This is a genomic window from Kitasatospora sp. NPDC058115, from assembly GCF_042884635.1.
Lineage (GTDB): Bacteria > Actinomycetota > Actinomycetes > Streptomycetales > Streptomycetaceae > Kitasatospora.
The window spans coordinates 1-41,564 of sequence record NZ_JBHVTL010000009.1 but is presented as its reverse complement, the minus strand read 5'-3'; the positions used below and the strand labels follow the sequence as shown (position 1 = coordinate 41,564).

Below are 41,564 nucleotides of genomic sequence, written 5' to 3'. Positions count from 1 at the left end.
GTGCAGGTGACCGTGGCGCCCGGGGCCAGGGATGCGGCCTCGGCGGTCGGGCAGGTGACCGCCGACAGCTTGCCGCTCCCGGTGAACTCGCCCTCGTTGACCTTGACGTCCTTGAGGGTGACGTTTCCGGTGTTCTTCACCTCGAACTTGTAGACGATCTCCTCACCGGCGACGAGCGTGCCGGTCGAGGACGACTTCACCAGGGCCACGCCCGGTGCGTCGGTCGTGGTCAGCACGACCTGGGACGGCGGGGAGACCGGGGGCTCGCCCGAGGGCGGGGTGCCGGTGCTGGTGGCGGTGTTCTTCACCGAGCCGGCGTCGACGTCGGCCTGCGTCACGGTGTAGGTGGCGGTGCAGGTGACCGTGGCGCCCGGCGCCAGCGATGCGGCCTCGGCGGCGGGGCAGGTGATCTGCGACAGCGTGCCGCTGCCGGTGAACTCCCCTTCGTTGACCTTGATGTCCTTGAGCGTGACGTTGCCGGTGTTGGTGACGGCGAAGCTGTAGGTGACCGCCTCGCCCGCGACCAGCGTGCGGGTCGAAGCCGACTTCACCAGGGACACCGCGGGCTCGCTCGGAGCCGGGACGACGGCTTCGCTCGGTGGGGAGACGGTCGGCGGACCGCTCGGCGGGGTGCCGGTGCTGGTGGCGGTGTTCTTGATCGAGCCGGCGTCCACGTCGGCCTGGGTCACGGTGTAGGTGGCGGTGCAGGTGACCGTGGCGCCCGGGGCCAGGGACGCGGCCTCGGTGCTCGGGCAGGTGACCGCCGACATGGTGCCGCTGCCGGTGAACGCGGTCTCGTTGACCTTCACGTCCTTGAGCGTGACGTTCCCGGTGTTCTTCACCGCGAACGTGTAGGTGACGGTCTCACCGACGGTCAGCTGGTCGGGCCGGCTGCTGCTCGCGGTCTTGACCACGGTGAGGGCCGGGTTGTTCGGCGCCGGGATGGTCACCTCGCTGGGCGGGGAGACCGGCGGCGGGCCGTTCGGCGGGGTACCGGTCGCCGTGGCGGTGTTCTTGACGGAACCCGCGTCCACGTCGGCCTGGGTGACGGTGTAGGTGGCGGTGCAGAGCACCGTCGCGCCCGGAGCCAGCGAAGCGGCACCGTTCGGGCAGCTGACGGGGGAGAGCTTGCCGCTGCCGGTGAACGTGCCCTCGGTGACCTTGACGTCCTTGAGGGTGACGTTGCCGGTGTTGGTGACGGCGAACGTGTAGCTGATCTCCTCCCCGACGGTGAGCTTGTCGGTGGAGGCGGTCTTCACGAGCGCCACCGCCGGCTGCTCCGGTGCCGGGAGGAGTGCGTCGGCGGGCGGGGAGACCGGGGGCTCGCCCCGCGGCGGGGTGCCGGTGCTGGTGGCGGTGTTCTTGATCGAGCCGGCGTCCACGTCGGCCTGCGTCACGGTGTAGGTGGCCGTGCAGGTCACCGCCGCGCCGGGGGCCAGGGACGCGGCCTCGGCGGTCGGGCAGGTGACCTGCGACATGGTGCCGCTGCCGGTGAACGCGACCTCGGTGACCTTCACGTCCTTCAGCGTGACGTTGCCGGTGTTGGTGACCGTGAAGTCGTAGCGGGCCTGCTCGCCGACGACGAGCTCGTTCGGCTTGCTGCTGTGGCCGATCTTGACCAGAGCCAGCGCGGGCTTGTCGTTCGCGGTGACCGTCGCGTCGGCCGGCGGCGACACCGGGGGCTCGCCCCGGGGCGGAGTGCCGGTGGCGGTGGCGGTGTTCTTCACCGTGCCGGCGTCCACGTCGGCCTGCGTCACGGTGTAGGTCGCGGTGCAGGTCACCGCCGCGCCCGGTGCCAGGGAAGCGGCGCCGCTCGGGCAGGTGACCGCCGACATGGTGCCGCTGCCGGTGAACGCGGTCTCGTCGACCTTGACGTCCGTCAGCGTCACGTTGCCGGTGTTCTTCACCACGAACGTGTAGGTGATCTCCTGACCCGCGACGAGCGTGCCGGTGGAGGCCGACTTCGTCAGCGTCAGCTTGGGGTCGTCCGGGACCGGCACGTCGCTGCGGCAGGCGGGGTCGGTGTTGCCGGGGACGCAGCTGCCGCCCGAACCCGGAGGGCTGGTGACCGTGTTGTGGAGCAGGCGGTCGCCGTTGTCGTCGGGGGTGTTCACGGTCACGCTGTAGGTGATCGTGGCCGAGGCGCCCATGGCCAGCGGGCCGGACCAGGTGAGGGTGGGTGCGGTGTACTGGACGGATCCGGCGGTGGCCAGGGCGTTGTCGCCGTAGGCGGCGTCGTCGAGGACGCCGCTCAGGTCGTCGGTGAACGAGGCCGGGTCGGCGGCGGTGTAGTCCGCGGCCCCGGTGTTGGTGACCTTCAACGTGTAGGTCACGGTGTCACCGAGGTCGGCGGTCGGCTGCGACGCCGTCTTCACCAGCGAGAACGCCCTCTCCGGAATCTGCACGCGGCAGGCCGGGTCGGTCGAGCCGGGGGCGCAGTTGCCGCCCGAACCGGCCGGCGTCACCACGGTGTTGTCCAGCTTCTGGTCACCGGTGTCGGGGTCGTTGACCTTCACCGAGTAGGTCACCGTCACGGTGCCGCCCACCGGCAGCGGGCCGGACCAGGACAGTGTCGGTGCGGCGTAGGTCACCGCACCGGAGGTGGCCGTCGCGTCGTTGTTGTAGACGGCGTCGTCGAGGACGGCGCTCAGGTCGTCGGTGAACGAGGCCGGGTCGGCGGCGGTGTAGTCGGCGCCGCCGGTGTTGGTGACCGTCACCGTGTAGTCGACCTTCTCGCCGGCCGTCACCTTGGTGGCCGGAGTCGTCTTCACGACCCGCAGGGACTGCACGGGGACGTTGACGGCGCAGTCCTTGTCCGTGGAGGCCGCGGCGCAGTTCGATGCGGTGCCGGGCGGGGTGACGACCCGGTTGGTCATCAGGTGGCCGCCGAGGTCGGGGTCGTTGACCTTCACCGTGTAGGTGATGGTGGCGGTGGCACCGGCCGCGAGGGGGCCGGACCAGCCGATCACCTTGCCCGCCTGGTCGTACGTGGCGGTCCCGGCGGAGGCCTGGAGGCTCGCGGGGTCGAAGGAGGAGTCGCCCAGGACCTTGGTGATGCTGTCACTCAGCGAGGCCGGGTCGGCGGCGACGTAGTCCTGGGTGCCGGTGTTGGTGACCTTGATCGTGTACGTCACCGGATCGCCCGGTCTGGCGGTCGCGGGGTCGGCGGTCTTGGTCAGGTGCAGCATGCACTGCTCGGCCGACGGGGCCACGTTGAAGGTCACGGTGCCCGTCGTCTGGCCGGGCGCGTCACTCGTGCCGCCCGCCGTGGTGACGGCGGTGGCGGTGTTCGTGACCGGCAGGCTCTGCCGGCAGGACACCGGCGGAGCGACCGTCCGGTAGCAGACCTGGACGCTGTCGCCGACCCAGGTGACCTTCACCTTCGCCGCGTTGACCGCGGTGGCGCTGTTCACGGCGGCCAGGCCGACCGTGGCGGTCAGCGAGGCGGTGTTGCCCGAGACGGGTATCGAGGAGATGTCGAGGGACTGGGGGCCGGACTTGGGGAAGGCCACGTCGGTCCAGCCCGGCACCGGCGCCCCGTCGGCTCCGGTCAGCGTCAGGGTGGCGCCGTAGTACTGCGAGCCGTCCAGGCCCGGCAGTGACACCGTGCCCCACGAGGTCGTGTGCCCGGACTTCCCGTCGCAGTAGTAGACGTCCGGGGCCAGCTGCACACTCCTGGACGCTGAGGCGCACGGAGCGCCGGTCTCGGCGTTGAAGATGCCGATCCGCCCGCCGTCACCGTTGGAGGCCATACAGCCGGGCAGGTTCGCCAGGGCACGCACCGTGTAGCTGGACGGGTTGGGCGGGTGGGTCGTGAAGTTGGCGCAGGGCTGGACCTTGCCGGCGGCCAGCGGCCGGGCGAAGTCGTAGCAGTCCACCACGTTGGCGTTGCCCGTGTACCACTTCGTCCCGACCAGTGTGCCGGTGCCGAAGCCCTGGCTCGTGCTCGGGGAGAAGGAGTAGGTCCGCTGGCTCCACGGGTTGGCGATCGCCGCGCCCGTGGGCATGTAGCAGACCGAGCCGTAGATCGCGCAGCCCCCGAGGAAGGCGCCGGTCGAGGAGACGACCGGGAACACCTCACTGCTGCGGGCATAGGGCTGCACGGCGCCGGTCGCGATCGGGAAGCCCGCGCACACCTGGTGGGTCACGGTGTCGAAGCACGACAGGTTGTCGCTCGTCTGGGTGGCGTTGACGAAGGTGACGTAGACGTAGCGGCCGAACGTCCCCATCTCGTAGCCCGGTGCGCCGCCGATGCTCCCGCCGCCGGTGATGTTCACGGCGCCGCACGCGGTGCCGTCAGGTGCGACACAGTGCAGGTTGCCGCTGATGTCGACGTAGTAGTGGTTGCCGTCCGCCGCCGCGATGCCGTCGCCGGCGAGGATGTAGCCGCTGACCGGCGCCGTGCCGAGCTTGAGGTAGCCGCAGCTGACCCGGGCTTCCAGGTCCAGGCACTGCATCCCGAAGTCGGTGTTCACCGCCACCGGCCAGTACAGCTTGCCGTTGGCGATGAACGAACCGTTCACCTGCATCGTGAAGTAGGCGACGTTTCCCGTCCCCAGTGGCGTTCCGGCCTTCGGGTCCACGTACGTGGAGAGCGCGGGCCAGCCCGGGCAGACCGCACCGGCCAGCGTCGCGCAGAACACGGACGTCCGCGTGTTGTTGTGGTGGAAGACGGTGTAGATGTTGTTCTTGTACCCCTCGACCGAGTAGCCGTCACCGCCGGGGGTGTTGAAGTTGACGGGCTGCGCGGTGAAGACGGGCGACGCGGCCGAGGTCGTCCCCTGGAGGACGGGCCCCTTCGCCGTCAGCGTGCCGTTCGCCACCGACCCGGTGAAGCCGGGCGGCAGCTGCAGCGAGTTGGCGACGTAGGTCTGTCCGCCGGTGATCGCGTCGGTGATCGACACGTCGGCATCCGTGGTCGTGCCGTTCTTGTAGTCCAGCACCCACTTGACGGTGTCACCGGGCTGCGCCGACCCGGCGGTCGTGGCGGTCGCCGTCGACGGGTTCGTGACGTTGACGCCCGTCTTCGAGAAGGTCGACAGCGGCGCCGCCTCGGCGGCCGGCGCCGTGTTGAAGCCGCTCACCCCGAAGCCGGTGAAGGCCACCAGCATGCCCACCAGCACACAGAGCAGCCGTGACGGCCCAGGCCTTCTCCGTCTCCCCTGTCCTCCGCCTCCCCGGGCGGCTCCTGACTTCGCCCGCCGCGGGCGGCCAAGCTTACGCAGCGTCATGTGTCTTCCCCTCGGATCAGTGTCCGGTGCCCCCGGCTGTGGGACGAGAGCAGCCTGATCGCACTGATGTATCACAAATGGGGATGACTGCATATGGTTTGCGTAAAGAGTCCGATATGAGGTGATCGATCCGTCATCGGACCGACGCCTTGGGCGGCGAGTGCTACGGCGGCCGCCGCCTGAAGTAGCGTCGGACGCTGGGCCCCGCTGCCCGGGAGGGACTCTCGGCAGGCAGGCGGCGGCAGATCGGCGAGGATCCGGAGGCGCTCTGATGGACGTCCGCACGACCCACGGCGCCCTGCTGAGTCGGCTGCTGCCCGGCGACGAGCCGGACGGTCTCCCGGTGCGGCAAGGCCAGTTCCACACCGTGGTCATCGGCTCGGAGCGCGTCGTCCGCCTGCCCCGCACCCCCGCTGCGGCCGCCCGGCTGTCCGGTGGCGCGGCCGTGCTGCGCGCGCTCGCCGGGCTCGGCCTCGGTGTGCGCACGCCCCGACCGCTGGCGCTGGGTGGGACCGAGACGCCGTACCTGGTCCTCACCCGTGTTCCCGGCGAGCCGCTCCCGGACGGCGCGCTCGACGACGCCCGGGTGGCCGCGGTGGTCGCGGCGCAGTACGCGGCGCTGCTGGAGGCGCTGGCCCGGGCCGGCGCCGAGGGGCCGGCCCGGACCGCGCTGCCCCGGGCCCGCGCGGACCGGTGGCGGCGCTTCGCCGTGGACGTGCGCGCCGGCCTCTTCCCGCTCATGTCCGGCCACGGGCGTCGACGCGCCGAACGGGAACTGGCGGCGGTCGACGGTCTCCCTCGCCTGACCGGAGCCGTCGTGCACGGGGACCTCGGCGCGGAGAACGTCCTGTGGGAGTGGGCGGACGGCCTGCCGCGCCTGGCCGGGGTGATCGACTGGGACGGCGCCGAACTCGGCGACCCCGCCGAGGACTTCGCGGCCGTCGGCGCGGGCCACGGCGCCGGGTTCCTGGCGCAGGTGCTCGCCCTGGGTGCCGCGCCGGACGGGCGGGGGCTCAAGGGATCCGACGACCTCATGGCCCGCATCGCCGCGATCCGCGGCACCTTCGCGCTGCAACAGGCCCTCGCAGCCCTCCACGACGGGGACGACGAGGAACTCGCCGACGGCCTCGCCGCCTACCGCTGAGCGCGACCGGTCCGCCCGCGCCGCACGAGAAGTCGGCCCGTCCGACTTCCTGTGCGGCGGTCCCGGCCCCGGGAGGACGGCTGATCTCCGCCTGTCGTGGGACCCCGCCCTCCGCGGGTGATCCCACCGCGCCGGGAAGGTCGTCAGGGTGGACACCGCGGACAGCAGGAGGAAGGGCCGGGAGCGGGCTGGGCTCGCCGACGGGGTCGGAGCGCGGATGTGGTCGGGGTGGTGCCGGTGGGTCAGGGCGGTGGGGCCGGCCGGGTGACGGCGCCGGTGAGGGATCCGCCGGTCATCGCGGCCCCGCTGGTCCGGACGGTGCTCACGGGAGTGGTCAGCACCCGCCGCCGGTGGTGGAGCAGGAGGATCCGGGCGCGGTGGTGCTCAGGGTGATCAGCTGCGGCTCGGCCGGCGCCGTCGAGCAGCAGCCGCCCTCGCCCCGGGCGGCCTCGGGCTCGTCGAAGAGTCCGGCGCCGCCGCACACCCCGGTCTCGGGGAGGGTGAGTTCGACGCGGGCGGCGGCCTCGTGGTCCCCGGCGAGGGCGGCGGCGACGGAGCGGACCTGCTCGTAGCCGGTCATGGCGAGGAACGTCGGGGCGCGGCCGTAGCTCTTCATGCCGACGAGGTAGACGTCCTTCTCCGGGTGGGCGAGCTCGGCGGCGCCGTGCGGGTGGACGGTGCCGCAGGAGTGCTGGTTGGGGTCGATCAGCGGGGCGAGGGCGGTCGGGGCCTGGAGGCGCTCGTCGAGGCCGAGGCGGATCTCGGAGAGGAAGGAGAGGTCGGGGCGCAGGCCGGTGAGGACGACGATCTGGTCGACGGGCTCGCTGCGGCGGCCGTCCTCGGCGACCAGGACCAGCCGCTCGCCGGCCGTCTCGACGGCGGCGGTGCGGAAGCCGGTGAGGGTGGAGGCGTGCCCGTCGGCGACGGCCTTCTCGGCCCGCAGGCCGAGCGCGCCGCGGGCGGGCAGCTGGTCGGCCGCCCCGCCGCCGTAGGTGGAGCCGGTGATGCCGCGCCGCAGCACCCACACCGCATGCGTGCCGGCCTCCTCCCGCGCCAGGTCGGCGAGCTGGGCGAGGGCGGTGAACGCGGAGGCGCCGGTGCCGACCACGGCGGTCCGCCTGCCCGCGAAGCGCTCCCGTACGGCGGGATCGCGCAGGTCGGGGATGCGGTGGGAGAGGCGGCCGCCGGCCGCGCGCTCACCGAGGGCGGGCAGGCCGTTCGCGCCGAGCGGGTTCGGGGTGGTCCAGGTGCCGGAGGCGTCCACCACCGCCCGGGCGAGCAGACGCTCCTCGCTGCCGTCGGTGTGCTCGACGTGGACGGTGAAGGGCTGCTCCTCGCGGCCGGCGTCGACGATCCGGTCCCGCCCGGCGCGGGCGAGGCCGGTCACCCGGGCGTCGTAGCGGACGCGCCCGCCGAGAACGTCGGCCAGCGGCTGGAGGTACCGCTCCGCCCAGTCCCCGCCGGACGGGTAGGCGGCGCCGTCGGGGCGGATCCACCCCGTCGGCGCGAGCAGCTTCTCGGCGGCCGGGTCGACGACCTCCGCCCACGGCGAGAACAGCCGCACATGTGCCCAGCCACGCACCGCCGTGGCGGCCGACGGGCCCGCCTCCAGGACGAGCGGCTCGATGCCGCGCTCCAGCAGGTGGGCGGCGGCGGCCAGGCCGATCGGGCCGGCTCCCACCACGACGACGGGGAGGGGCTGCCCGGCTGCGGAGGCGTTCACGTGGGTTCTCCTTTGCTTCGACGTTTGTCGATGTCCTGGTCGTGTCGCCAGCATGGCACTTGCTTTGATGAGCGTCAACATAGGCGTTCATCGAAGCAGAGGTCGCGGCTGCGGGGTGCGGACGGACCGGCCTTCCTCCTTGATTCAACGCATGTCAATATTGACGCATGTCGAACGCGCAGACGCTTCCCCTCGCGGAGCCGGTCCAGGCTGCCGCGCCCTGCTGCCCGCCGCTCACCTCGGCCGGTCTGTCGGAGGCCGACGCCGCCCGGATGGCCGTGATGTTCAAGGCGCTCGCCGATCCGGTGCGACTGCGGCTGTTCTCCCGGGTCGCGGCGCACGAGGGCGGCGAGGCGTGCGTGTGCGACATCCAGGACGTCGGCGTCTCGCAGCCCACCGTCTCGCACCACCTCAAGAAGCTGCGCGAGGCCGGACTGCTGACCAGCGAGCGGCGGGGCACCTGGGTCTACTACCGGGTCGAGCCCGGGGTCCTGGCCGCGATGGCCGGCATGCTCTCCGCCGCAGCGGGCTGACGCGTCCGCTCTCCGGGTGCGGAAGGGGGCGGGCCGAGCGCCGCGGCCCGGTCGTCGGCTGACCGGGCCGCGACGCCGCGGCGGGCTGCTCGCCAATCGGATGGCCCGGGGGCCGGGATGGTCCCCAGGGCGCTGGAGGAGATCTGCGCGCACCCAAACTGCAGGCGTGACCGGCGGCTCCTACGTGGGGAAACGGTTCGGCGCCGGGGGCGCGTTCAGGGCCTCGCCGATCTGTGTCACGGCGGTGCGGGCGGTGCGGCCGACGCCGATGAGGGTGGCGGAGGCGGGGCCGGTCCAGTCGCCGTAGCCGAGCAGGTGGACACGCGGGTCGGCGACGGCTCGGGTGCCGTCGGTGGCGATGCGGCCGCGCTCGCCCGTGCGCAGGCCGAGCGGGGTCAGGTGGTGGAGGGCGGGGCGGAATCCGGTGCACCAGATGACGGCGTCCGCGGGCCACGCGGTGCCGTCGGGGTGGAGCAGGCCCGTCGGGGTGAGGGCGGTGAACATGCGGTGGTCGGGGAGCAGCGCGGCGGCGCGGGCCCGGCGGACGGGTTCGACGGCGACGATGTCGCCGAGGTCGGCGATGCGCGGGCCGCCGTCCCGGACGCGGCCGGTGGCGATCTCGAACAGGGCGCGGCCGTCGATCTCGTCGGGGAGCAGACGGGCCGGGCGGCGGGTGACCCAGCGCACGGCCGCGGCGCTGCCGAGCAGGTCGGCCGCGATCTGGGCGCCGGAGTTGCCGCCGCCGACCACGACGACCCGCTGCCCGGTGAAGTCCTCGGCGCGGCGGTAGTCGCGCGCGTGCAGGTGCCGGCCGGTGAAAAGCTCGCGGCCGGGGACGGCGGGGACGAACGGGCGGGACCAGGAGCCGGTCGCGCTGATGAGCGCCCGGGTGTGCCAGGTGCCGTCGTCGGTGCGGGCCAGCAGACCGCCGTCGCCGGCGTCCTCCACGGCGCGGACCCGGACCGGGCGGTGGACGGGCAGCTCGTAGCGCTTCTCGTACGCGGTGAGGTAGTCGACGACGTGTGCCGCGTCCGGGTGGTCGTGCCCGTTCTGGTGGGGCATCGGCCGGCCGGGCAGTGAGGCGTAGGCGGCGGGGGAGAACAGGCGGAGACTCTCCCAGTAGTGCTGCCAGGCGCCGCCCGGCGTCGGGGCGGTGTCGAGGATCGCGAAGTCGAGTCCGGCGCGCCGCAGGTGGTAGCCGGCGGCCAGCCCGGCCTGGCCGCCGCCGATCACGAGGACCTGGACGGCCCGGCCGGCGCCGTTCACCGGCCCGTCCCGGCGGCCGGCGGGCAGGTGCGGCGCGCCGCGGGCGGGTGGCCGGGACGGACCGGTCACCGCGAGGACTCCACGGCCGGGGTGGCCCGGGTGGTGAACTTCCGCCGCCAGGCGAGGGAGACGTACACGAGGCCGATGAGGACGGGGACCTCGATGAGGGGGCCGACGACGCCGGACAGGGCCTGGCCGGAGGTGACGCCGAAGGTGGCGATGGCCACCGCGATGGCGAGTTCGAAGTTGTTGCCGGCGGCGGTGAACGCCAGGGTGGCGGTGCGGTCGTAGGCGAGGCCGATGGCCTTGCCGAGGGCGAAGGTGCCGAACCACATCACGGCGAAGTAGACCAGCAGCGGCAGGGCGATGCGGGCGACGTCGCCGGGCCGGTCGGTGATGCTCCTCCCCTGGAGGGCGAAGAGGATCACGATCGTGAACAGCAGCCCGTACAGCGCCCAGGGGCCGATCCTCGGCAGGAACGTCTGCTCGTAGGTCTCGCGGCCGAGCTTCTTCTCGCCGAGGCGGCGGGTGAGGAAGCCGGCGAGGAGCGGGATGCCGAGGAAGATCAGCACATTGACGACGATCTTGCCGACGGAGAAGTGCAGGTCGTCCTGGGCCAGGCCGAGCCAGCCGGGCAGGATGTCGAGGTAGAACCAGCCGAGCAGGCCGAACGCGACGACCTGGAAGACGGAGTTGAGGGCGACCAGGACGGCGGCGGCCTCGCGGTCGCCGCAGGCGAGGTCGTTCCAGATGATGACCATGGCGATGCAGCGGGCCAGGCCGACGATGATCAGGCCGGTGCGGTACTCGGGCAGGTCGGGCAGGAAGATCCACGCCAGCGCGAACATCACGGCGGGGCCCAGCAGCCAGTTGATCACCAGCGAGGAGGCCATCAGCTTCCGGTCGCCGGTGACGGTGTGCAGCCGGTCGTAGCGGACCTTCGCGAGCACCGGGTACATCATGACCAGCAGGCCGACGGCGATCGGCAGGGAGACGCCCCCGATCTCGACCTTCGCGAGGACGTCGTTCAGGCCGGGGATCAGGCGGCCGAGACCGATACCCAGACCCATCGCGATCAGGATCCACACCGCGAGGAAGCGGTCCAGGAAGGAGAGCTTGCCGACCGGCCCGGCCTCGGGGGAGTCCGGAGGCGCGGTGGTCCTGGTGGCGGTCACGGGCAGGACCTTTTCGTGTCGGCGCACGCGGTGGCGCGGGCGGTGGAGGCGAGGTCGCCGAGGAAACCCACGAGGCCGTCCAGGGCGTCGGGGCGGAGTTTGTAGTAGGTGAAGCGGCCGCAGGGCTCGGTGTCGACCAGTCCGGCCTCGCGCAGGATCCTGAGGTGGTTGGACAGGTTGGTCTGCCGGGCGCCGGTCTCCTCGACCAGGTGGCTGGTGCACAGGGCCTCGCGGGCGAGCAGCGTGAGGATGCGGATCCTCAGCGGGTCGGCCACGGCCTTCAGCACGTCCACGGGGCTCTTTGTATCACTCTCCGCTGACATCACCATGTGGTGATACGTTAGTCGATGTCGAGGGCGGTTCCAAGCCCGGCGCGGCGTCCGCCGGCCGAAGCGCCCCGGGGGGCGCTTCGGCGGGACGGTGTCCGCCCGAGGGGCGTCAGCCCTGGGAGGCGGGTCGATCCTGGGAGGCGGGCCGGTCCTGCGCGCGGCTGAGGATCCAGACGCCGTAGGCGTCGTTCGCGGGGTGCAGCTGATAGGTGCCCGCCCGCAGGTCGACGCGGAGTCCGGCGGCGGACAGGTCCGCCTCGAACTCCGCCGCGGTGTAGTTCCGGGCGTGCGGCGGTGCGTCCTGCAAGTGGAAGCCGACCAGGATCCGGCCGTTCTCGCCGAGCACGTCGCGCATCGCGCCCAGGGCCCTGCGCTCCGTGCCCTCGGCCAGGTAGACGATCACGTTGCCCACGCAGACCACCAGGTCGAACGGGCCGTCGTCGGGGCCGAGGTCGAGGATGTCGCGTTCCTCGATCGGCAGCCCCGGGTAGGTCTCCCGGGCCTGCCGGACCAGGGCCCCGTCGGGCTCGATCGCCACCACGTCGTGCCCGCGCCGCAGGAGCGCCGCGGTGACCCGGCCCATGCCGGCGCCCGCGTCCAGCACCCGGGCGCCGCGCGGCAGGAGCGTGTCGGCGAGCCGGGCCTCGCCGTCGACGTCCTCGCCGGCGGCGATGAGTTCGGCGAACCGCTTGCCGAAGTTTCCGCTCTGGCCCGCCTCCTGCCAGCGGGTTCGCCGCGTCGTCATCGGTAGGGGCTCTTCGTGCGGCAGCGTGGTCCTGTTCATTCTCGAATCCTAAGGCGACGAAGTCGGCGCAGGTCATGGCCGCCGAAGTCCATGGCCGGACCTCCCCGGGGGCGGTGCCCGGGTCCGGGTGGTGGCTGTGGCGAGAGCGCCAAGTTGCATCACCATCGACTGACATCATCATGCGGTGATACGTTTTCCGGTGTCGGCGGCTGCGCGAAGCCGGCCGCCGAGTCCAGCAGCGCGAACGGTCTGCGGACACCACGACTGTCAGGCCGTGCCTCGTCGCGTCGTGCGGCACTCCCGTCTCCGAGGAAGAGCGAGATGACCACCTCCCCCGCAGCCTCCGTGCTGTTCGTCTGCGTCCACAACGCCGGCCGCTCCCAGATGGCCGCCGGCTTCCTCGACCACCTCGCGGGCGACCGCGTCGAGGTCCGCTCCGCCGGCTCCGTGCCGGGTGACCAGGTCAACCCGGCCGCTGTCGCGGCCATGGCCGAGGTCGGCATCGACATCTCGGACCAGGCGCCGAAGGTCCTCACGACCGAGGCGGTCCGGGCATCCGACTACGTGATCACCATGGGGTGCGGCGACGCCTGCCCGTACTTCCCCGGCAAGAAGTACCTCGACTGGACGCTGGAGGACCCGGCCGGCCAGGGCGTGGAGGCCGTGCGCCCGATCCGCGACGAGATCAGGGCCCTGATCGAGGGCCTGATCGCCGAGATCGACGCCAGGCAGCTGGAGCGCTGACCGCACGGGCGACGTGCCACGTGATCATCACCCGTTCCGGCCCGTCCGCCTGTCCGCCTGTCCGCCGGTGCGCGCGGTGCCGGACGGTGGCGTCGGTGCTCACCGGAGGGCAGCCGGAGCCGCTCACGCGGCCCGGGGCGGCGGGTCCATGACCGGGAAGAGGCTGTCGGCCCGGTCGAGGACCTCGGCGGCGGCCCGGTTGCGCCGGAAGCTCCGGAGCAGGGACCGCACTCGGGCGAGCTCGCGGTCGGCGTAGACGGACGCGGTGCTCCCGTAGTGGGCCAGGAAGGCCTCGCAGTGGGCCGCCGCCCGGTCCGGAGCTCCCGAGGACACGGCGGAGCGGGCGATGGCGGAGTACGTCATGGCCAGGCCCATGTGCTCGTTGTCGGCCCACTGCCGGAGGGACTCCTCGAAGGCCCTGGTGGCGGGTCGAGCCGCCCGGCAGGCGGACAGCACCATGCCCCTCCAGTAATCGAACTCGGCGCGGGGGCACCGCAGGAAGGGGTCGTCGCCGTCGGGCGCGATGTCGTAGCAGCGTTCGGCGGCCAGGAGGTCGGCGACGGCGTCGGACCGTTCGGCGGTGGCGGACCGGCAGAGGGCGCGCTGGCCGAGGAGGAGGGCGCGGAGCGGGCCGTCGGGGATCCGTACGGCGGTGGCCTGGTCGGCGAGCTGGACGGCCCGGGCGGTGTAGCCGAGCGACAGCGCCTGGAAGCTCAGGATGCGCAGGGCGAGGGCGTAGGTGGCCCGGTCGCCGCACCGCGCGGCGAGGTCGAGGGCGCACAGGAGGTACTGCTGGGCGAGGTGGTGGTGTCCGGCGTCGACGGTCATCGCGCCCATCCGGTAGGTGAGCCGGGCCTGGTCGGCCGGCTGCCCCCGGGCGGCGGGGCCGTTCGTCCGGTCCGCGTGCGCCAGGTAGGCGGCGAGCATCGGGCGGATGTTGATCCCGCCGTACCTGACGTGCAGCTCCTTGAACAGGGCCACCAGGTCGCCGCCCGCCCCGTGGACGGCGAGGGGCCGCCGGTCGTCCGGGCGCCCGGTGGATCGGGCCGGAAGCCGGGTGGAGTCGTAGATCCGCTCCCGTGCGCGCGGGCCGTGCTCGGGGTGCAGGTCGGTGCGCGCGAGTTCCATGACACGGGGCAGGCCCCGCGGTCCGGTGGCCGAGGGCTCGCCGTCCTGCGCGGCCCCCGGCTGCCCGAAGCCGGTGTCGGCCGTGCTGACGGGCCTTCGGAGGCGTCGGCTGAAGGCCTCGGCGATGAGCTTGGGCGTCGGTTCCTTGGGTCTGGTGCCGGTGAGCCAGTGGGCGGGTGCGGTCCGGTGGTACGACAGTTCGAGGCCCTGTGCGCGGGCCAGTTCGGTGACGGCCCGGACCAGTTCCCCGGTGCTCCAGCGGGCCTCGGACAGCAGCGCGGCCAAGGACGGGTTCGGCTGGTGCTCCTTCATGTGTCCCTCCTGACCCGGTCCCGGCAGCCGGTGGGCGGGCCGGCGACGGCCGTTCGACGGTTGCGCGGACCGGGACCGTCAGTCGCGGGCCACCAGGGTCATGGGCAGTCGGTCGGGGCGCGGGACCAGGGCCGCGACGGGGCGGACCCGGTGCCCCGCCACGGGCCGCAGGCGCCAGTGCGCGGCGATGTGGGCGACCGTCAGGGCCATCTCGGTCTTCGCGAAGAATTCGCCGATGCAGCGGTGGTGGCCGGCGGCGAAGGGGATGAAGGCTCCCCGGGGGAGCCGCCGGCTGCGCTCCGGCAACCACCGGTCGGGGTCGAAGCGGTCGGGCTCCGCGTACACCCGCGGGTCGCGGTGCAGCGCGTACAGGCTGAATCCCACTTCGGTGTCCGGCGGGATCCGCACGCCGTCGATCTCGGTCGCCGTGAGGGCCCGCCGGGTCCCCAGCGGCGGGGAGTACATCCGCTGCACCTCCTGGACCAGGCGGCCGGTGTACTCCAGGGCCGGGATGTCGGCGTACGTGGCCGGCCGTCCGCCGAGGACGTCGGCGAGCTCCGCGTGGAGCCGGCGTTCGACCTCGGGGGACCGGGCCAGTTCGTGGAACACCCAGGCCATGGTGTGCGCGGTCGTCACGCTTCCGGCGCCCAGGATCGTGGTGATCTCGTCGCGGACCTGGATGTCGCTCATGCGCGTGCCGGTGGTGCCGTCGTGGGCCGTCAGCAGCCACGACAGCAGATCGTCGTGGGCGTCGGCCGAGTGGTGCTCGGCGATCAGGCGGTCGGTGGTGCGCCGCATGCGGTCCGCCGCGGAGTCGAACCGCCGGTTCATCGGGATCGGGACGTTGTCGAGCCACCGCGGCATCAGGGCCCGGGTGACGATGGTCCGGTCGAGCACGGGCATGCAGAACCGGATCTCCGCGGCCGCCTCGGGCCCGAGGTCGCAGGAGACCATCGCGTCGGCGATGATCCCGATGGCCATGTTCATCATCTCCTCTTCGACCCGCACCTCCTGGCCGGGCCTCCAGGAGTCGGTGAGGGCCTGGAGGTGCCGCGCCATGACCGAGGCGTAGAAAGGCATCCGGCTCTGGTGGAAGAGCGGTTGCATCAGCCGCCGCTGGCGGTGGTGGTTGTCCCCGTCGGCGGTCGCGAGGCCGTCCCCCAGGAGGCGGCGGGTCCGGGCGAAGAACCGGCCGCGGGCGAACGCGTGGGCGTCCTTCACCAGTACCTGGTGGAAGAGGCCGGGAGTGGTGACGAAGTACACCGGCAGCGGTCCGATGTCCACGCGGACCAGGTCCCCCGTCGCGTGCACGGAACGCAGGAAGGGCAGGGTCTCCCGCGCCAGGGGCAGCGCGTGTCCGACGACCGGGAGCCGGTGGGGTGCGATCCGCACGGTGTCCGTCGGGCTGGTGATCACGGTGTCCTCACTCTCCCTCGGAGGGCTCCATCGCCTCCGACGTGAACCCGGGATCGAGTTCCGTTCCGGCGGAGTTCAGGAGGTAGGCGAACATCCGGTAGTGGCCGGCCAGCATGGTGATCTCGATCATCGCGGCGTGGTCGTACCGGGCGGCGAGGGCCTGCCAGGTGCGCTCGGACAGGCGGGCGCCGCGGTGGAGTTCGTGCGCGGCCCGGAGCAGGTGGCGGTCCTGGTCGGACCACGCCGGGTCCCCGGGTCCGCGCGGGATGCGCCGGATCTCCGTGCTCCGCAGGCCGGCGCTCCGGGCGAGCGGGACGTGGCGGCTCCATTCGTACCGGGCCCCGGCGAGGAAGACGGTGTACAGGATCAGCAGTTCCCGTTCGCGGTGCGGGAGGCGCCCGCGCGTCAAGAGGAAGAGCGAGAACGGTGCGAGGGCCTCCAGCAGGTCGGGGTGGTGCAGGAGCGTGCCGACGACGTTGGGCACCCCGGGGCCGAGGACCTCGGGGACGCGAGCGGCGAGGGCGCGCTCCCGCTCGTCCCAGCGGTCCGCGGGCAGGGGGTCGATCCGTCGTACGGGTGTGGCGTCCGGGCACATCGGGGTGCGCTCCTTCACAGGGAGTCCAGCCAGGCCTGCACGGCGGCGGCCGCCGGCCGGGCGTGCCGGCCGAGGACGGAGAAGTGATCGCCGGGCACGTCGACGGCGTGGTGGGGGAAGGGCCAGACGAGGCCCATGGAGCTGTCCCGGGGGCGGAGGAACAGCGTCGGGGCGACGCCGTCGGCCGGGGACCGGTCCGCGATCAGGTCGCGGTAGGCGATCCCGGCCGTCAGGGCCGCGGCGGTGGGGAAGCCGGCGGTCGCGTGGTCGGCGACGCGGAACGCGGCCTCCTCGATGAGGGGGTGGGACCGGGTGCCCGGGGGGAGCGTGTCGAGGAGGACCAGGGCCGCGGCGGGCGCGTCGCGGCCGCGGAGCCGCTCGGCCAGGGCGTGGGCGAACCAGCCGCCGGAGGAGTGGCCGAGCAGGACGACGCGCTCGGCGGTCGGCGGGGCGGCCAACTGCTCGGCCCAGAGGCCCAGCAGCAGATCGAGGGAGGCCGGCAGGGGTTCGCCGTCCCGGTAGCCCGGGGCCTCCAGGGCCCGGACGGCGCGCCGTCCGGTGAATCCGGAGGCCAGCCGGGCGAAGGGGGAGGCGTCCGGCGGGGCCCCGATGCCGGGCACGCACACCACGGCCGGGAGGTCCGGACCGTCGGTGAGCAGGAGGAGGCGGTGCTCCGGAGCCTCGGCGGCGGTGCGGAAGACCGGGCGTCGCCGGGCCCGCAGCTCCACCGGCCGGATGGCCCGCTCGTACTGGCGGGCCCGGCAGGCCTGGAGGAAGGAGGTGACCAGGTCGCCGTCGTCCGCGTCCGGCCGGGTCTGCCCCCCGTCGGAGGGCGCAGGCGCAGGCCCGGGCGCGGGCGCGGGGTCGGAGCCGGCCGCCGTGAGCACCCGGTCCAGGTGGCCGGCCAGCGCGGCGGGGGTGGGGTGGTCGAACACGGCCGTCGCCGTCAGCCGGGCGCCCAGGGCGGTGCCGAGCCGGTTGCGGAGCTCGGTGGACGCCAGGGAATCGAGTCCGGCGTCGCGGAACGGCGTTTCGGCGTCGACCGCCTCGGGGCCGGGGTGCCCCAGGACCGTCGCCGTGTGGGCGCGGACGAGGTCGAGGAGCCGCTCGGCGCGTCGCTCGGGCTCCAGCCGCAGGAGCCGGGCGTTCTCCTCCGGGGCGCCTTCCGCCGCAGCGCCCCCGTCGGAGGCCGTGGCCCGTGCGGGGCCGCGTCGCGAGGGGTGCGTCGGCAGGTCGGTGAAGAGGTCGGGGAACGGCTCCCCCGCGGCGGCGGACGGCATGGGCGCCACGGCCAGCTGCGGTTCGTCCAGCTCCAGCGCCAGGTCGAAGCCGGCCAGGGCGCGCGCCGTCGACAGGGGCAGCAGGCCGTGGCGCCCGACCCGGCGCAGATCGGTGCGCGTCAGATGGGCGGTCATGCCGCTGGCCTGCTCCCACAGACCCCAGTCGACGGAGGTGGCGGGCAGTCCCAGCTCACGCCGGTGGTGGGCCAGCGCGTCGAGGAAGGCGTTGGCGGCCGCGTAGTTGGCCTGGCCCGGGTAGCCCAGCAGGCCGCTCATGGAGGAGTAGAGCACGAAGGCCCGCAGGCCGCCGCCGAGGGTCAGCTCGTGCAGGTTGACGGCGGCCTCGACCTTGGCACGCAGCACGGTCCGCAGCCGTTCCGGGGTCAGGTCGGCCACCAGGCAGTCGTCGAGGACGCCCGCCGCGTGGACGACGGCGCTCAGCGGATGCTCCGCCGGGACCGCCGCGAGGACCTCGGCGAGCGCCGAGCGGTCGGCCGCGTCGCAGGCCGGCAGGTCGACGGCGGCTCCGAGCGCCGACAGTTCCTCGGCGAGCTGCCGGGCGTGCGGGGCCGCGGCACCACGGCGGCCGAGGAGGACCAGACGGCGCACCCCGTGGGTGGTGACCAGGTGGCGCGCCAGTTCCGCGCCGAGCGTCCCGGTCCCCCCGGTGATCAGGACGGTGCCGGCGGGGCCCAGCCGCTCGGGCCCCTGGGTGAGGACCAGCTTGCCCGTGGAGCGGCCCTGGCTGAGGTGGCGCATGGCCGGGCGGGCGTGGCGGACGTTCCAGGACCGGGTGGGCAGCGGTCGCAGGGCCCCGGCCGTGAACAGCTCGCCCAGCCTCCCGACGATCTCCTCCAGCCGGTCGGGCGGCGCGCTGAGCAGGTCCACGACGTGGTAGGCGATCCCCGGGTACCGGGCCCGGACGGCCTCGGCCTCCCTGACGTCGGTCTTGCCCAGCTCCACGTAGCGGCCGCCCGGACGCAGCAGCCGCAGGGAGGCGTCCACGAACTCGCCCGCCAGGCTGCCGACGACCACGTCGAATCCCGTGCCGCCGGTCGCCGAGCGCAGCCGCTCCTCGAAGTCCAGGCTCCGCGAGTCGGCGATCCGGTGCGCGGGAACGCCGAGGGACTCCACCAGGGACCACTTGGGCCGGCCGGCGGTGGCGTGGATCTCGGCGCCCAGATGGGAGGCCAACTGGACGGCCGCCATGCCGAATCCGCCGGCGGCGGCGTGGATCAGCACCTTCTCGCCCCTGCGCACCGCGGCCCGCCCGACCAGCGCCTCGTACGCGGTGACGAAGACGCCGGTGACCCCGGCGGCCTGCTGGTCGCTCCAGTGGTCGGGCACCGGCAGCACCGAGCGGCGGTCGACCACCGCCAGGGAGGCGTGCAGGCCGTCCCGGCAGCCGAGGCCGGCGAAGGCCGCGACCCGGTCGCCGATCCGCACGCCGGACACCCGCGCTCCGACGTCCACCACCTCCCCGGCGACCTCGCACCCGATGGACGTGCCGTCCACCTTGGCGAGCGCGGTCATCGGATCGCGGAAGTTCAGCCCACTGGCGTGCACCCGGACGCGGAGCTGGTCGGGCTCCAGCGGCGCGAGGACGTCCGGCGCCGGAACGGCCGCCACACCGTCCAGCGTGCCGCTGCGCGAGGGGGCCAGCCGCCAGGGCCGGCCGTCGGCGGGCAGGGGGATCAGGTCGCCGTCGTCGGGGAGGACCAGGCGGGGCACGTAGGCGGTGCCTCCGCGCAGTGCCACGGTCGGGTGGCCGGCGGCGATTCCCGCGGCCAGCGCGGGGATCGGCACCGGGCCGTCGTCGAGGTCGATCAGCTGGCACCGGCCCGGGTTCTCCCGCTGCGCCGTACGGATCAGTCCCGCGCAGGCGGCGGCGGGCAGATCGGTCACGGAATCCCCGAACCGGACGCTGTGGGCACCCCGGACCAGGACCACCAGCCGTGTCCCGTGGAGCCGTCGGTCCGCCAGATGCCGCTGCAGGTCGCCCAGCAGCGCGGACAGCCGCCGGTGGGCGTCGTCGGCCCGCACGGCGGTGCCGCGGCCGTCCGGGGCCGCGCGCCGGTCGAGCAGGACGGCGTCGGGCGCGGCCGCCCCGGCAGCCAGCGCCTCCAGCAGACCGGCGAGGTCGGGGAAGCGCGCCGCTCCCGGAAGGTCCCGGCCGGGCCCGACGACGGCCCACCGGGAGCCGTCCTCCGACGGGGCAGGCCCGGCCAGCGGCCGCCAGACGAGCCGGAAGACGCTGGGCTCGGCGGCGGCGAGCGCCGCACGCAGGGCCCTGGTCGTGGTGGGCCGCACCTGGAGGTCGTGGACGACGGCCACGGTCCGACCCGCGAGGTCGGTGACGCGGATGTCGAAGCCGCCGCCCGCCGTGGCGGTCACGGTGGAGCGCAGGGCGCCGGCCCCGCGGGCGTACAGCCGGACCGAGCCGATGGAGTGGGGGAGGAGCGTCCGGGGCTCCCCGTCCGTCTCCTGTGCCTCCTGCGTCGCCTGTGCTTCCTGTGTCCCCTGCGTGTTCTGCGTGTCCTGTGTCTCCTGTGCCCCCGTCCGCCGCAGGGCGAGGAGGACGGGGTGCAGGGCCGCGTCCATCAGCGCCGGGTGGAGCTGGAACAGGGCCGCGTCGGTGCCGTCATGGCCGTTCGGCGCGATCTCGCCGTGGAACCCGGCGTCGTCGCGCCACAGGCCGTGGAGGCGGAACTCCGGGCCGTAGGCGTAACCGCGTGCGTGAAGGTCCTGGTAGAGCCCTTCCACGGAGACCTCTTCCGCCGAAGCGGGCGGCCAGGTCGTCATGCGTCCTCACATCCTCGGTCCGTCATCCTTGTTCGGTCTCGACGGCCCCCGCGCCGGTGGCCTGGGCGTGGCACGTCCACCGCCCCAGCGCCGTGCGGGAGTGCAGCGTCAGGGCGTGGCGGTCGGCCGCCTGCGGGACGCAGCTCACCCGGACGTCGACGGCGCCGCTGGAGGGCAGTGCGAGGGGTGCCTGGAGGACGACGTCCTCCAGGCGCTCGCAGCCGAGCCGGTCGGCCGCCCGGAGCAGCAGTTCCAGCATGCCGGTGGCGGGCAGCAGGACCGTGCCGTGCACGACGTGGCCGCCGAGCCAGGGGTGTTCGGACAGCGACAGGCTTCCCGTGAACACGGTGCCGCCGTCCGGCAGGTCGACCACCGCGGCGAGCCACGGGTGGCCGAGGGGGTCCAGACCCGCGTCCCGCAGGCCGGTTCCGGCCGGCTCCGCGGGCAGCCAGTGGCGGCGGTGCCGGAAGGCGTGGACGGGCAGGTCGACGGTGCGCGCCCCGGGGTACAGGGCGCCCCAGTCCACCCGGGTGCCAATGGCGTTGGCACGGGCGAGCGCGGTGGCGAAGGCCGTCGCACCGCCCTGGTCCCGGTACAGGGTCGGCACCGCCGCGCCCTCGACGCCCGCGTCGGCCAGGATGTCGGCGACGGCCGCGGCCAGGACGGGATGCGGGGAGACCTCGACGAACTGCCGGTGCCCGGCGGCCACCGCCTCCCGCACGGCCGCGTCGAAGCGCACCGTCTCGCGCAGGTTGCGGTACCAGTACCCGGCGTCCAGCACGGTGTGGTCGACGCGGCGCCCCAGGGTCGCGGAGAACACCGGGGTGTGGCCGGGCCCGCACACCACGTCCTCCAGCAGCGCGAGGACCTCCTCGCGGACGGCGTCCATGTGCGGGCTGTGGGAGGCGTAGTCGACGGGCAGTCGCCGGGCGCGCACCCCCTCGCGGTCGCAGCACTCCAGCACCTCCGCGAGGGCGTCGGTGTCCCCGGCCACCACGGTCGCCGCCGGGCCGTTCTCCACCGCCACCTCCACCCGGCCCGCCCAGGGGGCGATCAGGAGCGCGGTCCTTGCGGCGGGAGCGGCCAGCGAGGCCATCCCGCCCCGGGAGGTGACGTGCCGAAGGGCCCGGCTGCGCAGCGCGACGACGCGGGCCGCCTCCTCCAGGGACAGCACCCCGGCGACGTGCGCGGCGGCGATCTCGCCCTGGCTGTGCCCGATCACCGCCGCGGGCCGGACACCGTGCGCACGCCACAGCTCGGCGAGCGCCACGTACACGGCGAACAGGGCGGGCTGGACGTACTCGGCCCGCTCCAGGGGCGGTGCGCCGGGCGATCCGCAGGCGACGTCCTCGATGTCGACGTCGAGCCACGGCCGCAGGGCCTTGCCACAGGCGTGCAGGGCGGACGCGAAGACGGGCGAGGCCTCCACCAGCGCCGCGGCCATGCCCGGCCACTGGGCGCCCTGCCCGGGGAAGACGAAGACGGGGGCCGTTCCGGGCAGGGCCCTTCCCCTCACGACCGTGGTGGACGCCTCGCCCCGTGCGAGGGCATCGAGCCCGTCCAGTAACGCGTCGACACCGCCGCCGACCGTGGTGGCGCGGTGGGGGAGCGCGCTGCGTGTCGTGGCCAGGGACCAGGCCACGTCGGCGGGGTCGACCGTCGGCGTGGTGCGGACGTGCCGCGCCAGGTGGGCGGCCTGAGCCCGCAGGCCCTCCTCGCCGGCCCCGGACAGCGGCCACAGCCAGACCCCGGTCCCGTCCTTCCAGGCCCGACCGTTCCCGGCCCCGTCGTCCTCGGACGGGTGTCCGGGGGCGGCGGTCCGCAGGTCGGCCGGCGCCTCCTCCAGCACCGCGTGGGCGTTGGTGCCGCTGATGCCGTACGCCAGGACCCCGGCCCGGCGCGGGCGCGGCCCGCGCGGCCAGGGCCGCGGCTCGCGCAGCAGCCGCACCGTACCCGCGCTCCAGTCGACGGCCGGTGTGGGGTTCTCCGCGTGCAGGGTTGCGGGCAGCTGCTCGTGCTGGAGGGCCAGCACCATCTTCACCACGCCGGCCAGGCCCGCCACGGCGGTGGTGTGCCCGATGTTCGTCTTCACCGAACCGATCCACAGCGGATCCTCGGGCGTCCGGTGGCGGCCGTAGCAGGCCTGGAGCGACGCCGCCTCCACCGGGTCCCCCGCGCGGGTCCCCGGGCCGTGCGCCTCGACCACCCCGACGTCCCCCGGTTCCAGACCGGCGTCGCGCAGTGCGGCACGGATGACGGCTTGCTGGGCGGGCCCGCTCGGGGTCGTCAGCCGGTCGCTGGCCCCGTCCTGGTTGACCGCGCTGCCGCGCACGAGGGCGAGCACCGGGTACCCGGCGGCCCGGGCCCGCTCCAACGGCATCAGCACCACCGCGGCGACGCCCTCGGCCGGGGCGAACCCGTCCGCCTCGGCGGCGAAGGCCTTGCAGCGCCCGTCCGCGGCGTACACCTTCAGCCGGGAGAACCACTTCAGCTGCTCGGGCGAGGCGATCACGGTGGCGCCGGCGGCGATCGCCACGTCGCACTCGCCGGCCCTCAGCGCCCGCACCGCGAGGTGCAGGGCCACCAGGGAGGACGAGCACGCGGTGTCCACCGTGAGCGCCGGACCGTTCAGCCCCAGGGCGTAGGCGATCCGGCCCGACGCCACACTGGCCTGCGTACCCGTGAGGACGTAACTCTCCAGTCCGGACGGGGCGTTGCCGGTCAGCCGGCTGTAGCCGCTGTCGTTCATCCCCACGTAGACGCCGGTGCGGGTGCCCTCCAGGCCCCTCGGGGCGATGCGAGCGCGCTCCAGCGCGTGCCAGGTGCTCTCCAGCAGCAGCCGCTGCTGCGGGTCCATCGCGGACGCCTCACGCGGGCCGATCCCGAACACCTCGGCGTCGAAGCCCGCCACGTCGTCGAGGAAGCCCGCCGCCCGTACGTAGGTGGTGCCCTCGACGGTGTGGTCCGGGTCGTAGAGCCCGTCCATCTTCCAACCGCGGTCCCGTGGCAGCGCCGTGGCCGAGTGCTCGCCCGCCGCCAGCATCCGCCAGAGCCCCTCCGGGGACGTCGCGGGCCCGGTGAACCGGCAGTCCATCCCCAGGACGGCGATCGGGACCCGCGTCTGCTCGCCGGGTGCCGCAGTCGTGGACGATTCGGTGGACATCAGGACCGCTCCTTTCGCAGAGGCTGCGGCGGGTGCGGCAGATCCCCTGCCATGGAGGTGCTGGAAGGTCCGGCGCCCGCGCCTCGGCGGCGTGTCCGGAGAGCGGCGGGACACAGGACCCGCCGCGGGGGAGGAGCGGCGATCACCGTTGCCCGTCGGGGTCGGTACCGCTTCCGGAGTGAAGCCGCCGTCATGGGAAACGATGCACGATTCTGCCGGGGCGGCCTAGACTCCCGCGCTGGTCGATGTGTGAAAGCGTTGAAACCCGGGCGGGCCCCGGAGGGGCGTCGGCCCGCACCGGTTCGGCCGGTGGCCGGCCCTCGCCGGGTCGGCCCGGGACGCTGCGGGACGCTGCGGGGGACGTCTACCGGTCGGTCAGGTGATCTGCCGGATGACGGTGGCGAGGTTCCAGTAGGCGACCTCGGTGTGGAAGCGCCCGTCAGGGGCGAAGGTGAAGATGCTCAGCCCGTGCTTCGTGAAGCGGCGGCCCATCACGGCGTTCTCGGTGAGGCCGGGGAAGTGCCCGGCTACCGTGGCGGAGAGCGTCCACCGGGTGCCGATGGCGCCGTTCTCTCCCACGAGGTAGCCGTCGAGGGTGAGTTGGTGATCGTGGAACGCGGTGAACCAGGTTTCCCCGGCCCTGCGGAGCCCGGGCTTGTCCTCCACGGCCATCTCCACGGCGAGGTCCTCCACGCGGAGGTCGTCGGCGTAGCACGCCAGGTACCCTTCGAGGTCGTCGGCGGACACGGCGTTCGCCCAGGTGCGGAACAGCTTGTCTCGTTCTACGGGGATGTTCATGGTTCCTCCGTTGCCCGTCTGCGGGATGGCTTCCGAGGAGTCCGGCCGGGGCCCGGGTGCGGAGTGTGCCGGGCGCGCCCGGGACGCACAGGCGCGCCCCGGGCGCGGGTCGCGGACTTCCTCCGGCGTGCCGGGCAGGTCATTCGGCGATCGTCGTGTGATAGGCCCACCGATACGTCGGTTCGGACTCGGCGTCGGTGGTGCGCTCCTCGCGTTCGTAGTGCTCGTAGCCGTTGCGCCAGCGGTACGTCAGCCGGTCGGCGTCCTCGCGGACGGGCTGCGGGGGTGTCCGCAGGAGCTCCTGCGGACCTCCGACGAGGTGGGGCTCGGTGAATCTGTCCATCGTTCGTTCATTCCCTCGGGTGAGGATCCGGACGGGGTCCGGAGGGTGTGGCACGCGCAGCGCTCCAGGGGGACCGACGTCCCCCGCGAGCCCGTCTCCGGCTCCCACCACAGCGCTTCGCGTCTCGGAAGACCGGTGTCCAGGAGACCCCGTACGAGATCCGTGATCAGCGCGACGTCGTACCTCCGGCGCGAAGCCCGGGACCCCGGACCGGGCCCAGGGCCCAGGGCTTTGCGCGGGGAGGGTGTTGACGCTGCGACGTCACACCCCGCGGACAATCAGGCAGTATGTACGAAATCAACCATTCCGTCCCGATTTGGCCGTGTCAAGGGGGTGGCGGGTGGTGCCCTCGGCCGGAGCCGGCCGGTCCGGTGCTGCTCCGGTTCGTCCGCGTTCCCGGTGCGGCCCGCCGACGGCGCTCCGCCCGGGCGCAGGAGGCGGCCGCACGGTTCGCCGTTCGCGCGGCGGTCTGTCCTGAGGGCGTGTCATGAGGGGCCGCAGTCGCGCGGGGCTTCGCGGACGCGACGGTGCAACCACTGTGACCTCGGAAGATCCCGGGGCGTGGTGAACAAGCGGCCGGCCTCGTGGGGGCCACGACAACCTGGTCGTGGCCCACACGAGGCCGGGGCGGGCGGTGCGCTCAGATGGCTCCGCCGTAGTAGCTGCCGATCGTGCGGTGGTACTCGGGGTCCGCGGTGTGCCGGTCCTTGTCGTATTCCGGCGAGTTCTTGACCTCGTCCTTCGTCCGGTTCACCCACACCGTCCGCTCGGCGGTGTCCACGCGGCGGATCGTGCCCGCCGGGAGCAGCACCTCCCGGCCGAAGATCCACGGGCCGGTGTCGACCACGATGTGGGCGGAGTCGACGTCCTCCGTGTGCCGGTCGATCTTGCCGATGTGGCCGTCCTCGGCCTCGACGCGGTAGCCCGTCAGGTCCGTGCCGGGGGCGTAGCCCTCGGTGTTGCCGTAGTCCCACATTCCGCTGGTCATGAGCGCCTCCTCGGTGAGTGGTCCGTCGTTGTGGTGCGGCTGCCGACTGCCCCGGGTCGGCCGGATCATGCACGCGGACCGTTGTCCTTCGTTCGGAACGGCGCGGCGGGGTTCTCGTCACCGGACGTCGGCGCTCGTGGTCGGCACACACAGGTTTGGAAGTGGCGGGACGGTGAAGACGAGCGCTGGCATCGGCCGTATTCATCGAGGTAGGAGAAGCACATGGGTATCGTCGCCTGGATCCTGATCGGACTGTTCGCGGGCCTCATCGCCAAGGCCCTGATGCCGGGCAAGGACCCGGGGGGCGTCATCGTCACGATCCTTCTCGGGATCGCCGGCGGCCTGCTGGGCGGCTGGCTCGGCAAGGTCATCTTCGGCGTCGACTCCATCGACGGCTTCTTCGACCTCTCCACCTGGGTCGCCGCCATTGTCGGCTCGGTCATCATCCTCGTCGTCTACCGGCTGGTCACCGGAGGCAGCTCGCGCCGCCACGCCTGAGCATCCGTCTCCTCGGCGGGCCCGCAGCGGCTCCCCCTTCCTCCGAAGGGGGAGCCGCTCGGCTGTCCGCGCACCCCCCCCGCGGGCCGCCCATCGGGCCCGCCCTTCGTCCACCGGCGCGGGCCGTCGTCGGCTTCAGGGTCCCGCGAACCTGTTCACCCTCGTGATCCCAGCTCCATGGCCGTCGGCCCGGGCACTCGCTCCCCTCAGAATGATCGCGGATCCGGGCGAATGGGTTCGGCCGGGCCGGATAGACGCCCGGAGGACGTGGGGTCGGTCGCGCTCGTGCTCGGCCCGGTGGTGGCCCCGCCATCACCGGGCCGGGGCGGCGGCGGTGCTGGTGCGGACGGTGGTTCCTCGTGAGGATGTTCGGCGCTCCGCCGCCGGCTCGACACAGACCCTGCAGAACCCCGATCAGAAGCTCAGAAGGATTCAGAAGGGAAGTTCGCCCATGCCCGGTTCAGTGGTCCAGATCGCGGCGCCCCTCGCGGGCGGCGCGCTCGTGATTCCGGCGGTGCTGATCGTGGCCGTCCTCATCGGCGCATTCGTCTGGGGCAGCCGCCGACAGGCCCGGAGGAGAAAGCCCGCCTACCCTCCCCGGTACGGCCCCGGCCCGCGACCGGCCACGCGGAACACCTCGGACGAGCACGACGCGGACGACCACGGGCCCTCCGGACACGGCGGTTGACCGGGGAGGAAGACGATCAGTCTCCGGCGATCGGGCCCTGCACGCGCGGGTCGAGGGTCTGCAGGGCGCGGGGTAGGGCCGGCCGTCGGGGGGTGGTGGGCCGGTCCGGGCAGTGGTCGGCTCCGGTTCACCCGGTCCTCGGCCCGGCCTCGCGCGCCGACGATCCGCCCGCCCGCCAGGGCGATGTCCCTCGCGCCCCCGTGGGAGAGCAGCAGGGGCCCGGCCGGTACCCGCCGCTCCACCGTGTCCGGCGCGGTCCGGGGCCCGGGGGAGGAGTCCGAGGAGTCCCCGGCGTGCCGAGCGCGCATGCAACCGGCCCGGCCGGGCAGACGAACGGCGAACCCGACACGAAGGAGGAACAACCGTGGTCCCGCTTCTCCTGGTCCTGCTGGTCGCCCTGCTGCTCTTCGGCCTGGGCTTCGCGGTGAAGGTCCTCTGGTGGGCGGCGATCTTCGTCTTCGTCGTGTGGCTGATCGGCTTCATCGCCCGGGGCACCGGCGCCGCCGGCAGCCGCAGCCGCTGGTACCGCTGGTAGCCGCTCCCGGCACGGGGCTGCACCGGGCGCCGGTGGAGCCCCGCCGTGTCGTTCCGCGTTCCGCGCCGGGCTCCGCCACACGTTCGCGGTTCTGATCGGAGGCAGTGGAACGATGACCCCGAACCATGCGGAGACGCCGCGACCGGGCCTGCCCGCGCGGCATCCCCGGCACGAGCGCCGGGGCGAGGCCCGGTTGCCCGGAGTGATCGCCACCCTGGTCGCCGCGCTGCTCTACCTCGCGCTGCCCGAGAGCCTCCTCGTCGGCCCGCGCTTCGTCCTGCCCGCGCTGGAAGTCCTGCTGCTGGTCCCGCTGATCGCGGTCAACCCGCGCCGCCTCACCCGGCAGAACCGCTTCTCCCGGGCCGTGTCGCTGGCGCTGGTCGCCGTCATCGGCATCAGCAACCTCATCGTGCTCGGCCTGCTGGTCCGGGCCCTGGTCTCCACCGAGGTGAAGGAAGGCGGCCCGCTGCTGCTGGCGGCCCTCCAGGTGTGGGCGACCGACATCATCGTCTTCGGCCTCGCCTTCTGGGAGCTGGACCGGGGCGGACCCGTGGTCCGGACCCAAGCGCCCCGCTCCGAGCTGCCGCTCGCGGACTTCCGCTTCTCCCAGGACGAGAACCACGACGCCGTCGAGGAGGTCGCCGACGGGTCCAGCCGCTCCAGCGACTGGAGCCCCGCACTGGTCGACTACCTGTACGTGTCGGTGACCAACTCGACCGCGTTCAGTCCGACCGACACCATGCCGCTCACCACCCGCGCGAAGCTCCTGATGAGCGTCGAGAGCATCGCGGCGCTGGTCACCTCACTCCTCGTCATCGCTCGCGCCGTCAGCGCCCTGCACTGAGCCCGCCGGCCGCCCGGGCGGGCCGACCGCGGACGCCCCCGGCGGGGACGCCGGTGCCCGAGCGGTCGCGCAGGTAGCCGTCCCCGGCGCACGTCGGGGGACGACGAGGGACGTCACCGAGGAAGCGGGGCGGGGTCATTTCGCACGCTCCTTGCCGCGGCGCTCGGAAGGTCGGGCGGGCCGGCGGGCGGACCGGCGGGCGAGACGGTCACGGGTCCGGCCGAAGTGAGTCGCGGAGCAACCGCAGCGCTGCCCGCACCGTGCCGGCCTGGACGGCCTGCGGGCCGGAGCCGGACAGGGGCGGGGACGCTGTCCGGCTGCCGCTCGGCCCGGCCACGGCGACGAACACCGTGCCGGGCTCGTGTCCGTCCTGCGAAGCGGGCCCGGCCACCCCGGTGGTGGCGAGGCCGTAGGTCGCGCCCACGGATGCCCGGACCCCTTCGGCCATGCGGACGGCCACCCGGGGGTGCACGGGGCCGGCGTCGGCGAGGAGCGCGGCGTCGACACCGAGCAGGGTTTCCTTGGTCTCGGTGGCGTAGGCGACGATCCCGCCGAGGAACGCCTGCCCCGCGCCGGGCACCTCGGCCAGCGCGGCCGCGAGTCGTCCCGCGGTCAGTGACTCGGCAACGGCCACGGTGTGCCCGGTGGCCGTCAGCGCCGCGGTGACCTGCCGGGCCAGTACGCCGGCCTCCTCCGTAGCGGCTCCGGCGCCGGGATCCGGTCGCCCGGCCGGCCGGGTGGGGTTCGTCATGATGATCGCCTCGCTGGGGCCACGGACTTGTGCGCGTCCCGGCCGACCACGAGCTCTGCGCGCGCTGGAGGACGCCGCAGGCGGGGGCCGGTGCCGCGGTCCTGCTTGGGACCGGGCGGCGTGAACACGGGCAGCGGATCGGCGTGGAAGGCCGCGAGGGCCCCGGGTACCGGTGCCTGGGACTGGTCCATGCCGCGGCGTCTGCCCGGAGGGGTGGGGAGGAAACGACAGGAGCCCCGCCCGAGGGCGGCCGGTCGTCGAGCCGGGTGAAGCGGGGGGGGGGGGGGAGCCCTCGAACGGCGTCCACGGGTTGTAGGCGGTGCCCAGGGGGATGTCCTGCCCGCACCTCGCCGCCGGCCCGCGCGGCGGGAAGCTCTTCGTCGGCCATGAGGGATGCCGACCGGCCGACAAGGGCCCGGGGGACCGCCGCGCCCGCTCCGCGTCCGGGCCGTTCGGCCGTCCGGTGCACAGTTGCACCGGCCCGTTCAAGTGAACGGCCGTCCCATCCGCGTGTGCGCCCGCGTCCCCGGGGCCTTGTCCGGTCGATCAGGTGGCTCGCTAGGCTCTCCTCGGTCTGGAGGGGGTGGCTGGAGCAGTGATGACTCGTGAGTCGGCCGTTGCGCTGGTGCAGAGGATCATGGATGGGGACTGTGCCGATGACGCCGAGATCGACCGCACGTTGGAGGCGCTGGACAGGGGCCTCGGCTGTCCGAGTGGCTGTGTCAGCGACCTGGTCCACTGGCCGGACGGGCCGGAGCCGACAGCGGCCGAGGTGGTCGAACTGGCGCTCGCCCACCGGCCGTTCGCGTTGTGACCAGTCCAGGCTGCGATTGTCGTACGGCCGGGACGGACACACGGCGAGGGGCCGCATGGAATCGATCGCGTCGTCGGGGTCAGCAGAGCTCTCGGTAGGGCACCTCGGGGAGGTAGGTCTTCCAGTCGGCCCGCGTCAGGCCGCCTCCGGCTCGTGTGCAGATGTCGGCGGCTTCCTGTTCCGGGGCGACCGTGGTCTCGTGCACCGGTACGTGCTCGGTCGCCGCGCGCAGGGTGCGGTCGTCGGCGCTGAAGGCCAGGGAGAGGATGGCGCCCCCCGGCGCGGGGAGGGCGGGGCCGAGTGGTTGGCGGGATCCGAGGTCCCACATCCGCAGCGTGCCGTCGGCGCCCGCGGCTGCCAGGGTGCGGCCGTCGTGGGAGAAGGCGAGTGCGGAGATGGGGTCGAACACCCCTGCCGTGTTGGGGCGGAAGGTGCCGGGCAGCACGCCCAGGTTCCGCTCGGCGTTGCCGTCCCAGAGGGTGACGCGGCCGGCTTCGTCGCCGGTGGCCAGATACGTGCCGTCCGGGCTGAACGCCACGGTGTGGGTCGTGTTCTGGGTGAGCGTACGGGGATTCGCCGGGTCTGATGGCAGGCCGGTGAGTTGGTTGTGCGAGGTGACGAGGAGCTGCCCGTCCGGCCGGACGGCGAGGTGTTCCCCGCCGACCCCGGAGATCACCCGCGTCCTGGCGTGCTGGGACACGTCCCAGACCTCCACCTCCTCACCCCACGGCGTCCGTGACACCAGAAGCGATCGTCCGTCCGGCGTGAAGGCGATCCCGTTGAAGGGGCCCCCCGGGAACGCCTCACCGGTGGCATTCACGTTCAAGTTCAGCGTCGCGGTCACGGAGCCGGTGGAAACGTCCCAGATGGACAGCGGGGCTGCGTCCAAACCCGTCCGCAAGGGGTCGGAGACGCTGTAGGCGAATGCGCCCCCGTCGGGACGGAACGCCGCGAGGACCGTACAGGGCAGAGGGACCTGGCGCTTCGAGGTGCAGGAGATGCCGGGAAGGTCGACGACGTGCCCGGCCCCGCGGACATCGCGCAGCTGGAAGCGGTACACGGCGTCACCTTCGGGCGGGGACAGCGTGGCGAGCGTGCTGCCGTCGGGACTGAACGCGGCGACTGCGATCGGTCGGGTGGTCCAGGGCGGGGTGAGGACGTTGGTGAGGTCGATGGTGCGGACGACGGCTCCGGTCGTACCCTCCAGGTAACGGATCCGGTGTGCGGCCGGATCCAGCCTGAGCTGGCCGACGTCGGTGTTGGCGAGCGGATGCCGCAGCAGTGGCGCGGACGGTGTGTCGAGGCGCCACAGCAGTACCTCCTTGCCGTCCGAGGCCGCCATCAGCGTTCCGTCCGCGCTGAACGCCGTCTCCCTGATGCCGGCATGCTCGATCCGCGGGAGTTCCGTGCCCGAGGCCATGTCCCAGATCCGGACTCCCTCGCTGTCGACGACTGCCAACCGGCGGCCGTCCTGCGCGAACCCGACCGCCTCTTCGAGGCACTGCTGCGCGCTGACGACGGGAGCCCAGGGGGCGGGGACCTGGCGCTGCTCGGGCACGTTCCACACCTGGACCCGCTCACCCGGAAGGCACAGTGCCACCAAGCGATCGTCCGGACTGAGGGAGGCATCAGGGTAGGGATAGAAGTCCCAGCGGCCCTCCACCCACATCCGCCGCTGCTTGACTTCCGGCACGCCGCGCAGCTCGTCGGGGCCGACCGGCCTGCGCTCACCACCTTTGGTGCGTCGTTCGAACAGCAGCCGGCCGTCGGTGAGATCCCGGACCTGGATCACATGGTCGGAGCCGGCGTTGGCATAGAGGAGCAGGGTCCGTCCGCTCGGGCCGAACCGGGCTGCGGTCTTGATCAGGTCAGGTTCGGGAGGGAACGGTGTCACCGGCAGTGGGCCGGCCGGGATGATGCGGGAGCGTTCCGGAGGCACATCCCACACGTTCACAAAACTGTGATCGAATCCGGCGATTGCCCGGGTGTCGGCGCTCATGTCCTCCACGTTCCCGGCCTCGTCCTTCAGCCCGGGCAGCGACGCCACCCGCCGGTGCGTGTCGACGTCCCACCGCACCACCTCGTCGCGGCCGACACCGACCAGCGTGCGCCCGTCACCGCTGAGGAAGTGCGTCTGCGGGACGGCCTTGTCGGAGGGCGGATCGGTGAAGACGTCCTGGTCCGCCTGGACGGTGGCGCCGAGCAGGGCGGACCGTGACTCGGGGAGGTCGGCGGTCCTCCACGCGGCGAGGCTCAGCCGCATCGCCGTGAGCGGGTCGGAGGAGCGCATGCCGTCCGCCACCGCGGCGGCCCGGCGGGCGGCGGCCTCCGTGCGGCGGCGTTCACCGGTCAGGTGCTGCTGCCACGCGACCACCCCGGCCAGCATGGCGAGCACGACCAGGGCGGACAGCGTGGCGAGCAGGGTTCGCAGCCGCCGGGCGGAGCGCGCGGTCCTGCGGTTCTCCTGGTCGCGGGCGGTGAGGGCGGCGGTGAGGAAGCGGGACTCCAGCGGGGTGAGGTCCTCGCGGTGACCGGCGCCGGTGAACGCCGACTCGGCCGCTGCCAGGCGGGTGCCGCGGTAGAGCGCTCCGGGGTCCTGGTCCAGTTCCTCCCAGGCCCTGGCGGCCTCGGTGAGGTGCCGGTGCCGGCGCAGCCGGTCGCGGGCGTCGTCGATCCACGTGTTCAGGCGCGGCCAGCAGCTGATCAGGGCTTCGTGGGCGAGGTGGACGGTGTCGCCGTCCAGGGTGATCAGCCGGGCGCGGGCCAGGGCCTCCAGAACCGCTGCGGTGCCGGTGTCGGCGTCCCCGGTGCCGAGGGACGCCAGTTCGGTGCGGTGGGCGGGGCGGCCGGTGTCCTGAGTGCCGTCGCCCGGGGTGACCAGGCGCAGCAGGATGCGCCGGGCGGTGGCGGCCTGCTGCGGCGTCAGGCCGTTGTAGGCCTGTTCGGCGGTGCGGGCGATGGCGCCCCGCACGCCGCCGGCGGCCTCGTAGGCGGCTTCGGTGAGTGCCCTGCCCTTGCGGCGGCGCCAGGTCTCCAGCAGGGCGTGCGACAGCAGGGGGAGTCCGCCCGGTTCGCCGTCGATCTCCTCGACGATCCGGGAGGTGAGGGCGCGCTCGACGATCAGGCCCGCGCCGGCGGCCGGCCTGACGATCGCCTCCCGCAGTTCGGCCGGGCCCATCGGCCCGACCAGCAGCGTGGCGTTCCGCAGGACGAGGGCCAGGTCGGCGTGCTCCGCGCAGCGGCCGAAGAAGTCGGCCCGCACCGCCAGAACCACCCGTAATCGGCTGTCCGGCGCGCACGCCGCCACCAGCCGGCGGATGAAGGCGGCGCGTTCCGCCGGGTCGGTGCACAGCGTGAAGGCCTCCTCGAACTGGTCCACCACGAGCACCGTGTCGCCCCGACCGTCCCCCGGCGCCATCGGCGCGGCGTTGTCGGTGGCGGGCCGCGGGCCCGGCGTGAGGATCCGGATGGCGGCCGGGCCCGCGCCCGCCCCGCCACGATCCCGGAGCGCCGGGATCAGTCCGGCGCGCAGCAGGGAGGACTTGCCGCTGCCCGAGGCGCCCACGACGGCGACCAGGCGGTGGGAGTCCACCAGGGCCAGCAGGTCGGCGACGAGCCGGTCGCGGCCGAAGAACCGCTCCCGGTCACCGGGTTCGAAGCGGGCCAGGCCCCGGTAGGGCGCAGCGGCGTCGCCGCCGTCCCCGGCCGCCGTCTCCCGCACGACGGTGTGCCAGCGCCGCTCCCACTGTGCGGGATCGCCGCCGCAGGCCTCCGCGTAGGCCAGTACCACCGGCAGCGAGGGGAGTTGCTGCCCGCCCGCCGCCCGCGACAGCGTCGCCACCGAGTACCGGGTGCGGTCGGCCATGACCCGGTAGGTGAGGTTCCCCGCCTCCCGGCGCAGCTCGCGCAGCTCCGACGCGAAGCGCTGAACCGGCCCGTCGGCCGGGTCCAGCGGACCCTCCTGACGCCCCATCCCGTGTCCTCCCCCCGTCGGCTGCACCACCGGACCGCGTCAACCTAAGGGCCGGGGGAGCCCGTTGCAACGGCTTCTCATCAGCCTGTCTCGTTCCAGCGGTCCTTCCGACCAGCGGAGCAGCCTTTTGTTTCGTCCGGCGGGGAGGGCTGCGCAACAACCGGCGGACCGTGAAAGCTCGAAGCGTGCCGAAGCCCGAGAGCGAGGAACGGCCGCCCTCGGCGCCGGCACGACCGCGCTCCGACGGTTCCACGCCCCGACGGCAGCGCACCCGCAGGGCCCGCACCCGCAGGGCCCGCACCCGCAGGGCCCGCGTCCGCCGCTCCCGCGCAGTGCGGCGCAACGCCGTCGAAGACCCCACGGCGCCCGGAACGCCGGGACGTCCCTCCGTTTCCACACCGAGCAGGAGACAGCCATGCCACACGCCAACGTCCGTACCGCGACGCCCGCACGCCCACCGGCGTCGGCGGTGAAGCGGTTGTCCGCCGTCCTGGCGGCAGCGGTGCTGCTGGCGCTGCCCACGGCGGGGGCGGCCCACGCGGCGCCGGCCGAGGAGGCCGCGCACCCCGGCCGCCACCACGTGGTCGGCGCGGTGCAGGAGATCTCCCCCGAGGCCGCCGAGCGGCTGCGCTCCGGTGCCGAGCAGCAGGGCCTGACCTCGGCGTGGGTCACTCCGTGGGTGCACTGGACGCCGTATGCGGGCGGGGAGGTGAACGACGTGCGCATGCACGTGTACAGCGGCTCCGACGGCCACGACCGGGCGTACGCGGAGGCCTACCTGAACTACTACAACGACGCGGTCTACCTGGACGTGTCCCAGACCGCGGGCAACGGGCACTGGCCGTGGCAGGCCAAGAACCTCGTCGCCGTCGGCGGACGGCTCCACCTGCAGACCCCCGAGTCCTACGACGGGCCGGGCTACTGGGTGCGGGCGTGCGGCGTCTCGTTCGCGGTGGGCGACCCGTGGGGCAACCCGCAGTGGGGCAGCAACATCAACTGCACCGCCTGGAACTGAACCACCACCACGATCACCTCTCCTCACGGAAGGAAACCCGAGTGAAGCGCACGCACCGCACGCATCGCACGACCACCGTCCTGCTCGGTCTCGCGGCAGCCGCGACGGCACTGACCGGGTTCGCCGCCCCGACCGCGTCCGCCGCCCCGACGGCCTCCGCCGCCACGCCCCGGGTCACGGCCAGCTGCTCCGGGCTCTCCTGCTTCGGGTTGGACCCGGTGGACGCGGGCTGCAACACGGACGCCTACACGGTGGAATCGGTGGCCTCGTCGAGGGGCACGATCGAACTCCGCTACAGCGCGTCGTGCAGGGCGAACTGGGCCCGGATCTCCGGCACCTCGGCCGGGCAGTGGTTCTGGGCGCAGAGCGAGGACAACTGGTACCAGTGGTGGCGCACGACCGGCGCCACCGGGTACGGCAACATGGTCGACGGCTCGGGTAAGGCGCGTGCCTGCATCGAGTACGGGGTCTGCACCAACTGGCACTGAGGTTCCTCCGACCGCCGGATCCTCGCCGGAGAGCCGGCGGGGATCCGGCGGTGGGAAGCACGTCCCGCCGGCGATCAGTACCCGGTAAGAGGAACTCATTGATCGCCATATTCGGTCCGAATCGAACATTCCCTGTGGTGGAGGTAAACCGCCTGAGAGCATTTCAGGGACTTCACCGCGCCCGGTACCGGGGGTCGTGCAAGTCGCCTGTTGCCGCAGTCCGGGCCGGGCCGCGGCGGTGGGTGGGGCGGGCATCGGCGGTGGTGTTGCCGCCGGTGACGGGATCCGTCCCTGTGCGACCGCGCCGCTGTCGGTTCTCGGGGGCCCGTCGGCTCCCGCCGGTGTGGTGCGGACCGGAAGGAGAGGCAATGTCGTCTTCCCGTGTTCGTCTCGGAACCCGGTATCCGCGTCCGATGCGCCGCTCCCGGCGCCGTTCGCTGATCGCCCTGCTGAGCTCCGCCCTCCTGGTGCTGGTCGGCGTGGTCACGCTGGCCGCCGCGCCCGCCCAGGCGAGTGCCGGGGGCCGGATGGCCTACGTCACCAACCTGCGCGGCAATTCGGTCTCGGTCATCGACATCGCCACCAACACGGTGACCGCCACCATTCCGGTCGGGCGGTTCCCGGAAGGGGTGGCGGAGTCCCCCGACGCCTCCCGCGTCTACGTCGCCAACAACGGGAGCAACAACGTCTCGGTGATCGACACCGCCACCAACACGGTCGTCGCGACCGTCCCGGTCGGCGCGATCCCCGGTCCGGTGGCGGTCTCGCCGGACGGCTCCCTGGTCTACGTGGGCAACAACATCGCCACCGGCATCGGCGGCATCAGCGTGATCGACGTCGCCACCAACACTGTCGTCACCAGCTTCGCCACCGGCAGCCAGCCCTTCAGCATCGCCTTCGCGCCCGACGGTGCCAAGGCCTTCGTGGCCAACTTCGTCGGCAGCTCGGTCTCGGTCGTCGACACCGCGACCAGCACCGTCGTCGCGACCATCCAGAACCCCAGCGCCTCCACGCCCGCCGCGGTGGCCGTCACCCCGGACGGCGCCCACGCCTACGCGGGCAACTTCAACAGCAACACCGTGTCGGTCATCGACACCGCCACCAACACCATCAGCACCATCATCAGCGGCATCGGGGGGCCGGAGGGGATCGCGATCAACCCCGACGGCGCCCACGTCTACGTGACGAACGCCAACGCCGGCAGCGTCTCGGTGATCGACACCGCCACCAACTCCGTCACCGGCACCATCCCGGTCGGAAGCGCGCCCGTCGGTGTCGCGGCCGACGGGGCCAGCAGCAACCTCTACGTCGTCAACGACGGCTCCAACACCGTCTCGGTGGTCGACACGGCCACCAACACCGTCACCGGCACCGTCCCCGTCGGCAGCGCTCCGTTCGGGATCGCCGTGACCCCCGTGCCGGTCGCCGTGACCGCGGTCAGCCCGAACCAGGGCCCGCCCTCCGGCGGCGGGACCGTCACGATCACCGGCACCGGACTGGCCGGTGCCCGCGCCGTGAAGTTCGGCGGCACCCCGGCCACCGCCGTCACCGTCATCAACGACCGCACCGTCACCGCGACCGTTCCCGCCCACGCGCCCGGCACGGTCGACGTCACCGTCACCACCCCGGCCGGCACCAGCCCGGTGTCCGCCGCCGACCAGTACACCTACGTCGACCCCGGTGCTGATCTGGCGGTCTCGGTGACCGATTCGGCCGATCCGACCCCGCTCGGCGCCACCTTCACCGACACGGTGACGGTGACCGACAACGGGCCTGCCGACGCCACGGGCACCACGGCCTCCGTCACCCTGTCCGGGGCCCCGGCCGGGATCGTCTCCGCCGTGCCGTCCCAGGGCTCGTGCAGCATCACCGCCCCGACCGTCTCCTGCACCCTGGGCAGCCTGGCGTCCGGCGCGAGCGCGACCGTCACCCTGACCCTGTCGCCGAGCGCCACCGGTACGGTCACCGCCACCGCCGCGGCCGACGCCACCCAACCCGACCCCGTGCCGGGCAACGACAGCGCCGCGCAGAGCACGACCGTCGACAACGCGCTGGGGTGCACGATCGTCGGCACCAACGGCAACGACACCCTCAACGGCACCAGCGGCGCCGACGTCATCTGCGGCCTGGGCGGCAACGACACCATCAACGCGGGCAGCGGCAACGACACCGTCTACGCCGGAGGCGGCGACGACACCATCGACGGCGGCCCCGGCAACGACGTCCTGTGGGGCGGTGCCGGCGACGACGCCCTGGGCGGCGGCAACGGCGACGACTACCTCTACGGCGAGGCCGGCAACGACACCAACAGGGGCGAGACCCTCCTCGACGTGGTGCTGTCCCTGTTCGACAACGGCAACGACCACATCTACGGCGGCCCCGGCAACGACGACCTCGACGGCCAGAACGGCAACGACGTCCTGGTCGACCACGACGGTACCGACACCATGAGCGGCGGCCTCGGCAACGACAGCATCGACGTCCAGGACGGCATCGGAGGCGACACCGCCAACGGCGGCCTGGGCTCCGACACCTGCGCCGCCGACACCGGTGACACCACCATCAGCTGCTGACTCGTACCACCCGCACCACCCGCACCACCCGCACCACCCGGGGCCGGGCCACCACGACGTGGCCCGGCCCCACCCCATGTCCCGGACGTCCGCGAATCCGACCGTGCTCGCCGGGACGGCCTGCGGGCAGCGGATCGACGCCGGGTTCGCGGCGCCGGGCGGGGAGCAGGTCGCGCCGCGCGGACCGTTGGCGTCGAGTGCGGCCGGGTCGGCCGTCGCCCCGGCGACGGAGCCTGCGAAGTCCGGCGTCACGCCAGGTCCTTGCGCATCAGCGTGCACATCGTCCCGTACCGCTGGAGCGAGCCGTCCCCGGCCTCCACGTCCCAGGAGTCGAGTCGAGGTCGCGGCCGAAGGCCCGGTAGCCCAGGCGTTCGTCGAGGGCGCGGCGCGCGGGTTGCCCGCCTCGGCGCGGCGGATCCGGCGGACGAGCTCGCGCACGTGCCCGGGGGAGCCAGGCCCGGCCGCAGGACGGCAGGTCCTCCTCGGTGAGGCCGCGCACCGACAACTGCAGCCCGATCTCGGGCATCGCCGCCCGTCCACGGGGTTTCGGACCGGCCCCGGCGTCGGGCGGAAGGGCTCGCGCTCCCGAGGTGCCAGGGCGGTGCCGGGGCGAACAAGCCGGATTCGGGCAGATCATTCCCAAGCAGAACAAATGGTGCGAAAGGGTCAGTTGAGTGCTTTACTCCCTACTTGAGCCCCAGTGGTCATGTCGTCATATCCGCAATGCCCTTGGGCAGCTGACGCCGTGCGGCCTGGACGGCTCGTACACGGGGGGAGCCGGCGATCGGAGATCCAGGCCGACGACGCCCGCGGACGGGGAGGACCGCACCGGCGGGCTCCCCTCCCCGGCTCACCCCGCCCGCTTCATGACGCCCCGGTACGAGGAGGTACCTTGTCAGTTCTTCGAGTGGCGCTGGCCCAGTGCAACCCGGTTCTCGGTGACATCCCGGGAAACGGCTCCACCGTCCTCCGGTGGTCGCGGAAGGCCGTGGAGGCAGGCGCCGACCTGGTGGCCTTCCCGGAGCTGATGCTGACCGGCTGCCCCGTCCAGGACCTCGGCCTGCGCAGCGCGTTCACCTCGGCCTCGCTGGCGGGGCTGTCCCGGCTCGCGGGCGACCTGGAGGCCGAGGGCCTGGGCGACACACCCGTCGTCGTGGGCTACCTGGACCCGGCAGACCCCGCGGACCCCGCGCTGTCCGCGGGCGAGCCGGGCTCCGTCCCGTGCAGCGCCGCCGCGGTGCTCCACCGCGGAGAGGTCGCGGCCCGCTACCTCAAGGCGCCCGGCAGTGACCTGCCGGCCGTCCGGATCCGCGGGGTGGACGTCGTCCTGCTCGTCGGGGACGACCTGCACGGCAACGCGGAACCGCTCGCCACCGCCGGGGCGGGGCTGGTCCTGCACCTGTCCGCAGCGCCCTACCAGGTGGGCAGCCGGCCGGCCAGGAAGGCCGCGCTGGCCCGACTGGCCGCTGCGGCGGGGGCACCGGTGGCCTCGGTGAACATGGTCGGCGGTCAGGACGACGTCGTGTTCGCCGGCGGGTCGATGGTCGTCGACCCCGGCGGGCAATGCCTCGCGGCGGCCGGTCTGTTCACCGACGACCTCCTCGTCGCCGAGCTGACGCTGTCGGCGGCCGGGGCCGGAGGCGGCCCGCTGCGACGGCTGCCGCGATCGACGACGGTCCCGGACGCACCGGCCCCCGTGCCGGAGGCCGCGCCGCTCCTGGAACTGCCCGACATCTGGCGGGCGCTCGTCGTCGGTACGCGCGACTACGCCCGGAAGAACGGGTTCGCCACCACCGTGGTGGCGCTGTCCGGCGGAATCGACTCGGCGCTGGTCGCCGTGATCGCGGCCGACGCGCTGGGCGCGGCCAACGTCGCCGGCATCTCGATGCCCGGCGACTACTCCAGCGAGCACTCGAAGGCGGACGCGGCGGAGCTGGCCCGCCGCGTCGGACTGGACTTCCGCACGGTGCCCATCCAGCCGATCGTGGACGCGATGCCCGACGTCCTCCGGCTGGACGGCATCGCGGCGGAGAACATCCAGGCCCGCGCACGCGGCATGATCCTCATGGCGGTGTCCAACCAGGAGGACCGGCTGCCGCTGAACACGGGGAACAAGACGGAGTACAGCTGCGGGCACAACACACTCTACGGCGACCAGGTGGGCGGGTACGCGCCGCTGAAGGACGTCCCGAAGACGCTGGTGTGGGCGCTGGCCCGTTGGCGCAACGACCAGGCCCGGCGGCGGGGCGAGCCGGAGCCGATCCCGGACCGCACCATAACGAAGGAGCCGAGTCCGGAACTGCAGCCCGGGCAGGTGGACTCCGAACTGCTGCCCGCCCCGTACGAGGTGCTGGACGAGATCCTCGCGGGGTACGTCGAGGCCGACCTGAGCCGGGACGAACTGGTCGCCCGGGGCGCCTCCCCGGCCGTGGTGGACCAGCTCATCGAGATGGTCGAGCGGGGCGAGTTCAAACGGCGCCAGGCCCCTCCCGGGCCGAGGGTGTCGCGCCGGGCGTTCGGCCCGGACCGCCGGATGCCGATCACCAATCAGTTCGTGCCGCACGGCCACCGCGCGACGTACTTCCCCCATGCCGAACCGGCCACCGGGGCGGGTGCGCCGTGAACGCCCCGCTGATCATCGACACGGACATCGGCGGGGAACCCGACGACGCGATGGCACTGGCCGTCGCCGCGCGGCACCTGCCCGAGCTGGCGCTGGTCATCACCACCGACGAGACCGGAGGCGAACGCGCCCGGTTCACCCGGCACTTCCTCGACCTCCTCGGCCGGCCCGAGGTACCGGTGACAGCGGGCCGGGAGCTCTCCGCCACCCCGTACTTCTGGGTGCGGGACCTCATCCCCGGCGCGGTTCCCCCGCAGCACGACGACCCGGCGGCCGCCGTGGCGGCCGTGTGCCGCAGGACGCGGGGCCCCGTACGGTGGCTGGGGCTGGGGCCGATGTCGAACCTCGCCGACGTGCTCACCGGTCGCCCCGAGCTGGCCGACCGCCTGGAAGTGACGCAGATGGGCGGCGCGTTGTCCTACCGCGACCCGACGCAGGCGCAGTACAACTTCCGCCTCGACCCGGACGCCGCACGCCTCGCGCTGGCCGCGGCGCGGCGGCTGCGCCTGGTCACCTACGACGTGACGTTCGCACCCGCCATCGCGATCTCGGCGGGCTCCCGACTGCACGAGGACCTCGCGGGCTCGCCGTGCGAGTGGGCCACCGTGCTGGCCGCGCAGTGCGACCGGTACTACCGCGGCTACTACCCGAGCACGATTCCGCACACCCCGCTGGCCCTGTCCGCCGCCGCGGGCGAGTCGTTCGTGGACTTCACCCGCCAGCGGCTGGCCGTGGACGCGTACGGACGGACCCGGCTGGACCCCGACGGCACACCGGTGGACCTCAGCACCCACGCCGACCACACCCGGTTCGCGGCATGGCTGCACGCCCGTCTGACGCCCACCGACGTTCCGGCGGACCGGCCGGGACGCCGGTGACCGGCTCGCCCGGGTGACCCCGGTCGCGAAGGCCGGCCGGCTCCGGCCTTCGCGACCGGGACGCCGTGCGGGCCCGGGGCCCGGGCCCGGCGCGCGGGCGGGTCTGACCTCCGGGCCGGGGCCGGAGGACGGGGCCGACGCCGGTGCACGAGCGGCGCCCGCCGGACTC

Annotated in this window: 28 protein-coding genes and 1 pseudogene; 13 read left to right on the top strand and 16 right to left on the bottom strand. The window is 73.6% G+C overall.

Going from position 1 to position 41,564, the window contains the following annotated elements:
• Positions 1 to 5,111, bottom strand: a pseudogene (locus tag ACFVVL_RS11795) (hypothetical protein); the annotation flags it as partial.
• 391 nt (positions 5,112 to 5,502) lie between these two features.
• On the opposite strand from ACFVVL_RS11795, the gene ACFVVL_RS11790 reads away from it, so the two are divergent.
• Entirely contained in the window at positions 5,503 to 6,375 is an 873-nt protein-coding gene (locus tag ACFVVL_RS11790) for a phosphotransferase family protein (protein ID WP_387673641.1), read from the top strand.
• 334 nt (positions 6,376 to 6,709) lie between these two features.
• Here the strand turns inward: ACFVVL_RS11790 and ACFVVL_RS11785 are convergent, their stop codons facing one another.
• Positions 6,710 to 8,098, bottom strand: coding sequence for an NAD(P)-binding domain-containing protein (locus tag ACFVVL_RS11785; protein WP_387673638.1), 1,389 nt, complete (start codon positions 8,096 to 8,098; stop codon positions 6,710 to 6,712).
• 167 nt (positions 8,099 to 8,265) lie between these two features.
• Between ACFVVL_RS11785 and ACFVVL_RS11780 the strand changes: the two genes are divergently transcribed.
• Complete coding sequence (locus ACFVVL_RS11780) at positions 8,266 to 8,631, top strand: metalloregulator ArsR/SmtB family transcription factor (protein WP_387673635.1); 366 nt, start codon at positions 8,266 to 8,268, stop codon at positions 8,629 to 8,631.
• A gap of 180 nt (positions 8,632 to 8,811) precedes the next feature.
• Here the strand turns inward: ACFVVL_RS11780 and ACFVVL_RS11775 are convergent, their stop codons facing one another.
• From ACFVVL_RS11775 to ACFVVL_RS11760, 4 genes are all read right to left on the bottom strand, one after another.
• A complete protein-coding gene (locus ACFVVL_RS11775; RefSeq protein ID WP_387674046.1) occupies positions 8,812 to 9,897 on the bottom strand; it encodes an ArsO family NAD(P)H-dependent flavin-containing monooxygenase in 1,086 nt (361 codons plus the stop codon).
• Between the two features lie 65 nt (positions 9,898 to 9,962).
• The gene (gene arsB, locus ACFVVL_RS11770) at positions 9,963 to 11,072 is read right to left on the bottom strand and encodes an ACR3 family arsenite efflux transporter (protein WP_387673632.1); all 1,110 of its coding nucleotides are present in this window, start codon (positions 11,070 to 11,072) and stop codon (positions 9,963 to 9,965) included.
• A complete protein-coding gene (locus ACFVVL_RS11765) occupies positions 11,069 to 11,359 on the bottom strand; it encodes an ArsR/SmtB family transcription factor (protein WP_380294721.1) in 291 nt (96 codons plus the stop codon). Before ACFVVL_RS11765 ends, arsB begins: the two co-directional genes overlap by 4 nt.
• 151 nt (positions 11,360 to 11,510) lie before the next feature.
• Complete coding sequence (locus ACFVVL_RS11760) at positions 11,511 to 12,146, bottom strand: class I SAM-dependent methyltransferase (RefSeq protein WP_387673629.1); 636 nt, start codon at positions 12,144 to 12,146, stop codon at positions 11,511 to 11,513.
• A gap of 321 nt (positions 12,147 to 12,467) precedes the next feature.
• On the opposite strand from ACFVVL_RS11760, the gene ACFVVL_RS11755 reads away from it, so the two are divergent.
• On the top strand, positions 12,468 to 12,890 hold the full coding sequence (locus tag ACFVVL_RS11755) for an arsenate reductase ArsC (protein WP_387673626.1): 423 nt from the start codon (positions 12,468 to 12,470) through the stop codon (positions 12,888 to 12,890).
• A 123-nt stretch (positions 12,891 to 13,013) separates the two neighbouring features.
• On the opposite strand, the gene ACFVVL_RS11750 is transcribed toward ACFVVL_RS11755, so the two are convergent.
• The 8 genes from ACFVVL_RS11750 to ACFVVL_RS11715 form a co-directional block, all read right to left on the bottom strand.
• A complete protein-coding gene (locus ACFVVL_RS11750) occupies positions 13,014 to 14,330 on the bottom strand; it encodes a hypothetical protein (protein ID WP_387673624.1) in 1,317 nt (438 codons plus the stop codon).
• 78 nt (positions 14,331 to 14,408) lie between these two features.
• Positions 14,409 to 15,746, bottom strand: a complete 1,338-nt coding sequence (locus tag ACFVVL_RS11745; RefSeq protein WP_387673621.1) for a cytochrome P450 — start codon at positions 15,744 to 15,746, stop codon at positions 14,409 to 14,411.
• A gap of 7 nt (positions 15,747 to 15,753) precedes the next feature.
• Positions 15,754 to 16,341: a carboxymuconolactone decarboxylase family protein gene (locus tag ACFVVL_RS11740; RefSeq protein WP_387673618.1), complete on the bottom strand. Its 588-nt coding sequence runs from the start codon at positions 16,339 to 16,341 to the stop codon at positions 15,754 to 15,756.
• A gap of 14 nt (positions 16,342 to 16,355) precedes the next feature.
• Complete coding sequence (locus ACFVVL_RS11735; protein ID WP_387673615.1) at positions 16,356 to 20,423, bottom strand: SDR family NAD(P)-dependent oxidoreductase; 4,068 nt, start codon at positions 20,421 to 20,423, stop codon at positions 16,356 to 16,358.
• A gap of 22 nt (positions 20,424 to 20,445) precedes the next feature.
• Positions 20,446 to 23,586 (bottom strand): type I polyketide synthase, encoded by a 3,141-nt coding sequence (locus ACFVVL_RS11730; protein WP_387673612.1) that lies wholly within the window; start codon positions 23,584 to 23,586, stop codon positions 20,446 to 20,448.
• Positions 23,587 to 23,961: 375 nt separating this feature from the next.
• Positions 23,962 to 24,384 carry a nuclear transport factor 2 family protein gene (locus tag ACFVVL_RS11725; RefSeq protein WP_380294720.1) on the bottom strand — a complete coding sequence of 141 codons (423 nt, stop codon included), beginning with the start codon at positions 24,382 to 24,384 and terminating at the stop codon, positions 23,962 to 23,964.
• A 139-nt stretch (positions 24,385 to 24,523) separates the two neighbouring features.
• The gene (locus ACFVVL_RS11720) at positions 24,524 to 24,727 is read right to left on the bottom strand and encodes a DUF5988 family protein (RefSeq protein WP_380294183.1); all 204 of its coding nucleotides are present in this window, start codon (positions 24,725 to 24,727) and stop codon (positions 24,524 to 24,526) included.
• Between the two features lie 640 nt (positions 24,728 to 25,367).
• Entirely contained in the window at positions 25,368 to 25,715 is a 348-nt protein-coding gene (locus ACFVVL_RS11715; protein WP_387673608.1) for a PRC-barrel domain containing protein, read from the bottom strand.
• A 222-nt stretch (positions 25,716 to 25,937) separates the two neighbouring features.
• Here ACFVVL_RS11715 and ACFVVL_RS11710 point away from each other — a divergent pair, with 222 nt between their 5' ends.
• The 4 genes from ACFVVL_RS11710 (at position 25,938) to ACFVVL_RS11695 (ending at position 28,280) form a co-directional block, all read left to right on the top strand.
• The gene (locus ACFVVL_RS11710; protein ID WP_387673605.1) at positions 25,938 to 26,213 is read left to right on the top strand and encodes a GlsB/YeaQ/YmgE family stress response membrane protein; all 276 of its coding nucleotides are present in this window, start codon (positions 25,938 to 25,940) and stop codon (positions 26,211 to 26,213) included.
• 211 nt (positions 26,214 to 26,424) lie between these two features.
• Positions 26,425 to 26,901, top strand: a complete 477-nt coding sequence (locus tag ACFVVL_RS11705; RefSeq protein ID WP_387673602.1) for a DUF6479 family protein — start codon at positions 26,425 to 26,427, stop codon at positions 26,899 to 26,901.
• Between the two features lie 364 nt (positions 26,902 to 27,265).
• Positions 27,266 to 27,436, top strand: coding sequence for a hydrophobic protein (locus ACFVVL_RS11700; protein ID WP_387673599.1), 171 nt, complete (start codon positions 27,266 to 27,268; stop codon positions 27,434 to 27,436).
• 112 nt (positions 27,437 to 27,548) lie between these two features.
• The gene (locus ACFVVL_RS11695) at positions 27,549 to 28,280 is read left to right on the top strand and encodes a hypothetical protein (protein WP_380294176.1); all 732 of its coding nucleotides are present in this window, start codon (positions 27,549 to 27,551) and stop codon (positions 28,278 to 28,280) included.
• 208 nt (positions 28,281 to 28,488) lie between these two features.
• Here the strand turns inward: ACFVVL_RS11695 and ACFVVL_RS11690 are convergent, their stop codons facing one another.
• Positions 28,489 to 29,031: a CinA family protein gene (locus tag ACFVVL_RS11690; RefSeq protein ID WP_380294175.1), complete on the bottom strand. Its 543-nt coding sequence runs from the start codon at positions 29,029 to 29,031 to the stop codon at positions 28,489 to 28,491.
• A gap of 637 nt (positions 29,032 to 29,668) precedes the next feature.
• Here ACFVVL_RS11690 and ACFVVL_RS11685 point away from each other — a divergent pair.
• Complete coding sequence (locus ACFVVL_RS11685) at positions 29,669 to 29,845, top strand: e9imm peptide (RefSeq protein WP_387673596.1); 177 nt, start codon at positions 29,669 to 29,671, stop codon at positions 29,843 to 29,845.
• Positions 29,846 to 29,924: 79 nt separating this feature from the next.
• Here ACFVVL_RS11685 and ACFVVL_RS11680 read toward each other — a convergent pair whose 3' ends face one another.
• The gene (locus tag ACFVVL_RS11680; protein WP_387673593.1) at positions 29,925 to 33,818 is read right to left on the bottom strand and encodes a helix-turn-helix domain-containing protein; all 3,894 of its coding nucleotides are present in this window, start codon (positions 33,816 to 33,818) and stop codon (positions 29,925 to 29,927) included.
• Positions 33,819 to 34,233: 415 nt separating this feature from the next.
• On the opposite strand from ACFVVL_RS11680, the gene ACFVVL_RS11675 reads away from it, so the two are divergent.
• The 5 genes from ACFVVL_RS11675 (at position 34,234) to ACFVVL_RS11655 (ending at position 41,395) form a co-directional block, all read left to right on the top strand.
• A complete protein-coding gene (locus tag ACFVVL_RS11675) occupies positions 34,234 to 34,833 on the top strand; it encodes a hypothetical protein (protein ID WP_380294172.1) in 600 nt (199 codons plus the stop codon).
• Positions 34,834 to 34,874: 41 nt separating this feature from the next.
• Positions 34,875 to 35,321, top strand: a complete 447-nt coding sequence (locus ACFVVL_RS11670; RefSeq protein WP_387673590.1) for a DUF2690 domain-containing protein — start codon at positions 34,875 to 34,877, stop codon at positions 35,319 to 35,321.
• A gap of 413 nt (positions 35,322 to 35,734) precedes the next feature.
• Complete coding sequence (locus ACFVVL_RS11665; RefSeq protein WP_387673587.1) at positions 35,735 to 37,894, top strand: IPT/TIG domain-containing protein; 2,160 nt, start codon at positions 35,735 to 35,737, stop codon at positions 37,892 to 37,894.
• 892 nt (positions 37,895 to 38,786) lie between these two features.
• Positions 38,787 to 40,517 (top strand): NAD(+) synthase, encoded by a 1,731-nt coding sequence (nadE, locus tag ACFVVL_RS11660; protein ID WP_387673584.1) that lies wholly within the window; start codon positions 38,787 to 38,789, stop codon positions 40,515 to 40,517.
• Positions 40,514 to 41,395: a nucleoside hydrolase gene (locus ACFVVL_RS11655; RefSeq protein ID WP_387673581.1), complete on the top strand. Its 882-nt coding sequence runs from the start codon at positions 40,514 to 40,516 to the stop codon at positions 41,393 to 41,395. Before nadE ends, ACFVVL_RS11655 begins: the two co-directional genes overlap by 4 nt.
• Positions 41,396 to 41,564: the final 169 nt, after the last annotated feature.

Coding starts and splice junctions, on each gene's coding strand:
- ACFVVL_RS11685 (WP_387673596.1), top strand. CDS start 29,669: ATGGATGGGGACTGTGCCGATGACGCCGAGATCGACCGCACGTTGGAG.
- ACFVVL_RS11720 (WP_380294183.1), bottom strand. CDS start 24,727: ATGGACAGATTCACCGAGCCCCACCTCGTCGGAGGTCCGCAGGAGCTC.
- ACFVVL_RS11750 (WP_387673624.1), bottom strand. CDS start 14,330: ATGAAGGAGCACCAGCCGAACCCGTCCTTGGCCGCGCTGCTGTCCGAG.
- ACFVVL_RS11755 (WP_387673626.1), top strand. CDS start 12,468: ATGACCACCTCCCCCGCAGCCTCCGTGCTGTTCGTCTGCGTCCACAAC.
- ACFVVL_RS11780 (WP_387673635.1), top strand. CDS start 8,266: ATGTCGAACGCGCAGACGCTTCCCCTCGCGGAGCCGGTCCAGGCTGCC.
- ACFVVL_RS11715 (WP_387673608.1), bottom strand. CDS start 25,715: ATGACCAGCGGAATGTGGGACTACGGCAACACCGAGGGCTACGCCCCC.
- ACFVVL_RS11675 (WP_380294172.1), top strand. CDS start 34,234: ATGCCACACGCCAACGTCCGTACCGCGACGCCCGCACGCCCACCGGCG.
- ACFVVL_RS11710 (WP_387673605.1), top strand. CDS start 25,938: ATGGGTATCGTCGCCTGGATCCTGATCGGACTGTTCGCGGGCCTCATC.
- ACFVVL_RS11790 (WP_387673641.1), top strand. CDS start 5,503: ATGGACGTCCGCACGACCCACGGCGCCCTGCTGAGTCGGCTGCTGCCC.
- ACFVVL_RS11695 (WP_380294176.1), top strand. CDS start 27,549: ATGACCCCGAACCATGCGGAGACGCCGCGACCGGGCCTGCCCGCGCGG.
- ACFVVL_RS11735 (WP_387673615.1), bottom strand. CDS start 20,423: ATGACGACCTGGCCGCCCGCTTCGGCGGAAGAGGTCTCCGTGGAAGGG.
- ACFVVL_RS11760 (WP_387673629.1), bottom strand. CDS start 12,146: ATGACGACGCGGCGAACCCGCTGGCAGGAGGCGGGCCAGAGCGGAAAC.
- ACFVVL_RS11730 (WP_387673612.1), bottom strand. CDS start 23,586: ATGTCCACCGAATCGTCCACGACTGCGGCACCCGGCGAGCAGACGCGG.
- ACFVVL_RS11690 (WP_380294175.1), bottom strand. CDS start 29,031: ATGACGAACCCCACCCGGCCGGCCGGGCGACCGGATCCCGGCGCCGGA.
- ACFVVL_RS11705 (WP_387673602.1), top strand. CDS start 26,425: ATGATCGCGGATCCGGGCGAATGGGTTCGGCCGGGCCGGATAGACGCC.
- ACFVVL_RS11665 (WP_387673587.1), top strand. CDS start 35,735: ATGCGCCGCTCCCGGCGCCGTTCGCTGATCGCCCTGCTGAGCTCCGCC.
- ACFVVL_RS11725 (WP_380294720.1), bottom strand. CDS start 24,384: ATGAACATCCCCGTAGAACGAGACAAGCTGTTCCGCACCTGGGCGAAC.
- ACFVVL_RS11740 (WP_387673618.1), bottom strand. CDS start 16,341: ATGTGCCCGGACGCCACACCCGTACGACGGATCGACCCCCTGCCCGCG.
- ACFVVL_RS11680 (WP_387673593.1), bottom strand. CDS start 33,818: ATGGGGCGTCAGGAGGGTCCGCTGGACCCGGCCGACGGGCCGGTTCAG.